At 35.3% G+C, this 57,671-nt stretch carries 53 protein-coding genes and 1 riboswitch (2 of these 54 running past the window's edge); of the genes, 6 read left to right on the top strand and 47 right to left on the bottom strand.

From position 1 onward, the window contains the following. The 18 genes from metK to QNH69_RS01525 form a co-directional block, all read right to left on the bottom strand. Positions 1-541, bottom strand: the beginning of a protein-coding gene (gene metK / locus QNH69_RS01440) for a methionine adenosyltransferase (protein ID WP_282928846.1). 629 nt of this gene lie to the left of the window's left edge; 541 of the gene's 1,170 nt are visible here — the first part of the coding sequence; the start codon lies at positions 539-541; its stop codon lies off the left edge, out of view. Further along, positions 541-1,014, bottom strand: a complete 474-nt coding sequence (gene ispF / locus QNH69_RS01445) for a 2-C-methyl-D-erythritol 2,4-cyclodiphosphate synthase (RefSeq protein ID WP_282928847.1) — start codon at positions 1,012-1,014, stop codon at positions 541-543. Before ispF ends, metK begins: the two co-directional genes overlap by 1 nt. A 7-nt stretch (positions 1,015-1,021) precedes the next feature. Further along, positions 1,022-1,723: a 2-C-methyl-D-erythritol 4-phosphate cytidylyltransferase gene (gene ispD, locus QNH69_RS01450; RefSeq protein ID WP_282928848.1), complete on the bottom strand. Its 702-nt coding sequence runs from the start codon at positions 1,721-1,723 to the stop codon at positions 1,022-1,024. Next, a complete protein-coding gene (locus QNH69_RS01455) occupies positions 1,724-2,824 on the bottom strand; it encodes a PIN domain-containing protein (protein WP_282928849.1) in 1,101 nt (366 codons plus the stop codon). Between the two features lie 21 nt (positions 2,825-2,845). Beyond that, positions 2,846-3,325, bottom strand: coding sequence for a CarD family transcriptional regulator (locus QNH69_RS01460; RefSeq protein WP_282928850.1), 480 nt, complete (start codon positions 3,323-3,325; stop codon positions 2,846-2,848). A gap of 88 nt (positions 3,326-3,413) precedes the next feature. Then, positions 3,414-4,319 (bottom strand): YegS/Rv2252/BmrU family lipid kinase, encoded by a 906-nt coding sequence (locus tag QNH69_RS01465; protein WP_282928851.1) that lies wholly within the window; start codon positions 4,317-4,319, stop codon positions 3,414-3,416. 89 nt (positions 4,320-4,408) lie between these two features. Beyond that, positions 4,409-5,209: a hypothetical protein gene (locus tag QNH69_RS01470; RefSeq protein ID WP_282928852.1), complete on the bottom strand. Its 801-nt coding sequence runs from the start codon at positions 5,207-5,209 to the stop codon at positions 4,409-4,411. After that, positions 5,209-5,892, bottom strand: coding sequence for an ABC transporter ATP-binding protein (locus QNH69_RS01475; RefSeq protein WP_282928853.1), 684 nt, complete (start codon positions 5,890-5,892; stop codon positions 5,209-5,211). Before QNH69_RS01475 ends, QNH69_RS01470 begins: the two co-directional genes overlap by 1 nt. Next, positions 5,885-6,250 carry a GntR family transcriptional regulator gene (locus QNH69_RS01480; RefSeq protein ID WP_044565887.1) on the bottom strand — a complete coding sequence of 122 codons (366 nt, stop codon included), beginning with the start codon at positions 6,248-6,250 and terminating at the stop codon, positions 5,885-5,887. Before QNH69_RS01480 ends, QNH69_RS01475 begins: the two co-directional genes overlap by 8 nt. 770 nt (positions 6,251-7,020) lie before the next feature. After that, complete coding sequence (locus QNH69_RS01485; RefSeq protein ID WP_282928854.1) at positions 7,021-7,590, bottom strand: energy-coupled thiamine transporter ThiT; 570 nt, start codon at positions 7,588-7,590, stop codon at positions 7,021-7,023. Between the two features lie 65 nt (positions 7,591-7,655). Next, a riboswitch (TPP riboswitch) is annotated at positions 7,656-7,744 on the bottom strand. A gap of 47 nt (positions 7,745-7,791) precedes the next feature. After that, entirely contained in the window at positions 7,792-7,944 is a 153-nt protein-coding gene (locus QNH69_RS01490; RefSeq protein WP_282928855.1) for a hypothetical protein, read from the bottom strand. 163 nt (positions 7,945-8,107) lie between these two features. Continuing rightward, positions 8,108-9,142: a hypothetical protein gene (locus QNH69_RS01495; protein WP_282928856.1), complete on the bottom strand. Its 1,035-nt coding sequence runs from the start codon at positions 9,140-9,142 to the stop codon at positions 8,108-8,110. Between the two features lie 8 nt (positions 9,143-9,150). Next, positions 9,151-10,269 (bottom strand): EpsG family protein, encoded by a 1,119-nt coding sequence (locus tag QNH69_RS01500; protein ID WP_282928857.1) that lies wholly within the window; start codon positions 10,267-10,269, stop codon positions 9,151-9,153. 401 nt (positions 10,270-10,670) lie between these two features. Then, entirely contained in the window at positions 10,671-11,732 is a 1,062-nt protein-coding gene (locus QNH69_RS01505) for a DUF4097 family beta strand repeat-containing protein (protein ID WP_282928858.1), read from the bottom strand. After that, positions 11,725-12,081, bottom strand: a complete 357-nt coding sequence (locus QNH69_RS01510; protein ID WP_044565880.1) for a DUF2089 domain-containing protein — start codon at positions 12,079-12,081, stop codon at positions 11,725-11,727. Before QNH69_RS01510 ends, QNH69_RS01505 begins: the two co-directional genes overlap by 8 nt. A 166-nt stretch (positions 12,082-12,247) precedes the next feature. Then, positions 12,248-12,940, bottom strand: coding sequence for a hypothetical protein (locus QNH69_RS01515; protein WP_282928859.1), 693 nt, complete (start codon positions 12,938-12,940; stop codon positions 12,248-12,250). Beyond that, positions 12,937-13,938, bottom strand: coding sequence for a glycosyltransferase (locus QNH69_RS01520; RefSeq protein WP_282928860.1), 1,002 nt, complete (start codon positions 13,936-13,938; stop codon positions 12,937-12,939). The genes QNH69_RS01515 and QNH69_RS01520 overlap by 4 nt, the downstream gene beginning before the upstream one ends. After that, positions 13,907-15,070: a glycosyltransferase gene (locus tag QNH69_RS01525; RefSeq protein ID WP_282928861.1), complete on the bottom strand. Its 1,164-nt coding sequence runs from the start codon at positions 15,068-15,070 to the stop codon at positions 13,907-13,909. The genes QNH69_RS01520 and QNH69_RS01525 overlap by 32 nt, the downstream gene beginning before the upstream one ends. Positions 15,071-15,180: 110 nt before the next feature. Here QNH69_RS01525 and QNH69_RS01530 point away from each other — a divergent pair, with 110 nt between their 5' ends. Continuing rightward, positions 15,181-15,531, top strand: coding sequence for a hypothetical protein (locus QNH69_RS01530; protein WP_282928862.1), 351 nt, complete (start codon positions 15,181-15,183; stop codon positions 15,529-15,531). Between the two features lie 18 nt (positions 15,532-15,549). On the opposite strand, the gene QNH69_RS01535 is transcribed toward QNH69_RS01530, so the two are convergent. From QNH69_RS01535 to QNH69_RS01545, 3 genes are all read right to left on the bottom strand, one after another. Then, a complete protein-coding gene (locus QNH69_RS01535; protein ID WP_282928863.1) occupies positions 15,550-17,142 on the bottom strand; it encodes a hypothetical protein in 1,593 nt (530 codons plus the stop codon). Positions 17,143-17,145: 3 nt separating this feature from the next. Continuing rightward, entirely contained in the window at positions 17,146-17,847 is a 702-nt protein-coding gene (locus tag QNH69_RS01540; RefSeq protein WP_282928864.1) for an ATP-binding cassette domain-containing protein, read from the bottom strand. Positions 17,848-17,947: 100 nt separating this feature from the next. Next, positions 17,948-18,598, bottom strand: coding sequence for an HAD family hydrolase (locus tag QNH69_RS01545; protein ID WP_282928865.1), 651 nt, complete (start codon positions 18,596-18,598; stop codon positions 17,948-17,950). Between the two features lie 158 nt (positions 18,599-18,756). Between QNH69_RS01545 and QNH69_RS01550 the strand changes: the two genes are divergently transcribed. Both QNH69_RS01550 and QNH69_RS01555 read left to right on the top strand, forming a co-directional pair. Next, positions 18,757-20,202 carry a nicotinate phosphoribosyltransferase gene (locus tag QNH69_RS01550; RefSeq protein ID WP_282928866.1) on the top strand — a complete coding sequence of 482 codons (1,446 nt, stop codon included), beginning with the start codon at positions 18,757-18,759 and terminating at the stop codon, positions 20,200-20,202. Between the two features lies 1 nt (position 20,203). Then, on the top strand, positions 20,204-23,605 hold the full coding sequence (locus QNH69_RS01555; protein WP_282928867.1) for a sugar-binding domain-containing protein: 3,402 nt from the start codon (positions 20,204-20,206) through the stop codon (positions 23,603-23,605). A gap of 61 nt (positions 23,606-23,666) precedes the next feature. On the opposite strand, the gene QNH69_RS01560 is transcribed toward QNH69_RS01555, so the two are convergent. The 4 genes from QNH69_RS01560 to QNH69_RS01575 form a co-directional block, all read right to left on the bottom strand. Continuing rightward, positions 23,667-24,527: an ROK family protein gene (locus QNH69_RS01560; protein WP_282928868.1), complete on the bottom strand. Its 861-nt coding sequence runs from the start codon at positions 24,525-24,527 to the stop codon at positions 23,667-23,669. Between the two features lie 102 nt (positions 24,528-24,629). Beyond that, entirely contained in the window at positions 24,630-25,952 is a 1,323-nt protein-coding gene (locus QNH69_RS01565; protein ID WP_282928869.1) for an alpha-L-fucosidase, read from the bottom strand. Continuing rightward, entirely contained in the window at positions 25,918-27,300 is a 1,383-nt protein-coding gene (locus tag QNH69_RS01570; RefSeq protein WP_282928870.1) for a glycoside hydrolase family 1 protein, read from the bottom strand. The genes QNH69_RS01565 and QNH69_RS01570 overlap by 35 nt, the downstream gene beginning before the upstream one ends. Then, a complete protein-coding gene (locus QNH69_RS01575; RefSeq protein ID WP_282928871.1) occupies positions 27,293-28,189 on the bottom strand; it encodes an ROK family protein in 897 nt (298 codons plus the stop codon). The genes QNH69_RS01570 and QNH69_RS01575 overlap by 8 nt, the downstream gene beginning before the upstream one ends. 40 nt (positions 28,190-28,229) lie before the next feature. Between QNH69_RS01575 and QNH69_RS01580 the strand changes: the two genes are divergently transcribed. After that, positions 28,230-28,970, top strand: a complete 741-nt coding sequence (locus QNH69_RS01580; RefSeq protein WP_282928872.1) for a MurR/RpiR family transcriptional regulator — start codon at positions 28,230-28,232, stop codon at positions 28,968-28,970. Here QNH69_RS01580 and QNH69_RS01585 read toward each other — a convergent pair. The 13 genes from QNH69_RS01585 to QNH69_RS01645 all read right to left on the bottom strand — a co-directional run bounded on the left by QNH69_RS01585 (position 28,960) and on the right by QNH69_RS01645 (position 44,510). Continuing rightward, positions 28,960-30,237, bottom strand: coding sequence for a glycoside hydrolase family 125 protein (locus QNH69_RS01585; RefSeq protein ID WP_282928873.1), 1,278 nt, complete (start codon positions 30,235-30,237; stop codon positions 28,960-28,962). The two genes, QNH69_RS01580 and QNH69_RS01585, sit on opposite strands and share 11 nt — an antisense overlap. Before the next feature lie 10 nt (positions 30,238-30,247). Continuing rightward, entirely contained in the window at positions 30,248-32,884 is a 2,637-nt protein-coding gene (locus tag QNH69_RS01590) for a glycoside hydrolase family 38 C-terminal domain-containing protein (protein WP_282928874.1), read from the bottom strand. A gap of 1 nt (position 32,885) precedes the next feature. Continuing rightward, positions 32,886-34,175 (bottom strand): beta-N-acetylglucosaminidase domain-containing protein, encoded by a 1,290-nt coding sequence (locus tag QNH69_RS01595; protein ID WP_282928875.1) that lies wholly within the window; start codon positions 34,173-34,175, stop codon positions 32,886-32,888. A gap of 127 nt (positions 34,176-34,302) precedes the next feature. Next, the gene (locus QNH69_RS01600) at positions 34,303-35,874 is read right to left on the bottom strand and encodes an extracellular solute-binding protein (protein ID WP_282928876.1); all 1,572 of its coding nucleotides are present in this window, start codon (positions 35,872-35,874) and stop codon (positions 34,303-34,305) included. 53 nt (positions 35,875-35,927) lie between these two features. Beyond that, entirely contained in the window at positions 35,928-37,469 is a 1,542-nt protein-coding gene (locus tag QNH69_RS01605) for an ABC transporter substrate-binding protein (protein ID WP_282928877.1), read from the bottom strand. A gap of 20 nt (positions 37,470-37,489) precedes the next feature. After that, positions 37,490-38,410 (bottom strand): carbohydrate ABC transporter permease, encoded by a 921-nt coding sequence (locus tag QNH69_RS01610; RefSeq protein WP_282928878.1) that lies wholly within the window; start codon positions 38,408-38,410, stop codon positions 37,490-37,492. An 11-nt stretch (positions 38,411-38,421) separates the two neighbouring features. Next, positions 38,422-39,435, bottom strand: coding sequence for an ABC transporter permease subunit (locus QNH69_RS01615; protein WP_282928879.1), 1,014 nt, complete (start codon positions 39,433-39,435; stop codon positions 38,422-38,424). Positions 39,436-39,445: 10 nt separating this feature from the next. After that, the gene (locus tag QNH69_RS01620) at positions 39,446-40,087 is read right to left on the bottom strand and encodes a hypothetical protein (protein WP_282928880.1); all 642 of its coding nucleotides are present in this window, start codon (positions 40,085-40,087) and stop codon (positions 39,446-39,448) included. After that, positions 40,087-41,208, bottom strand: coding sequence for a sn-glycerol-3-phosphate ABC transporter ATP-binding protein UgpC (gene ugpC, locus QNH69_RS01625; RefSeq protein WP_282928881.1), 1,122 nt, complete (start codon positions 41,206-41,208; stop codon positions 40,087-40,089). The genes QNH69_RS01620 and ugpC (QNH69_RS01625) overlap by 1 nt, the downstream gene beginning before the upstream one ends. Positions 41,209-41,427: 219 nt before the next feature. Then, on the bottom strand, positions 41,428-42,375 hold the full coding sequence (locus QNH69_RS01630) for a type I phosphomannose isomerase catalytic subunit (protein ID WP_282928882.1): 948 nt from the start codon (positions 42,373-42,375) through the stop codon (positions 41,428-41,430). Positions 42,376-42,384: 9 nt separating this feature from the next. Beyond that, positions 42,385-43,245 carry a serine hydrolase gene (locus tag QNH69_RS01635; RefSeq protein ID WP_282928883.1) on the bottom strand — a complete coding sequence of 287 codons (861 nt, stop codon included), beginning with the start codon at positions 43,243-43,245 and terminating at the stop codon, positions 42,385-42,387. Positions 43,246-43,312: 67 nt separating this feature from the next. Further along, on the bottom strand, positions 43,313-43,708 hold the full coding sequence (locus QNH69_RS01640) for an HIRAN domain-containing protein (RefSeq protein WP_282928884.1): 396 nt from the start codon (positions 43,706-43,708) through the stop codon (positions 43,313-43,315). Further along, positions 43,695-44,510 (bottom strand): hypothetical protein, encoded by an 816-nt coding sequence (locus QNH69_RS01645; RefSeq protein WP_282928885.1) that lies wholly within the window; start codon positions 44,508-44,510, stop codon positions 43,695-43,697. Before QNH69_RS01645 ends, QNH69_RS01640 begins: the two co-directional genes overlap by 14 nt. 177 nt (positions 44,511-44,687) lie before the next feature. On the opposite strand from QNH69_RS01645, the gene QNH69_RS01650 reads away from it, so the two are divergent. After that, complete coding sequence (locus tag QNH69_RS01650) at positions 44,688-45,191, top strand: hypothetical protein (RefSeq protein WP_282928886.1); 504 nt, start codon at positions 44,688-44,690, stop codon at positions 45,189-45,191. A 78-nt stretch (positions 45,192-45,269) separates the two neighbouring features. Here QNH69_RS01650 and QNH69_RS01655 read toward each other — a convergent pair whose 3' ends face one another. The 4 genes from QNH69_RS01655 to QNH69_RS01670 all read right to left on the bottom strand — a co-directional run bounded on the left by QNH69_RS01655 (position 45,270) and on the right by QNH69_RS01670 (position 50,516). Next, positions 45,270-47,120 (bottom strand): flavocytochrome c, encoded by a 1,851-nt coding sequence (locus QNH69_RS01655; RefSeq protein WP_282928887.1) that lies wholly within the window; start codon positions 47,118-47,120, stop codon positions 45,270-45,272. Between the two features lie 93 nt (positions 47,121-47,213). After that, the gene (locus tag QNH69_RS01660) at positions 47,214-47,624 is read right to left on the bottom strand and encodes an FMN-binding protein (RefSeq protein ID WP_282928888.1); all 411 of its coding nucleotides are present in this window, start codon (positions 47,622-47,624) and stop codon (positions 47,214-47,216) included. A gap of 248 nt (positions 47,625-47,872) precedes the next feature. Further along, positions 47,873-49,237: a DNA repair protein RadA gene (radA, locus tag QNH69_RS01665; RefSeq protein ID WP_282928889.1), complete on the bottom strand. Its 1,365-nt coding sequence runs from the start codon at positions 49,235-49,237 to the stop codon at positions 47,873-47,875. After that, a complete protein-coding gene (locus tag QNH69_RS01670) occupies positions 49,224-50,516 on the bottom strand; it encodes a glutamate-cysteine ligase family protein (protein ID WP_282928890.1) in 1,293 nt (430 codons plus the stop codon). Before QNH69_RS01670 ends, radA begins: the two co-directional genes overlap by 14 nt. Positions 50,517-50,590: 74 nt before the next feature. Between QNH69_RS01670 and QNH69_RS01675 the strand changes: the two genes are divergently transcribed. Next, positions 50,591-51,052, top strand: coding sequence for a methylated-DNA--[protein]-cysteine S-methyltransferase (locus tag QNH69_RS01675; RefSeq protein WP_282928891.1), 462 nt, complete (start codon positions 50,591-50,593; stop codon positions 51,050-51,052). A 109-nt stretch (positions 51,053-51,161) separates the two neighbouring features. Here QNH69_RS01675 and ugpC (QNH69_RS01680) read toward each other — a convergent pair whose 3' ends face one another. The 5 genes from ugpC (QNH69_RS01680) to QNH69_RS01700 all read right to left on the bottom strand — a co-directional run. Further along, on the bottom strand, positions 51,162-52,247 hold the full coding sequence (ugpC, locus tag QNH69_RS01680; RefSeq protein WP_282928892.1) for a sn-glycerol-3-phosphate ABC transporter ATP-binding protein UgpC: 1,086 nt from the start codon (positions 52,245-52,247) through the stop codon (positions 51,162-51,164). A 9-nt stretch (positions 52,248-52,256) separates the two neighbouring features. Next, the gene (locus QNH69_RS01685) at positions 52,257-53,156 is read right to left on the bottom strand and encodes a sugar ABC transporter permease (protein ID WP_282928893.1); all 900 of its coding nucleotides are present in this window, start codon (positions 53,154-53,156) and stop codon (positions 52,257-52,259) included. A gap of 1 nt (position 53,157) precedes the next feature. Next, a complete protein-coding gene (locus tag QNH69_RS01690; protein ID WP_282928894.1) occupies positions 53,158-55,173 on the bottom strand; it encodes an ABC transporter permease subunit in 2,016 nt (671 codons plus the stop codon). A gap of 464 nt (positions 55,174-55,637) precedes the next feature. After that, complete coding sequence (locus tag QNH69_RS01695) at positions 55,638-56,999, bottom strand: sugar ABC transporter substrate-binding protein (protein ID WP_282928895.1); 1,362 nt, start codon at positions 56,997-56,999, stop codon at positions 55,638-55,640. 138 nt (positions 57,000-57,137) lie between these two features. Further along, positions 57,138-57,671, bottom strand: the end of a protein-coding gene (locus QNH69_RS01700) for an ATP-dependent Clp protease ATP-binding subunit (protein ID WP_282928896.1). Its footprint extends 1,911 nt past the window's final position; 534 of the gene's 2,445 nt are visible here — the last part of the coding sequence; its start codon lies off the right edge, out of view; it ends in the stop codon at positions 57,138-57,140.

The raw sequence follows: 57,671 nt of genomic DNA on the forward strand, positions 1-57,671 counted from the left end.
CATATTCTACAGTTACTTGGCTCTTGCCATCTGGTCTTAGGTAAGCTAGAGTCCCATCTTTTCTAACTTCTGCTAGTCTATGGGCAAGCTTATGAGCGTAGTCTATAGAAACTGGCAAATATGATTCAGTTTCATTGTCTGCATAGCCAAAGATAATTCCTTGGTCTCCTGCTCCAATTTTGTCGTATTTTTCACTTGTAGAATTAAATTCTTGTGCTTGGTTTACACCTTGGGCTATGTCGGCTGATTGTTCTATCAATGATGTTAGTACAGCAACATTTGAATAATCAAAACCAATTTTTGGATCGTCATAGCCAATTTCTTTTATAGTATCTCTTGCTATTTGCTCAATAGGAGCATAAGCTTTAGTTGAAATTTCTCCTACAACTAAAACTAAACCGGTTGAAGTTACTGTTTCTACAGCAACTCTTGAATTTTTATCTTGTTTTAAACATTCATCTAAGATTGCATCAGAAATCCTATCGCAGACCTTGTCTGGATGGCCTTCTGTGACTGATTCGCTTGTTATTAATTTTCTCATTATTTCTCCTCCAAGATTACTACTGCCCTGGCCTCTATTCCTAAACCTTCACCAGTAAATCCTAGTCCTTCACTTGTGGAGGCTTTGATAGACACATTTTCTATGTCAGTTTTTAGGTGAGTAGCTATTACTTTTCTAATTTCTTCTCTTTTGGGACTGATTTTTGGTAATTCACATATTACTATAGTATCTATATTACCGATTTTATAACCTTTATCATCCATTAATTTGACTACATTATCTAGTAAAATCAAAGACGATATATACTTATATTTAGGATCAGTATCTGGGAACAATTTACCAATGTCAGTTTCTGCCAAAGCGCCCAAGATTGCATCCATTATAGCATGTGTCAGAACATCCGCATCAGAGTGTCCCAAAAGTCCCAATTCATGGTCAAATTCCACTCCACCAAGGATTAATTTTCTATCCTCGACTAGTCTGTGGACGTCATATCCTATTCCTATTCTCATTATATCCTCATATCCTTTTTTCTGCTAAATAGGCTTCTGCAAATAGTATATCTTCTCTTGTTGTGATTTTGATGTTGGAATATTCCCCGCTTACAATTTTTACAGGAATATCTCTGTGAAAGAATTCAAATAGCTGACTATCATCCGTAATCTTAAATTCACTTTTCACATATTTTTCATACATAGAAAATAGAATCTTTTTGTCAAAAGCTTGGGGAGTTTGAATGTTATAAACATAGTCTCTATTTGGCGTAAAATCAACAACCATATCCTCATCTACTATTTTTATAGTATCCTTTGTCTTTGTTGCACTTATTACAGCCTTGTAGGATTTCAAATCTTCAAGAACCCTATAAAAAAGTTCTCTACTTGCAAAAGGCCTTACCCCATCATGGGTTAAGACCAGTTCACATTTGCTATTTAAGGCTTTAAGCCCTTCAAAGGTTGAAAGCTCCCTTGTATTAGAGCCATAAACATACTTTATTTCTCTATCATAGCCTTTTATAATTTTCTTTATTTCATCCTCATCATCTTTTCTTATGACAAGAATTATTTCATCAAAAATATCTATTTTTGTAAGTGTATCAAGGGTTAATTCAATGATTTTTTTGCCTCTTATATTCAAAAAAGGTTTGTTAATCTGGCTATTCATTCGCCTGCCAGAACCTGCAGCTGTTATGACAGCTGAGATAAACTTATTATCTAACATTTAATCCTCTTCGCTTCTAACAAAAATCATACGACCTGCAGATGTCTGCAAAACACTTGTTACAGTTGCTCGAATTGTTTGATCAAGGTACTTATCCCCATCTTCAACTACGACCATAGTACCATCTTCTAGGTAACCAACACCTTGGTTTCTACCCTTGCCAAGTTTGATTACTTCTATTTCCATAGATTCTCCTGGAATCACTATTGGTTTTAGGGCATTTGATAGGTTATTTATGTTTAACACTGGGATTCCTTGAACATCAGCCACCTTATTTAAGTTGTAGTCATTTGTAAAAACTTTGCCGTTCATATCAAGAGCTAGTTTTAACAACTTGCTATCCACTTCTTTTATATCTGGATAGTCAGTATCGACAATGACGAGGTTAGTTTTGTTGTTGTTTTTGATATTATTCACTATATCTAGACCCCTGCGTCCGCGCTCTCTTTTTAAATCGTCAGGACTGTCGGCTATATGTTGTAGTTCTTCTAGGACAAACTCTGATATTATTAGATCTCCCTCTATAAAGTCCGTTTCCAATATATCAACTATTCTTCCATCTATTATTACTGATGTATCTAGAATCTTGGGGCTTGCAAGATTTTTATTCTTATCATGCCTTAAAGAAGACTTGCTTTCCTTATTATCTCTTATGCCTTTGAAAAGATTATAAAAATCGTCAGAATTTTTTGTAGAAACTCTCCATCCCAAGTAACCTAAACCGATATATAATAAAATAGATAATAGCACAAAAATTGAATTGCCTCCATATGGTAATTGTAGGCTGGTTAGAGGTCTTGATATTAGAGTTGCAACAAAAATTCCTATTATTGCTCCTATAGTTCCAACTATCAACTTGCTTGCCGGTATTTCGCTAATTTGCCCTTCGATATGGGAAAAGTTTTCTATAAACTTACCTGCAAGCGACTTTGAAATTAAATAAAAAATTATTCCACCTATTAGACCCGCTAGGAAATTTGCGATAATAAAGATAATGCCGCTTGTTTCCATCCACAAACTTGCGGCATTTACTACATTTAGTATCACAATACCAAGCACGGCTCCAATTAGTGTCATAACTAATTGAAATATTCGCTTCATCCATGCTCCTTATGAAATTTTTTATAGACCGATTGATTCATCGATCATTTCTTCTGCTTTTTCTTTTTCTAGAGAACCTGCCATTACTAGTTCGCTGGCCATTATTCTTCTTGCTCTGTTTAGTAACTTCTTTTCTGTAGTAGATAGGCCTTTTTCCTTATCCAAAATCGCAAGGTTTCTAACCATTTCTGCAATTTTATAGATATCACCAGTCTTTATAACTTCTTGATTTTCTCTATATCTGACATTCCAATTGTCAGGCATAGGTGTTGGGTCATCATCCAAAATCCTAAGAACTTCATCACCAGATTCCTTGTCAATAACATCTCTGACATTCATTTTGTCTATATTTGAAATCGGAATTGAAATATCCATGGAACCAATTGGCATTTTTAGGATAAAGTATTCCTTTTCTTCTCCCAAAAACTCTTTCTTCTCAATAGAATCTATTACCCCAGCACCGTGGTTAGGGTATACGATTTTATCGCCTATTTTAAACATTTTTACCTCCTAGGTTCTCATTTATATTATATCAAATCCTGAGAAACTAGTAAAACATAAATGTTATATGCTATAAAATACAAATATTCTATTGATTATCTCTAATGCCTGTTCTCATCCTAACTTTTTCTTTCAATGCATCTATTTTGGCAAAAGTACTTGTGCCACCATATTCACCATCTAGGGACCAAGAAACTTTTTGGTCTGTCTTAACTTCAAAATGTGAACCTTGGCGGAAGATTAACATATCGTTTTCTTCTCTATTGGTAAGACCTGATACGATTTTATTTACGTCTGCCAAGGATTGAGGACGGCGAACCATTGTCAGCTCAAAAATCCCATCAGATAAGGATACGTTATCGCCAGTTATCCCTTCAAATCCACCCACAGACACAGAGTTTGTCACCATAAAGTGGATGAAATCACCCTTTATATTTTCATCGTCTACCAACACATCCATTTTATAACTTGTAATGTTAGATAGAGGTAAAGCCTTCTTTAAACCTTCAATGATATAGGCGCTTCTGCCAAAAATATTCTTAGCATCTTGGTCAGTATCGAAAGAAACGTCTGATATTGAACCAAAGGCAGCAACATAGACAAAAAACTTGTCATCGATTTGGCCAATATCGATTCTTTTTTGATAGCCACGACTGGCTAGTTTTACAGCTCTTTCTACATCTGTTGGGATTTTTAAGGACTTTGAAAAGTCATTTGTAGATCCAGTAGGAATATAGGAAATAAGCGGGTCAATTTTTGCCTTTGACACCGCTGCTATAGCTTCATCAAGAGTTCCATCTCCACCAGCCACAATGATTTCTTCAAAATTTTCTCCATATTTGCCAATTATCTTACTAGCATCTCTTGGAGCTTGGGTTGCATATATACTTGTTAGATATTCTTTTTCACTTAGATAGTCTATAATCCAAGGCAAGTGTTCATTTATAATCCTCTGACCACTGTTTGGATTGTAGATAAATAGGGCAGTTTTCATAAGCCCTCCTTATATAGTTTATTTAAGTAAAATATACACTTTATTGGTATTTTGTAAATAAAAAAAGAGGTGTATAAAACACCCCAAATTTATGCTACTGAAAGTTTTTTGTCGTGTATATAGTAAGTGCCAGCAGCTAAGAGCAAAGTTACTATTAAATTATACGCTATAGGTGCTATAGTTATTTGGTAGCCCCTGTTATAGACTTTCGCATTTACAATATTGGACAAATTGTCATCTATATAGAGGGAATTTTCGTAAACCATAGCTGAATTTGCTTGAATTGCTACAAATATATAGCCAATGATAAGAGATACTGCCATAAATACCAAGACTACTTTTAGCTTAGATTGCCTTCCAAATATTCTAGAAGATCCTGCTGTTATAGCAAATAGTACCTGCATAATATTTGTAACTAGCATTATGACCATGTATAAAGCTATTAATGCAATGTTTGCTCCTCCTATTTCAGATAGAGCACGCTCAAAAACCTCGAAAGCATCCGACAGATAAATAGTTGAACCACTAGCTAGATTTACAAAAGTCAAAAAGTAAACAAAAGCAAACAGACTTGCTATTAGGGTCATAAGTATATAGTTAATAAATCTTGCGCCTAATATAGAGCCTGTCTCTATCGGTATGGCTGAATAAAATGATGCATACTTGCCATAAAACCTCTCATAGTCATTAATAGCTACAGATACTAGCGCCACAAACGGACCTATTACAACAAATGCCATAGTAAGGCCCATGCCAATCATTACCAAGGGGTTTTCACCGAATGCTTTCAAAAGGCTAGCAAAAACTATTGCAAGGACAAGGGGCAAGATCAGCCATAAAATAGTAGACTTGATATCTTCCTTAAAAATTCTTCCTAATAATTTTCCCATTATAAGACCTCCGTAAAGTATTCTTCCACACCCATGTTGTGGTTAATTCTAATGTCATCTACTGTTTCATTTAAAACTAGCTTTCCATTATCTAAAAATAAAGCCCTGTCCAAAACTTTCTCAACCTCACTTACTAGGTGGGTTGATATAATCATAAGTCCCTCATAGTCAAAGTTGTTGATAATTGTATTTAGTACAATTTTTCTAGACTTTGGATCTATGCCGCTCATAGGTTCATCAAGGATATAGATTTTTGCTTTTCTGGACAAAGTAAGGGCAATCTGAATCTTTTCTTTCATCCCCTTAGAACATTCCTTAATCTTTAATTCCTTTGAAATTTCGAAACTGTTTAAAAGCTTATAAAATCTATTAAGATCAAAGTCCTCATAAAAAATACTATAAACACTGCAAACTTCTTCTATTTTTAAATTCTCATCCAAAGGTAAGTGGTCTGGCTGATAGGCAACCATGTCATTTGTAATGCTTCCAGGCCTATTACCACAAATACTTACAACTCCTTGGTAATTTCTCTCAAGACCCGCTAATATTCTAATAAGAGTAGTTTTTCCTGAACCATTTTCTCCCAAAAGTCCAACAATCTGACCTTGATCTAGGCTTAAGTTTACATTATCAAGAACTGCCCTTCCACTATAAACCATTGTCAAATCCTTAATATCAATCATAATTTTTCTCCCAATAATTCCTTAAATCATCTATCGCTTCTTCTTTTCCTAGATTTAAATTCTTTGCACCTTCAATAAATTCATCGGCTATTTTTTTAAAGGAGTCATCCTCCAGGTCTGAAATCAAAGATGCATTATCAGTAACAAACCTACCAGCTGTCCTCCTAGTTTCTGTAAGCCCTTCTCTTTCAAGCTCAGATAGAGCCTTTTGAACAGTGTTTGGATTTACCTCATAAAAACTTGCAAGACTCCTCACCGAATCAATCTTCTCACCAGCTGGCCACTGGCCTGTGGAAATCTTTAACTTAAATTCTTCCAGAAGTTGCAAATAAATTGGCCTTTGATTATCAAATTCCATAGCTACCTCCAACTTGTATTATTGTATTACTATCTTAGTACAATAATATTATATCATGGATTTGAAAATATGCAATAGAAAATCGAAGATATTTTAAAATATCTTGGACTAAAATCATGTAATTTTTAAATGTGTGCTTATCTTGTGGGTTTTCGTTATTTAAGGTTAAACCTTCGACCTAAGGGGGTAGGGTCGAGGGGTAACGGAGACCCCTACGTCCCTTCCCCCTTACACCCCCAAACCCTTTTTACCCCTACCGCCACTGCGTGGGGCAATGATTAGTAGAAGTTTGCTTCGCAAATTCTTTTGTTTTGACTGATTACCTAATATTAACTGCACCACTAAGCCTACAAGTACAACAAACATAGGATTAGCGGTGGAAAAATTGATTTGTTTTCAAAATGCAGAATTTCGTTAGAAAATCGCACTGTTTGAGCGTAGCGAGTTTGCGATTTTAGAAATTCAAGATTTAGAAAACACCAATTTTTGTAGTTTATAAAGTAATTTCACCCTATCAAATCGTAAGAATTTGCATAGCAAATTCTTACTAATTCGCTCCACGCAGTGGCAGAGGGGTGAAATGGGTCGGGGGTCCGGGGAAGGGCAAAAGGGGCCTCTGCCGCCCATACCGCCCTGCTCCCCGGTGTCGAAGTATAAACCCAAAATTATTGATTAATATAAGGCATTATTACTTTAGAATAAAAAATAATAATTTTTCTAAATGAAATTTTTATAGGAAAAGACCACCATTTTTACTTGGTGGTCTTTTCCTATATTTTTGCTATTCTTTGGTCATCATAAAGTTTGTTTAAGCTCTTATAACTTATTACATAAACTATAAGTAGTATAGCCATATCTGCTAATAATACTGAATAGTTTAATGCAATGTTATAGAATATAAAGTTATTAAATCCTGCTTCTTTAGCTGCTGTCATGCTGTAGAAGAAGATTTGTCCGCTTATTACGTTAAATACTCCACTTGCTAGAAATGCAATTATTATTGATGGTATATAGCTTGTTAGCTTTCTCTCATCTCCAAATTTGATTCCAGCTAGACCTATCATTGATGCTGATAGAATATAATCTAGTATGGCTTGGGCTGGGTGGATTACATATCCACCTATTAACATATTTAAAAGTCCAAATAATACTCCTTCAACCATACCGGCTTTGACTCCCCATCTAATGGCAAATATTACTAGTGGCAATTTACGTGCTAGTGTTACTGATCCGCCATATGGCATTCTAAAAAGGACAATTTTGTCTAATAAGAATGCTAGGGCAAGCATTATCCCACCTTCAACAACCATTCTGGTTGACCAATTTGTGTTTTTTTGCATAAAAAAACCTCCTTATAATTCCTACTAAAGGCTAGCCAATAAGCTAACAATTAAACCAGAATTACAAAGAGTTTACTTCACTTTCCAACGCAAGCATTATCTTGATCTGGTTTAAGGGTAAAATCTCAGCCATTTGGCACCCCTAGTGTGTAATTATTATAATAGACTTTTAAGCATTTGTAAAATCTAAGTAAAATAATTCTATATTTCTTTTAAAAGTTCAACTTCAACATATCCCTCATTTCCATCGTAATCTACCCAAACAAAACCATCTTCAGCTTCCCTTAAAACTTCTACAATAGAAGATTTATCTAGTTTGTCATACTTAGACCATTTTTCTGGAAATTCGTACATATATGTGTCTTCTTCAACTTCATAAAGGCCATTTATTTGAAGCTGATCATTTTCCTTAGTCTGTTTTTTATTTTCTCTTATCTCTATATCTTTTGCCTGGTAGGACTCAGATGACTTTGAACAAGAGGATAATATTATGATAGCGCATATTAAAAAAAACTTTTTAATAATAAATCACCCCTAAAAGTTCGATACCAAGTCTTTTGTATTCATCTACTTGGCCTAAAAGTTCATTTTTGTGGGATTTTTTGTCTACAAGTAGGATTTTGTAGTCCTCAAATTTTGCCAAATCGATACTTATAGGATCATTTGCTGATTTTTCTTCAAATATTACATTTCTATAATCTTTTAATTTTTCTGCCATCTCGCTTTCAAAGTCGGCAAAATTTTCTCTAGGACTTCTTGCATCTATGACTTTTGCATCAAGAATATTTGCAAGATCATTTGCTATATCTAATTGATTTTTTGATACCTTCAAAGGAGTAATGCCTATGATATTTTCAAGGGATATATTGTCGATTTTTCTTTTTACCTTTGCTAGTTCTCCAGACTTTTCTCTTGATAAATCTGCCAAAACTTCAATATCAAGCTCCCTTATGTCATTTGCATCGTTTATCCTATCTGATAGGATTTCTTTGATTATTGTAATGACAAGGCCTATGAGTCCACCAACTATAAAGGCAATAATGGTGAATATCAAAGCACGAGTATTAGAAGCTTTCTTTACAAGAACATTTTGCAAATACTCTATATTTTCCATATTCAAATAGTCTTTGGCAAATTTTCTAAATTCCTCTGTGATTAGATTTAGGCTATCCTTTGCTCTTGCTTCATTTGAATCCTTGTAGGTAAAGGCAATGACCCCACCTTGTGGATTTACAGTGTATTCCAAATTGTTTTCAATTTCCGAAGCTTTCATATCTGGAGAAATTTCAGAAGCCACTTTTTCGTATAGATCATTTGATTCTAAGAACTGGCCATAGATATTGGATAGCTTCTCATTTAAGATCAGCTTGTTGTAGGTAATTGGTTCGTCCGTATTGCTAGTTACAATAAGAACTGAATTTGCCTCATAGTAACCACCTTTTACTACTGTAAAGAAAAAGCTAAGGCCTGCAAGGACTATAGCAGGAATAAGTAATAGCAAGATATTTCTTTTTACTGCCTCTATAATTTGTTTGCTAGTTAATTTTTGCATATTATCTCCTATTTTAATGAATATATTGCATTTAAATTCGTAAAGAAAAAGTCATAGGCCGGAGCCTTTGCCATCAAAAAGATAGCATAGGGTATCAAAAATACCAAGACTGCAAGTATTATTAAAAACCTGCCAAGTCTATCTATAACTTTTATATGATCTAGGACAAGGGGAATGTATATTATCTGTAAAACTGTAAAAAACGTTGAAAATCTAAAGGCTATAGCAGTCGATGACCTAAAGATCAAAAGCACCAAGAGGCTAAACCACATGGCCTTGATAGATGTTTCTTCTATGGTGTTTTTGCCAAAAGACTTTTTATCAAAATACATAAGTGTTGTCACAAAAAGAGCCAGAGCAAATATAATCCTAGGATCATATAGGCTCATGGACTGGGCAAATTTACCAGTAAATGTATAGTTATTAATTTTTGTAGCCATCCTAGCAAGTCCAATGCTTGATAGAAGAGTTGCTAGAAGTCTAAAAACTAAGGTTGAAAATACACTTACCAGCATAGCAAATATTGCACTTACTATCTTAAAAGGTCTCCCCATTTCAAAGGCCATAAAAAACAAGAATGGCAAAAGTATAATTGCCGCCCTGTGAAAGGAAAATGAAAATAGGAAAAACAAAAGACTTTTTATGTACTTTCTTTCAGCAAAAAAGTTAATACTTAAAAGCCCTAGTCCTACAGCCGATGCTGTTCTTGCTGTTTGCATATCAAATTGGATGAAAATCGGCAAGAAAATAATGGCCGACAAAAATGGATCTTTGGATTTTTTTATGGATAGGTAGGCTACAGGGAAAATGGATAGAGCATTCATTATAGCTATCACCCACTGGCGTGAAAGGCCTAGGATATTGATAATATAGGAAAAAAACCTAAAGCCAAATTCCACTGCATACGAAAAGTTAAAGACCTTGGAAAGGTCAGTTCCTATGTCTTTTACAAACCATAAGTAATTGTAGTAATCTGCATCCCCAGATCCTCTTATGGCCGCAAAAACAAACATAATAAAGAACATAAGCCCTGCAAAGATTCTTTTTTTCTTTTCATCTTTAAACTTTATTAAGCTGTTAATTATAAATAAGCAAAACTCACTTATTGTAAATAAAGCAAATCCCATAATAATCCTCATAAATTCTTAAGCTTATTATAACAGATTATAAATGCAAAATAAAATATTTGATGGGCAAGAATTACTCCTGTATTATTTAGAAATTTTTATTATTTAACACAAATTTTACAAAACTTTTATGCAAATAATACAATACTAGCTTAGTATATAAGGCGAGGAAACAGTTTAATGCTGACACTATTAATTTTCATCGCAAATGCGTACTCTTCCTTAAATAAAATTTATGTCAACTGTTTACCTTTTTGTACAAAACTAATTACCCTCAAACTTTTGTACTAATCTCTCACAAAAATATATCAAAGAAAGTGAGAACAAGGCAGTCAACTATACAATGCGTTGACTGTTTGTTATTTTCCCCACAAAAAAAGCACCCCATGGTGCCTTTTTTATTATCTAAGAGAAACTTTGCCAAAACCAGCATCTATATTTACATTTAAATCTTCCTTATTGGCATCTGTTGAAACTTCATAGCCATTTTCAATTTGCATCTTGTTTTTATATTTTTCTGAAAGATTTAAATCGCTAGCTTCAACCCTTGCTTTAATCTCGCCTTCAAATCCTTCGCTGTCTATGACAATATTACCAGAAGATGAGTCTAATGATATGGACTCAGCATCTTTAACGTGGTAGATTCTAATATTGCCTGATGTAGTATCAGCAGTAAATGTCTTTGAATTTAGTCCATCGATTCTAACATTGCCGCTTACTGCATCTACGTTTGCTTCTTCGCCACTGATATTTGATAGGTAAACAGAACCGTTGACATTGTCTATATTTAAAGTGCCGTTGGTATTTTTAATATCAATTTTTCCATTTACATTGTTTATATCAAGCTTTCCACAAGAATTTATTACAGTAATTCTAGCATTAACAGAATCTATGGTTGAATTTGTAAAATCAACATCTTCTACTTCTATAGAACCATTTACAAGGTCAATAGCTAGGCTATCATATATATTCTTTCCTAAAGATAGGTGGATGACTGGAGTTGCATCGTAGTTTCTGTGTTCGTCATTGATGCTGATATTTAGTGAATCTCCAAGTACTTCTACATCCAAGAAATCTACCAAATTAGATTTTTTTGACCAAATATCTTGGCTTAGGGTTATGGCAGAATCGATAGATCTTTCTATATAGATTTTTCCACTAGGAATATCAATATTGATGTTATTGATATCATCGTCAATTCTCATCTCATCGTGAGTATTCATTTGACCTCTGATATTAAATTGGTTGATATCTATATTATCTAGGTCAAAATTGCCCAAGTTTTCAAAGGTTTCTGTTGTCTTCTTGATGACAGCTTCCATTGACTGGGTGAATTTGGAAACGAAGTCATTGTCATTTCTACTTTTCTTGCTACCGATTGCTTCTAGTAGATTGTTAGCTTCTTCAACAGTAATCTTGCCTTCTTTTAGCATCTCTAATATAATTTGTTTTTCATCATTCATCTTTTAATTCCTCCAATAATTCGCGAGCTTGGTCTGCTGTAATCTCGCCATTATCAAGCATATTTAGTATATCTATACGGCTAGCTTTTTTGTCAACTTTGCCGCCCAATTTTGCCACTAACTTATCTATTCTATTTCTAACTGTAGGATATGAAATACCAATTTCTTCTCCCACATCTTTAATACTTCCTCTTTTTTGTAAAAATAATTCAATGAATTCTTTATCTTCTTTATCAAGTCTAGAGAAATTATCCATTTCAAATTCGCCGCTTACTTCTGTATAACAATTATTGCATCTATATGATGTGATGATCATCTCATCACCACAGTTTGGACATTTATTTATCATAGATAGCCTCCTTTTGATATAAGTATACTACGTTTTTAATATTTGTAAAGTCGAAATTAATATTTTTAATAAAATTAATAATATTTTTAATTATTCGCATTAAGCTTTTGCAGATTTTAAGTATAAGAATTTAAAACAAAAAAATACCAGGCTATATTTGCCTGGCTTAAATATAATCTTTTGCCCAATATGAACTGAGTGTTCTGACTATCCAAAGGATTGTGTTTATCATTACTACCGCTAAAATCAGCATGCCCAAAAGTACATAGGATGCGTAAACAAATTCGCCCATTCGAACTTCATTGCCGATTATGCTATAGATTATATAAAGTAAAAAGAAAAATCCTATCCATTTGCCACTTGTCTTTAGATTTCCTTTAAAGTCTGGATAAATCATGGCTTTTTTGCTATAGCGGTTTAAGAAGTAGTCGCGTTTTTTCCTTATCTCATCTCGCTTTTCCTTTGTAGCATTGTCAATTAGAGCCGAATAATAGTGTTCCATATCGCTTGGCCTAGTAGCGTATTTTTTAAGATTTGCTGCTTCTTCATCGGAAAACTCATTAGCTAAGATTTGATAAGTGATAGCTGCCTTTGATTGGTAGGTCTTGCGTTCATCTCTTAGTTTTTTTAGCTTTTCTATATCTTTTTGTCCATTGATTAAATTTTCGGTGTCTATTTCATATTTTCTCTTATATTTTAAATATCTAGTGAAAATTAGGACAAATGTCAAAATAATTAGCATTTGCCCAATTATAACTAATAAATCTCCTCCACCTATGAGGCTAACAATGGTCATTACAATGGCTGGTATAAGTATGGTTATAAGGGCTATTAGAACAAATAATAAAATTGATCTCATAATTTAAGTACCTTTTCGTAGGAATCTACTAATTTTCTTCCTGTGTTCTCTATAGACTTTGCCTTGGCAATTTCATAAGCAAAGTCTACTAATGATGGCAAAGCTCCACTTAGTATGCCCGTGATTTTTTCCCTAAAGTCTTTTAAATCCTTGCCCTTGTAGATATTTTTTCCATCAACATAGTCTTTTTCAAATATTTCTATATCGCGAATTAATATATCTGCCTTTGTGGCAAGAGCTTCCAAAAGGACAATCCCCTCTGTCTCCTCGTGGGTCAAAAATACATATAAATCTGATCCGCTATAGGCGATTCTTAATTCATCGCTAGATATGTATCCTGGGAAGTGGAGATTCTCTGGAGCATTGTCTATAAGTTTTTTAATCTCTGCAGGCATTACCGAAGGATTTAGCTTGCCAAACCAGACAAATTCGTATTCTGGCATTAGCTCTGCAAGTTTTATGAAATCATCTATGCCCTTTCTTTTGATAGGTAGGCCTACTGAAATGATTGATTTCTTATTTGGATCCAAATTATAAGTCTTATAAAAATTTTCTCTGTCATTCTCTTTTTTTTGCCAGAAATCTAGGTCTATGCCATTTGATACAACTTCAATGTCTCTTTTTAAACCATAAGTTTCAAGAATTCCCTTGGAATATTCGCTTGGAGTAAGGATTAAGTCTCCCTTGTTGTAGCAATGAGTTAGCCAAGATTTAAAAAGTGGGGCTATTTGATTTGACAAAATAAAGGAATTTTTGAAATCTTCCTTGGTAGAATGAGCGTGGTAGATGACTTTTTTGCCAGCTCTTTTTGCCTTAGAAGCAAAGGCAGCGGATTTGGGAAAGACTGTGTTTATGTGAACTATATCAAAATCTTCCTTCTCATCTAGGGTGAAGTCACATCCGACCTTTGTCAAAGCCTTGATTTGGTGGTCTATGGCCTTGCCGACTCCAGATTCCTTTACTGTTTCATAATCTTTTGTATATAAAAGGACTTTCATAATCGTACTCATTTACTGCTTTTTCGTATAAGGCTTCACATTTGCTACCAAAACTTTGGACAGAAAAATTATCCAGGGCATAGGCTCTGGCATTTTCCCTAAGTTTATTTTTCAAATCTTCGTCACCCAAAACTTGGTATATATAAGCCTTAAATTGGTCATAATCATCGTAGCAAAAGCCATTGAATCCATTTTCTATGACCCCTTCTAGGGAGCCATCGATTCTACAAATGGCTACTGTACCATTTGATAGAGCCTCGTAGTAGGTAAGTCCTTGGGTTTCTGATGTAGATGCTGTTGTAAAAATATCAGCAGCCTGGTAATATTTGTTAACCTCGCTTGGATCTACCATACCTATGAAATTTGCTCTGTTTTTAAAGTTTTTGCTATAATCTATCAGTTTATTAAGGTGAGGTCCTCCGCCAACTATGAGAAATTCTATGCTTGGATCATCGAGTTTGTCATAGTATTGGATGATCTCTTCTATGTTTTTTTCTTCAGCAAGCCTTCCTAAGTATAAAAGGATTTTTTTATCCTTATCTATTTTTAGTTCATCTCTCAATTTTTCTTTGTCATATAAGTCTGGTATATGAACACCTGTGGGTATTACTGCTATTTTTTCTTCCCCTATATTATAAGACTCCAATATTGCTGCTGTTTTTGCAGTTGGAGCTATAAAATAATCGCACATATCAGAAAGAGCCTTTGAAAATTTAGCCACAATCTTAACACCAGCTTTTTTGTTAGTTGTAAAATAATGGGTGTAGTCTTCATAGACTGTATGATAGGTATGGATTAGGGGGATATTTAGCATCTTTGATAGGGTCTTTGCCATCATAAAGGTCGAAAATTCACACTGGCTATGGATAATATCTGGCTCCCATTTCTTTATAGACCTTAGATAGGTATTGGCCAAAATATTTGTAATCCTAGCTTCAGGATAAATTTTCTTGGCAGAAAGAGAACCTATATAATATACATCGTTAGTCTTATAGGACATAAGAGTATTTGATAGGGTTAGGACCCTTACCTCGTGTCCCTGGCTTTCTAGATATTCTTTTAAATTTAAGACTGATCTTACTACCCCGTTTACTACAGGATAGTACCAATCGCTTGTTATTAATATTTTCATAGTATCCTCAATATTACTATATGTTCTATTATTTCTTTTACAATTTGGAAAAATCCTCATCTTTCATTATCCACAAAAATTAGTATAATTTATGAGAAATGAGGTGAAATATGGGTCCTTTAATAGTATCAGACATAATTCTTTTAGTATTTACAATATATATAGGAATTTTTTTAAGAAATTTCTACTCACCATATCCTGAGATGAAAGTAGGCTTTCATATTTGGGAAGTTTGCTATGACAAAAACACTTGGGAATACGGCAATAAGTTTGCTGGCCTTACTTCCATAGTTCTTGGCCTTATTCTATTTGCTATTATTTTTCCCCTACTAATTTACTTAGAGCTTAAGAGGTCATATCTAGTAGGAATTATATCATTGTTTGCTATTATCTATTTTATCCTCTTATACTTTATAGTAAAAATAAGACTTAGAAAAAAATTCAATCTCAAAGATGACTAAAGCGGCCAAAAGGTCGCTTTATTTTCTTATTTTAAAGGTTTCTTGGCCATATTTTTTCACTATAAATGGAAATGTTACAGTCAAAATACCCATAATAACTATTAGACCTATAAAAGCCACCTTCATATCTCCATCAAATTTACCAATAATTGAAGGTATGATCAAAATATTGACATAGCCTATGAGGGAATTTACAAACTTATATAAGCCTCCTTTGGCAGATGCATCGTGGTTAAAGGGTTGGAAAACATAATAATTAAATAGGTTAAAGGCTGGGAAAAACAAGTAGGCAAATACTACATAACTTCCAGCTAGAAGCCCTGTTTTTACGTCAATGTTTTGGTATAAAAAGTAATAAGTAATAAGGCTTACAAGTCCTGAAAAAAGTCCTGCAAGATGTATCTTTAACAAGGTCTTATATCTTAACTTATACATTTCAAATATTGCTTTGGAGTCCCTATAAAATCCATATTGAATCAAAGACCTGTCACAGTTTAGGAAAAAAGCCCTAGCACTTTCAGTATCATTAAAAATAATCATAGCAATGATAGGTAAGGATAATAAAAAGATTCCTTCTATAAGATTTGCAAAGCGTGTAAAAATAAATTTTACACCAACGAGCAAAGCTATAATAATGGCAAATATTATTAATGCCTTTTTAAATACTGGCTTTACAAGAAGCCTACTATGCCTTTGAAAAAAAAGATTATTTAATAGTTCATAGCCCCTTCCCTTAGCTACTTGATCCTTTTCTATATCAGAATCTTTGAGGGCAAGGCTATCATTGGCAATCTTATCATAATCTAAATCAATATTTGCGCTATCTCTTTTTGCCACTTCCAAAAGCCTATCGTAACCATCAAAGCTAAACAAATATCTGCTAGATAAAATAAAGGCAATGAAGCTAATTGCAAATATAGCTACAAGAATGATAATAGAAATATCTTCCACTTGCATCAATAAGGCAAAAAGTATGACTTCCAAGATCATAATGAAGGCAAATCTCTCAGAGAGCCTTTTTTCTTTTTTAGAAAACTTATAAACACTGTAAGTATTGGAACTTATTCTTATAAATGCTAGACTTAAGCTTATTAGAAAAGCCTTTTTAAAGTCCAAGAGTATCCAAAATATTATAGTTCTCCCCAAAGAAATCCTCAAAGGATCAAAGACTCCAAGTATTAGTCCAGACTCTTTGGCCTCCATCCTGTATTGCTTATTTAGTTGGTGGATTTTAAACTTGCCGCCTTCAATAAAATTGGACACGAGAGCTGGTGTTAGATAAAAGCTCAAAAAAGCCAGATTTACTGCTCCATAATCCATCATGTCTTCAAATTCCTGAACTTTATATATACCAAGCTTATGTAAAGCACAAATTATAGATCCACTTATGACAATTGATATGACAAAGGATAGCAAGCATTTGATAATTTGACCCAACAAAGAAAATATAGGGCCTAGTGTGTATACAAATTTTTTAAATCCAAATAGCCTATACTTATCCCCCGTATGTTTTCCAATTATAGGAAGCCTATGGAAGAAGTGTATTAGGCGGTTGATGGATTCTGCATGGGAAATATTTTCTATAATCCTATATTTTTTGTAATATTCCATCGGCTAATCCTCTCTTTGCAGCAAGTTTATTACTTCCTCTTCAAAATCAGGATTGTTTTTGATTTCCCTGTCAACCTCACTAATTTTCCCCTTGTGGAGAAGGAGGATCTCATCTGCCATGTTTTTGGCGAGATCTAGAATGTGGGTTGAGAAAATTATTATGTGGTCATTTTTGATTGATTTTATCAAATCCTTCATCTCTTTTTGAACCACTACATCAAGGGAATTGAGTGGCTCGTCCATCAAAATCACCTTTGGCTTTGTGATAAGAAACATCATCATTTGAAGCTTATTTCTCATACCTGTCGAATATCCCTGGATAAGCCTATCCTTGTCATCTTCATCAAATTTAACTTGATCAAAGTAAATATCTGGATTTAAGTTTCCTTTTATTCTTTCCTTATTTACATCTATGAAAAAATTTATAAATTCTCTACCTGTAAGAAAGCGTGGGAGTTCTGGCTCAGCCAGCATGAAAAATACATCTTTTATGTCAAGAGGGCTTTTGCTAGATTTATCAATGAGATAAATATCTCCAGAATTTTTTTCTAGTTCCTTGGCTATTAGGGAAAATAGAGTGGTCTTTCCTGCTCCATTTCTACCTAAGAGACCGTAGATTATCCCCTGGTCTAAAGTTATACTTAGTTTATCTAAAACTAGTTTTTCGTCAAAACTTTTAGATAAATTGTCTATTAATAATTGCATCAATCCCTCCAATAACTTATCATTTCACTAACTAGTGTATCAAAGTTTTATACTTATTGCCAAGGTCATTGATAGCCATTATATTTATATTAATTATGGATTATACATTTCTGATAGTTGTGATTTCACTTGGTTTATCTATAATTACATCTGGATTTTGATCTTCTAAATCTTTCCTAGCTCTAAAGCCCCAGGAGCATCCTACAGTGAAAATACTGGCATTTTTCCCGCACTTCATATCTACTTCGCTGTCTCCAAAGTATAGGATATCAGAAAAATTCACCCCAAATCTTTCTGCAATTATCATAATTCCTTCTGGCGATGGCTTTCTCTTATAATCCTCCCTATAACCTAGTATATAATCGAAGTAATCATTGCCAAATACGTCTTTAAGGACCTTATTTGATGTGGAATCAGGTTTGTTGGAAAAGGCAGCCAATATCTCTCCACGGCTTTTGATTTCATCAAGAGCTTCTCTTATACCATCAAAGGGCTTGGTAAGGTATGATGGGTTGTTGTCATAGGCAAGATTATAAGCGTCATAAATTTCTTCTTTTAAAATATCATCTCCAGAAAAATCAACATAGTCCAAGGCAGAATCAACTAGGACTTTTGGCCCATTTCCCACAAATTCTCTAACCTTATCTTTTGGCACGGCGTCTAGGCCGTATTTTTTGAAAGTTGTATTCAAGTGATAATCTATAGCATCAATTGTATTTAGTAACGTTCCATCTATATCAAATATATACATAAAATCTCCTTTGTTTTCCTATTTGCTAATTTACCCTATTGTATTATATATTTCTCATTAATGGAAATACTAGCTAAGAATACCCTTTGTTTGATAAATAATATTCATTGTATATGCAATGGGGTAAAATATTAATAACTTAAAGAAAAGAGGGTATTATGACAGACAAAAGAAACCTATCCATGCTTAGTGACTTTTATGAATTTACTATGGCCAACGGATATTTTAATAACGGAATGAAGGATACTATTGCAGTATTCGATGCTTTTTATAGGTCAAATCCAGATGAAGGAGGTTATTCTATCTTTGCTGGATTAAATGACATCATAGATTTTATAGAAAATCTACACTTTTCAAAAGAAGACATAGAATACCTAAGGTCTTCTGGCAATTTTACCGATGATTTCCTTGATTATCTTGCTGATTTCAAATTTACAGGAGATGTGTGGGCCTTTCCAGAAGGGTCAGTTATGTTTCCAAATGAGCCAATCATCACAGTAAAAGCACCTATAATTGAATGTTCAATCCTTGAGACTTATCTATTATTATCAATGAACTTCAACTCCCTAGTTGCAACTAAGTCTAGCAGAATAGTTCGCGCTGCAGGAGATAGACTTGTTATGGAATTTGGAGCAAGACGTGCCCAAGGAGCCGATGCTTCCATAACTGGGGCAAGGGCAGCATACATCGCTGGTGTTCCAGTATCATCCAATACTTTATCAGCCCAAAAATATGGTTTCAAACCATCTGGCACCATGGCTCACTCCTGGATCCAAGCCTTTGACAATGAATACGAGGCTTTCAAAACCTATGCCGAAGCTTATCCAGACAATTGTATCCTTTTAATAGATACCTATGATACCATAAACAGCGGACTTCCAAATGCTATGAGAGTATTTAAGGAAGTTTTGGAGCCAAAGGGCCTTAGCGGAGGAGTGAGAATTGACTCAGGAGACCTTGCCTACCTTTCAAAAGAAGTGAGGAAAATCCTTGATGAAAACGGATTTACAGACACAAAAATTGTAGCAAGCAACTCCCTAGATGAGTTTAAAATTAATTCCCTAACAGCCCAAGAGGCTAGGATTGATTCCTTTGGTATAGGTGAAAGACTAATCACAAGTAAGTCTGATCCTGTATTTGGTGGCGTTTATAAGCTTGTTGGAATTTATAAAGATGATGAGCTAGTGTCAAAAATAAAGGTTTCAGAAAATGTCGAAAAAATCACAACACCAGGCTTCAAAAAAGTTTATAGACTCTATAGCAAGAAAAATAGGAAGGCAGAAGCCGACTACATCACCCTTAGAGAAGAAGAAGTAAACGACAATGAGCCTCTTGTAATCTTTGATCCACTCTTTACATGGAAGATGAAAAAAATGGAAAATTACCAGGCTCGCTTGATGCAAGAAAAGATTTTTGAAGATGGAAAGCTAATCTATGACCAACCTTCACTAGATGAAATTCAAAGCTATTGTAAAAGCGAAATTGATAGCTTGTGGGATGAGGTTAAAAGATTTGACCAACCTCACAACTACTATGTCGACCTTTCCCATGACTTGTGGAATCTAAAACAAAATCTAATACTTGAGGCAAAAAAAGGCCTATAAGATGAGTGAAAAAAGATATATTAATTTTATAAATTCAGATAGCAAACAAGATTTTAATAAAAATTGGAAGTTTTACCTAGGTGACCAACCTGGTGCGAATTTGCCAAACTTTGATGATAGTGATTTTACAAATATCAACCTTCCCCACGATTACTCTATAGACCAAGACTTTAGCCCATATTTTGAGGCAGAATCTGCCTATAAGCCCGGAGGAGTTGGCAATTATAGGAAAAGTTTCGTCATAGATGATATCAATCTTGAAGAAAAGCAAGTTTTTATCTACTTTGACGGTGTTTATCAAAACTCCACAACTTATATAAATGGGGAAAAATTGGGCTTTAATCCCTACGGCTACAATCCCTTTGCCTATGATCTTAGCCCATATTTGAAAAAGGATGAAGAAAATCTCCTAGCCATAAGATGTGACCACCAAGTCCCATCTTCCCGCTGGTATTCTGGCTCTGGCATCTACAGGTCTGTCGATATTTTGGTAAAAAACAGGCTAAACTTAGGTATTTATGGACCAAAGATTGACTATGAAATAGCGGACAAACTTGGCAAAATAAATGTAAAATCTGAAGTTTGCAACAATTACAAAGATCCAAAAACATTTAAACTTAAACATTCCTTATACTTTAAAAATAAGTTAATTAAAGATATTACAAACGAAGAAATCACCATAGATGCTAATTCTAAAGAAGATATAGATTTAAATTTCCAAGTAGAAAATATTTCTTTGTGGGATTTGGATAAGCCAAATTTATACCAACTTAGATCAGAAATTTTACTAGAGGATGAATCTATTGATGAATATGTGACTGATATTGGCTTTAGGGTTTTAGAAAAAAATCCACAAACAGGCATATCCTTAAATGGCAAAAATATAAAAATTAAGGGTGTTTGCCTCCACCACGACAACGGTGCCCTTGGGGCTTGTGATTATAGGTCAGCCCTAGAGTACAAGGTCGATATCTTAAAGGATATGGGCGCCAACACCATCAGACTTTCCCACAATCCAGCAAGCAGGACTCTGATTAATGTTTGCAACAAAAAGGGCATGCTTGTGGTAAGCGAGATATTTGACGGTTGGATTTTGGACAAAAACAACAATTACAATGATTTTTCAACCTATTTTGAAAAAGAAATCGGCCAAAGCCAGCTTTTAGGGGCTAATCCTTCTATGACTTTCGCAGAATTTTCCCTAAAGGAAGTCCTCAAAAGAGACTACAATTCCCCAGCTATCTTTATGATATCAATAGGCAACGAAATAATGGAGGGAACTGATTGGTCAAGTTTATCCAGATATCCAGATGTTTGCGATAAGCTCATAAAATGGGCCAGAGAGGTTGATCCCAAGAGATGGCTCACCATTGGAGATAATATCATAAGATATGACTATGTCGACGAACTAATCGAAGTCGATGATAAGGTTAATAAAGCTTATGGCATGATTGGCCTTAATTATACAGAAGGCGGACGCTATGATAAAATCCACAAAGATTACCCAGATTGGGTACTTTGGGCAAGTGAAACAGCTTCAAATATCAATTCCAGGTCTGTCTATGACAGGTTTGAATTAGATTATCTACCTAAGGATAGAAAGCTATCTTCATATGACACATCAAAAGTTGCCTGGGGTAGCCATGCATCTGATGCTTGGTATGATATCATAACTCGTGACTATGTTGCTGGAGAAGCTGTGTGGACAGGCTTTGACTATCTTGGAGAACCTACTCCCTTTAACGGTGTAGACAGAGGCCCAGTTGATAATTGGCCAAGCCCAAGATCTTCCTACTTTGGCATCCTGGATTTAGCAGGGTTTCCAAAAGATGCCTACTATCTTTATAGGAGCTTGTGGAATGATAAGGATATCACCTGCCATCTTTTGCCAAGTTGGAATAAAGATGAAGTCATAGTAAATGATGGCAAAGTAAAGGTCATCTGCTATACAAATGCTAGTGCAGTTGAACTAGTCCATAAAGATCAAAATGGCAAGATCAAATCTTATGGCAAAGAATACTTTGTAAGTCAAATTACAAAGGCAGGCCATAAATATAAAATCAATAATGCTAGAAAACGCGGCTTTTCTCTATACGCCCAATGGGAGATCTCCTTTGAAGAAGGAAGCATCCAAGCAATAGCCTATGATGAAAAAGGCCGAGTAATAACCCAAACTATTGGTAGAAGCACTATAAGCACAAGTGGTAAGCCTTTTAAAATCATGGCAAGGGCAAATAAAGATACCATATGTAAAGACTCTTATGACCTAGCTTATGTCACAATAGATATAGTTGATGAAAATGATAATCTCATTACAAATGCGGAGAATTTGATCAATGTAGAAGTTTCAGAAAATGGAATTCTTCTAGGCCTTGACAATGGCTTTCAAGAAGATATGGGTTCTTTTAAAGTATGTCAGAAAAAAGCCTATGCTGGCAAACTTCTTGCAATTATTGGTGGAAGGGCTGGACTTGACCCAATAGAAGTAAAAATTACAAGCCCTGGTTTAGAAGAAGCAAGCCTTAAAATTGACCTTAAAGAAAATCCAAACACTTTTAATATCAGAGAAGAAGTATATCAGGATCCGAAGACTCCAGCTTTCATAGGAGAAAAGGGCTTAAGCATTTTAAATTATTCCACAACAACTTTGCCAAATATATATCCAAAGCTTCCACAAAAGTTGGAATTAGTAGATAAAAAGGGCAAGCTTAGTGGAAATTATATAGATATTTCTTGGGATGACATAGATAGTGACGACCTTAAAGAAGAAGGCCAAATCTTAGTCAAAGGCTATGGGAATGTTGGAGATGAAAGGCTAGAAGTAAGTGCCTTTGTAAGAGTTGAAGGTGAAAAGCAGATAATAAATGCTGATATAGCAAATCTTGCCTTGATCAAAGAAGTAGATGATAAACAAATCACCCTAGGCTTTGCCACCCAGCAAGTTTTTGGTAAACTAGTCATTAGTAAGGTAAAAAATCCTGACATAAAAATTTATGTATCAGAATCGAAGGCTTACGATAAGGGAAATCTAATTAATTACCAAATGACTAAAAACAAGGGCGAGTACACTTATGAATTTGACCCTGTTAAGGCCACTTATATAACAATTGTCTTTGAAGATAAGGCTTGTAATCTAGAAAATCTATGTCTTTACAAGGTAAAAAAACTTACAAGAATTTATAATTCAACAGAATTTGAGTCCTTGGAAGTAAATAATTATAAGCTTTCAGATGATGAACTTAAGGCTAGCGAATACATCTGTGATGGAAAAATCGAAGTGGTTTCCATAAATCCAAAAGAAAATGCAGCAATTACAACAATCAGAAGAAAGAAAAAATGGATAATATTATTGCAGGCTGAAGATTCATCAAAAATAAGAAAATTTACAATAAAAAGGGACTAATGAGCAAAACCCCTCTATCCGCATTGCGGATTTTGGGGTTCAAGTCATAATAGTCCCTTTTTTATTCCCTTGCTATCTCTTTTGCAAGTACATAGCCACCTATAAGGCCTGCCTCGTTGCCTAGTTCTGGGAATACTATATATTCTTTACTATCTGGCAAAACAAGGTAGTCGCCCTTTATCTTGTCAAATTCTTCCCTAATCTTATCAATCATACCTTCCTTGTTACAAACTCCTCCACCAATTATTATGATATGAGGACGAAGAATTGCTGTGTAGGTATAAAGTGCTTTTGCTATATATTTTGCAGTAATAGCAAAGGCCGAATCTGAGATGTCGAGATTTTCTCCTTTTTCTCCTGCTCTTTTTTCTATAGCAGGTCCTGAACAAAGGCCCTCAAAGCAATTTTTGTGATAATCGCAAACTCCCTCAAAGTCATCACCATCTTCTTTTGGAAGTTCAAAGTGTCCCATTTCTGGGTGAGAGTATCCTTCTAAAAGTTTGCCATTTTGTATGTAGGATCCACCTATGCCTGTTCCTATGGTTAGATATAGTGAGCTTGTCTTATCTTTTGCTGCTCCCAATTCATATTCGCCAATGCCACTTGCTCCAACATCTGTTGTAAGTCCCATTGGTAGGTCTAAATTTTTCTTAAGCTCACCAAGTAAGTCAAAGTTTCTCCAAAGCCTTTTTGGTGTAGCTAAGATAGACCCATAAGTTTTGCTATTTTTGTCAACATCAACTGGTCCAAAAGCGCCAATGCCAATGGACTTTATATCAGAGTCCTTAAAGAATTCTACAATCTCTTTTACATTGTCATATGGGTCAGCCGTCTTTATCCTATCTTCTGTGAGGAGATTGCCCCCATCGTCAAAAATACCACACCTTATTTTTGTTCCACCTAGTTCTATTGAACCGTACATATACTGCTCCTTTCATAAAAAGCACAAATATTGATTTTAAAATTTCCTATAGTTTCATTATATCATTACTTGTAGGGGAAATATTACTTTTATACATAAGAACTAATAAATTTTAAAATCGTTAATGTATAGCTTGCTTGCTCCATATAAGGCAAGCCTTAGAGTCTTGATTTTTTCATAAGATCTTAGGTCAAAAATTCGCCTATCCCCAATGGAGTCGATATTAAATCTTTCTCCATTTATGAATATATATCCAAGGGTGAAACGTGAACCTTTTCTAATATCTTCTCTGACCACAAGAAAGTTAATATCAAGGCCATTGGGATTTTCTACTTCTAGAAAATATTCATTACCTATATCAGTACAAGTTATAAATATGTCATCCTCTATATTTTTTGAGAAAGATTCTTGGATTTTTCCCTTGGTTTCCTTTAATCTTTCTATGATCTTATCATCAATTTTTCCGCTCTTGTTGGCAGGAATGTTTAATAGCAAAACTCCCCCACGGCCGACAGATTTAAGGTATATTTCAAAAAGCTCTTCTACAGATTTTATCCTCTCATCCTTGTGGGAAAACCAACGGTCGGTAACTGATGTGTCGCATTCACTTATAGAAAAAACATAGTCTTCATTATGACCCACAGCTGACCTAAAGGCAGCATCATAGTCTATTTCAAAAGTATCTTTATTAAGCCTTGGTGCATTTTCACTTGGGGCATAGCCTAGTTCGTTACCAGCCCAGTGGATGCCACCCATAGGTCCCACTCCAAAAAATAAGATATGAGGATTATTTTTCCTTATCTCTGCCATAAAACTCTCAAAATCATATTCTTGGTCTGGGTAATTCTCATCTTTGGCATTGTCAAACCACCATTCCACAAAGTGACCCTTGTTGCCGTATATAGGATTATTAACAATCTCTTTGATTTGTTTTAAGTAAAAATTGTTATAAGCTTCTCCGCTACCATAAGTAGGCTCGTGGACATCCCATGGGGAAAGATATATGCCCATATTCATGTCAAACTTGCTGCAAGCCTTTGAAAGCTCGGCTAGAAAGTCCTTGCCATAACTAGTATTAGTTATCTTATTAGAGGTCTCTTTTGTATCCCACATACAAAAACCATCGTGGTGTTTGGCTGTAAAAATTAGTCTCCTAAAACCCAAATCCTTCAAAGTCTTTACATAGGATTCGTAGTCAAAATCGATCATGGTAAAATCATCTAGACTTTCCTTGCCATTGCCCCATTCCACTTCTGTATAAGTATTCATGCCAAAATGTAAGAAGGCTCCACACTCTTCTTCCAAGTAATTAACTTGGGAGACACTTGGGAGTGGACCATGGTATTTTGGAATTATTCCATCAAAAGTTTCTTCAAAGTTAAAGTATGGATCAGAGTTCAAATCCGTTGTTTTTTCTAAGTTCATAAAACCATTCTCCAGATTTCTTAATCTTTCGTTCTCCAGTTTTAAGGTCTAGTTCAACAAGTCCATAGCGATTTTTGTATGCATTTAGCCAGCTCCAGCAATCTATGAAGGTCCATACCTGGTAACCCTTGCAGTTTGCTCCTTCTTCTATAGCCTTAGAAAGCCAATATAGGTGTTCTTTGAAAAACTCTATGCGGTAATCATCTTGGATTTGCCCGTCTTTTCTAAAACGTTCCTCATCTTCAACACCCATGCCATTTTCTGTAACTAGCCATTCAATATTGCCGTAATTGTCTCGGATATTTATTGCAATGTCGTATAGAGCCCTTGGATAGATTTCCCAACCTCGATATGGGTTCATCCTCTTACCTGGCATATCATAGCCCATATAGTATTTGCCTTGGGAAAACATAGCATCTTCTTTGTAGACATATGGATTTTCCCTAACCCTAAGTGGTTGGTAGTAGTTTACTCCAAGGAAATCTATAGTGTTTTCTTTGATGATTTGTAAATCGTCATCTGTGTATTCTGGCAACAAATTCTCATTTGCTATTATTTCTACTAATTCTTTTGGATAATAGCCTTTGACAGATGGATCCAAAAATGAGCAAGTATTAAATAGCTCGCTAATTTCAGCAGCCTTCAGATCTCCAGCATTATCACTCCTTGGATATGATGGTGTAAGATTTAATATTATTCCTATTTTTTTCTTGCCATTCATTTGCCTATATGCTTTTATAGCTGAGGCACTGGCAAGCTGAGTATAAAAAGCACATTGGACGGCCTTTTGTGGATTTACTTCTGCCGGATAGTGGCAACCATTCATATATTGGCATTCTACATGGACTATAGGTTCATTGAAGGTAAACCAACCGTCAACTAAATCGTCAAAAAGTTCAAAGCATTTTTTCGCATAGGAAACATAGGCCTCTACAGTCTTTTTATTGGTCCATCCACCAATATCCATCAGATACATAGGCATATCAAAATGGAATAGGTTAATATATAAAGTAATATTTTTCTCTTTGATTTTTGAGAAATAATCTCTGTAAAATTCGACTGCCTTTGGGTTTACTTCGCCATCCATAGCTGGTATTAACCTTGTCCAGCTAATGGATGTTCTAAACACTGAATGGCCAGTTTTTTCTAATAAGTCTACATCTTTTTCATAATTATGGTAAATATCCGTCGTATCTTCGGGTCCTATAAGATTGTGAAATTTATATGGATCTTTTTTGTACCAAAAATCCCAAGTGTTTTCACTTTTGCCATCAAGACTTGCCGCTCCCTCAGATTGAGCAGCGCTTGTGGCAGATCCATATAGGAAACCCTGTGGAAATTTAATCATCTTCACTCCTTTGTTTAAGACTCCTGCCTTCTTTTATTGTCTTCATTAAATTAGCATAGGCTCCGTAGAGGTTGTTGTCATTAAAAAATGATACAGGTCTGATGTCGTATGCTTTGCTTGCAAAAATTCCACTTCCAAGCTTTTTCTTTAGCTCATTAATAAAGCGTTCATCAGAAGAAATTCCACCACCTAGATATATGATTTCTGGGTCAATGGTATAGGCAATGTTATAAATTCCCATGGCTAGGTAATCGAACATCAAGTCAACCTCAGAAAAATATGGTTCTTCTTTTTTAAAGTACTTGTCAAAAATCTGATAAGTTGTATCATTGATTCCATATTTTTCTATCATCTTTCGCCTTACATTTGGTAGGGTTGCTAGCATTGAGAAGTTTTCATAATTACCGTCTTCATTTTTTAATAGCATGTAGCCAAATTCGCCACTCTCTAGCTTGGCTCCCCTGACTATCTCGCCCTTATTTACAACAGCTCCCCCAATTCCTGAACCAATTATAAGAAAAGCTATGTAATCTTTTTTGTGATTTCCGTAATAAACTTCGGCGAAGGCTGCACAGTTTGCATCATTTTCTATGGCTACAGGCAAAGAAAATTTCTTTTCTAGATGGTAGGCAAAATTATATTCTGTAATGAATTCTACAGCTGATTGGCCTAGTATTTTTCCTGTGAGGGGATCGACTGTCCCCGGGGAAGATAAGCCTATGCCCTCAATTTTATATTTCTTTTGGTAAGATATGATTGTATCTTCAAAAAACTTCACAAATTCATCCATTGTCTTTACTTGAGCCTTTGAAGATTTTTCTATAATCTTATCATTTTCTATTAAAGCGTACTTGGTGGATGAGCCACCTATATCAAATACTAAATACATTTTTTCCCTTTGTGTTATAATAATCTAATAAGGAGTTATTATGTCAAACAGTTCATATGATTTTATAATGGATATAATCAGCAAAAATAATATAAAACTTTCTAGAAGTGAGCAAGCCATACTAAAAAGATTAAAAAGTTTAGAGTCGGACATTTCAAATCTTTCAATAAATGAATTTGCCAAAACTTTTTATGTTTCTACGGCCACAGCCACTAGATTTTCCCAAAAACTTGGCTTCAACGGCTACCTTGAGTTCCGCTATGCCCTAAAATCTCTAGGAGATAATAGGCCCTACAAGGCCTTGGGCATATATGAAGATATGATTTCTGGTATAGAATCAGTTGATTCTAAACTTCGTGATTTTATCAGAAATTTGGACCAATTTCATAAAATTGCAATAATTGGCATAGGCACATCTGGCCTTGCCGCCAATGAATTTGTCTACAAATTAAATGAAATGAATATAATAAATTCTGACTATGCCAAGGAACCCTACGCCATTGATTTATTGACCAATAGCTTAAATAAGGAAGACTTACTAATAGCTCTTTCCCTTAGTGGAGAAAACACCAACCTTCTAGAAGGGGTAGATAATGCCCTAGAAAAAGGGGCAAAAATCCTATCCCTCACCAGAAGTCCTAAGTCTACCTTGGCTCAAAAATCAGACTTTGTTTTCCTAACTCCATCATATTCGACCTATGAGTTTAACATTTCAAAAATGGCACCCCTTATTGTCTCTATAGATATAATTTGTGAGATCTACCAAGCTACTAGGCCTTGATCATTTCAAGGCCGATGTATCTTAAAACAGCCTCACAGAACATAGAATTTGACCATGAGAACCAATCTCTTGTGTACTGGCTCGGGTCATCCTTATGAAAACCTTCATGCATCAAATACTTATTATCATGTGTTGTTTCAAAATAGTGGAGGATTTCTTCTTGTTCGCTTTTTTCTGTTGATGTCATCATTTGCATAGCTAGGGCTATATGCCAGATATAATCCTTTGGAGTATGGTCACTTCCTATGCCCTTAGCAGCGCTTCCTTCATAATAAAGGTGGTTTTTATTTGACAAGATCGCCTTTCTAGTGTTTTTGTAAAGGTCATCGTCCTTATCCATATAATCTAGGTAAGCAAGGGATAATAGGCTTGGAACATTGGCATCGTCCATAAAGTTACTATTGCCTAGACCATCAACTTCATAAGTTAGAATCTCACCAAAATCATCATCAGTAATCTTTCCATATTCATCTATGCCCTTGTCAATCTCATCAGCAAGTTTTTTCATCTTATTAGCAAGGTCATTATCTTTGCCAGCATCAACTAAGCAATCTGCAAGTCTTCTTAGACTTACAACTGTAAAGGCATTGGCAGGAACCAAGTATTGGTACATACAAGAATCGTCACTTGGCCTAAAACCTGACCAGCTCATGCCTGTGTAAGCTACTGGAGAGCCTCTTTTGCCAGTTCTCAAGGTTTCAGTTACAGCTTCTGGATTTGGCCTTACAAATTCATATGGTGAATTTTCGTGATTTTGTTCAAGTTCTATTTGATCAACAACATTTGATAGAATCCTAATAAATTCATCATCAAATATAGATGAATCTTTTGTCTTTTCATAGTACAAGTGAGCAGTTTGCATGATATAAGCTAGGCTATCAAGCTCATACTTTCTTTCCCAAACCCAGTCAGATTCAAAGTCAGTTATATCATCGTGGGTCCAAGCCCTACCATTTGCCTCTTTATTGAAGGCATTGGCATAGTAGTCCTTGTCAACAGAAAAGAACTGTCTTTGGATGACTTTTTTGATCAAATCATTTGCCTCATCTGAATCTATATAAAATAAGGGTCTAATCTGTCCAGCAGAGTCCCTTAGCCACATAGCTTCTATATCGCCTGTGATTACAAAGACATCTCCCCTATCAGTTGCTTCCATGGTAGTTGTAAAAGTGTTTTTAATAGCTTTTTCAAATATCTTTTTTATTTCATCTGTAACTTGATTGGAATTATTTACTTTTTCTATCAAGCTTTCTACTATCTTTTCCATAAAACTCCTTTCAAAAATCAAGTTTTGTGGTTCTAATCTCAAATGGACTTAGTTTGCCCTTATTAATCTTGCGATCATCTGGCTTTTGTCCTAGTATATCGTAATTTTCTCCGTCAAGCCTTGGTAAATCCTTATCGTAAGCACTTGGATTGTAAGTTCTAAAAATAGGGTCTCCCTCATAGTTTCTATAAAGGATAGAATATAAGTTTTCTCCAAGGTCTATATCTGGAACTCTTGGACTAAAGGCAGTCGGGTCGGTGTTTTTATCTATTTGAACCTTAAAAAATGGTACTCTCTCTTTCAAAGCTTTTTGTATAGAAAGAGATGGGTTTTGGTCAAATATATCAAGATATAGGTTAAATTCCATATCAGCCAAGTCACCCAAAAGTTGGGCATCTGGTGTTGGGAAATATCCCCAGTCTCCAAGCTCTCCAGTAGACCTAAATAGAGTTAGGTATAGACCCTCATCTTTTATTTGCTCGTATTCTGCTATGCCAATAGTGGATACCGTAAAGCCTTTGTCAGATTGATCTTTTACTTGAATATACCTGTTCAAATTTTGTGAATAATCTGGGTTTTCCCACGTTTTTGGATGGTAAGCAGATCTTTTGACGGTTTCAAAGATACTTTCTGGATAAATAAAATCTGACTCTAATGTGTGGCCAAATAACAACCTCATCCTATGGTCCTTGGCCATATTTTTAAGCTTGATTTTGATATCCATTGTTGATTTTTCATCATAAATGATAATTTCTTTGTAAATTTCTATCTTTACATAATCTTTTGACCTTTTTGCCTGCCTAAATGGTAGACCTACTAGGGTAACTTGCTCTTCAAACAAGGTCTGGTCTGCGGATTGTGGTATAGAAATTTCCTCTGTAAGCTTTATGATGTACTTGTCATTTTCCCTTAAGACAACTTTTTCTATGAGCTTGCCACCCAAAACCCTTAGATTATCGTAAGACTTTTTATAGATATACTCATTTCCTATATCTCCACTATCTTCAACCATCAAAACATTGGTATAAGATTCATTTGTCCTCTTATCCTTGATGTCCAAAGAAGCATTGTCATTTATTTTTATTTGGTAGAAGTCATTTTCAATCAAATCCTTTTCATAAGAGATGATTTCGTACTTGCTTTTTCCTTCCACTAATCTAAATATTTTCTTTTCATATGGCCTAAGTTTAGCCATAAACTTTACATTAACTTGCCTTGAAAAATAAGGCTTGCGGAAGACATCTTCTGGCAGTTCATATCCAAAGTTTGTGCCAATATCTGTGATTTGAGCAGGTATTTCATTGCCATCATCATCGACTAAAGTTAGATCTGGCAAATCAATTTCTTTAAGTTTTTTGATAACTTCTGGGAAATTCGCACCAAAAAATTCCTTCATATAGTCTAGGTCAATGGATACAATCCTAGTTCTTTCATATGGTAGCGTATTTATTAAACAGAAGCTCACATCATCTGAGTCATTGTAGGTGTTTTTTGCTATAAATTCTCCTAGCTTTTGGTCAAGGTAATCAAGAGCCTCAGCCGCATCTTTGAACCTTCTCCTGTTGCCATCGTGGACGGAATCTATAGAGCATCCACAAATGCTGTCGTGTGGGTGGTTGGAAATAAGTCTTTCGTAGATGTAGTCAATTCTATCATGAGGATAATCTTCTCTCTTGCCAAAGATGGTAAGAATGGGTTGAGTAACTTCTTCAAGTCTCATCTCTAAGTTTTTGTTCATATGTTTGAGATAGTACCTAGATGAAGAGGTTCCTTGCAGGGTGTACCATCCATCTGTAGTCTGACTACGAAGCTCACCAGTAATCTTGGCAAGTTTTTTTCTATCTACTTCTTTATTTACTGCCTCATAGTACAAGTCTAGGTTTGAGTGGACAAAGTCGTAATCATCATACATGGTGTTAAGCTTTTCTATTATCTCTCCAATGTTTTTTTGTACTGGTGAGTGGTCGCAACCATTCATTAATAGAAGTTGGTTTGTCGAAGCGTATTTTTCCATGTCAGCTATTTTTTGGTCCATGTATTTTCTAAGCTTATCTTCCTTGCTAGGTATATCTACTCCATTGCAATACCAATTAGCAAAAAGTATTCCCAATACTTCTGACCCATCATTTGATTGCCAAATAAGTTCAGAATTTTTGGATGTGTAATCTTCTATAACCGCATTGTCAAAACCTGTTGCCTTGACCCCACGGCCAAAGTAAGAGACATCAATGCCAGCCTTATTTAAAATCTGCGGAGCTTGGCCAATGTTGCCAAAGGTATCTGGGAAATATCCAATGCTAGCTGGTTTTCCCCAGCCACTAGATTTTTTGATGCCTAGGCTTAAGTCCTTGACATTTGATTCTCCACTGGTCAAAAATGCATCTTGTAAGATATACCAAGGACCAATTATTATCCTTCCAGATTTTATTAATTCTTTTAATATTTCCTTATTTTCTGGTCTAACTTTGAGGTAATCTTCTATGGGCAAATACTGGCCATCAAATTGGAAATACTTGAAACGAGGATCTTCACAAGCTTCAATAAGTCCATCAACTAGGTCGACCAGACGCATAGTATGATTTTCTAAAGGCAAATACCATTCCCTATCCCAATGGGTGTGGGATATGATGTGGACTGTTTTTTTCATATTATTCCTCTATCAATTTGTGGTAAATTTCATCAAGTGATTTTGATGTTATAACCTGCCTATCTATAAGCTCATCTTGGGTAAATTCTTTATAGATTTTTATAGTATAGGATTTGCTCGTATCATAAAGTTCCTTTGCTTTTTTATCTTCTCCATTTATAGCTTCCTTTACGGCTAATAATAGATATTTTAAGCTTTCAAAGAAAGGAATTACTTCATCATATAATTTTTGATTAGAATAATTTTGCTCATAGAAATCTATTGCAGTAACTTTCTCATCTATAAGTCTTATGACTTCATCATTATCAGCCTTATCAAAAGCTTCATTGATTTTAGCTTCTTCTAGGTATTTTTTATTCTCTTCCCTCTTATAAATATCAGATCCATAGAAAGAGTCAGATATGATGAAAAGTTCTTTTGCAACACTCTTATCCAGATAGTCAAGTCCTCTTTTGAAGGCTTCTATTGGTTCATAGTTTTCTGGGTCTTTGTAAAGCTCTGCTGCTTGGTAGATGGAAAGTTTTGATAATTCAGCTTGATTCATTGGGTTTAGTACAATAAAGTCGTAGTTGAAATCTTTGCTATCAAAGAATTCAAAAACTTCCATAAATATTTCACCACGTTTGTAGTCATTAACTGGCCAATTAAACCAAATATGTGGTTTTTTGTCCAAAAGTTTTATAAAGGCTTCATTTGCATCATGTCTTAAAGGAGTGACAACATCATATCCTGTCCACATAATGTTTAAATTATCAATATTTCTAAACATATCATAGTATTCTTTGCCTTTTTCATCTATCCAAGCTTGGTTATACCATGGGTTAACAAATATCAAGTCCTTGTTATCATATTTAGAAATATGTTCTATTAGATCTTTAACAAGTCTTAAGTGATATTTCCTATCTTCATAGGCTTGATTGCGATCAACATCGTCCATACAAAGGCCAAAGCTATTTACTCCAACTTCATGCAATTGATCATATTTTTTGAATATTTTTTCAATTTCTTGATCATAGTCAGCCCATTTTATTAAGTTTTGTCCTGGATGGATAGCCCAGACAAATTCTATATTTTTTTCTGTTGCGGTTTCTTGTAATTTTTTTAATTCATCAAGTTTTTCTGCTGTATATGGCTCTCTCCATTTAACATTGTGGTAAGGGTCATCTTTTGGCGCATAAAAGAACTGGTCCATACCTACTTCTGATAGAAATTCTATAAGGGATTTTCTTTCTTCAAAAGTCCAAGGTATACTGTAAAATCCTTCTATAATACCTGTTTTGATTTTTGTCATTTTTACTCCTTTAGAAACTACTTTTCTTATTTTCTAAATATATTTATAAATATTGTAAGTTCTTACAAAAGTCCTTAGAAAACTAGAGACTTATACACAAAAGTGCATAAGTCCCTTTTTTTATCTACTATTTTTCCCAAGCATCAAGTTGATTTTGAACTTCAGTTATTGCTTTTTCGATTCCTGCTGTTTTTAGTTGATCTAAAAATTCATTGTAGTAAGATTCGTCGAAAGCACCTGTTTTAAGGTTTATAAAGTATTTTGATGTTGTAGCTTCAATATTTTCAAGTTCACCTTGGATAGGTGTTTTGTCAATATTAAATCCAAGTGTTGGAGAAGCAACAAGTTTTGATTCAAATTCTTTTACTTCTTCATCAAATTCTGGATCGCCAAGTCCTACGCCACCAGCCATTGGTGTTCTGTTATACATTGATAGGTATTGGAATGCAGCTACATCGTATACTTCTGTAGACTCGCCAAGTCTTTTAACTTTGCCATCTTCAAGTTCATAGTCTTCGCCTTCAACACCGTATGATAGTAAGTCTTGAAGTTTCTTGTCTGTGAACATTCTGTTGATAAAGTCTAAAGCTTCTTCTTTATTTTCAGTTTGGCTGTTTACAGATACTAATTTACCTGTTGCTTTGCCATTGTCGATTACTATTGAATCACCAATTATTGAAGATAATTTTTCTTCACCTGGTTGTGACCATACTGCTTGAGATCCTGGTTCACCTTCAGCTTGGCCTACAAGGTTTGATTCATAGCTTCCGTCAGCTTCACCTGGTTGTAGTTGTGGAGCATCTGGATTTATTAGACCTTCGTCATAAAGTTTTTTCATTTGGTCAATTTCAGCTTTGAAATCTTCGGATTCATAGATGCTATAAGCTACTAATTTTCCATCTTCTTCTTTAACACCTATACCAGAAGCAACTTCAAATACTGGGTTTTCTCTAGCGAATAGGTAGTCAGAAGCTACTATATATGGATATGGAGCATCTGGTTCATTTTCCTTAACTTCTTTTAAGTATGGTTCAATATCTGTTGTTGTTTTTAAATCTTCATATGGTACATCATATTTTTCAACATATTCTTTGTTCCATACGAATTGGTTAGCTGCTACAACTCCTGGATAAGCTGATGGCAAACCATAAAGTGGTCCATTTATTCTTGAACCTTCTAGCATTCTATCGTCGATTAGTTCTGCAGCATCTTTTAGTTCATTGTCTAGGTAGTCATTTAAGTCTAGTAGAGCGTTTTGATCTGCTAGAGTCTTGTATGGACCTGCCCAGTTAGCTGTGAATGCTAAGTCCCAATCTTCACCAGAGTTAACTGCTAGTTGAAGTTTTTGTTGGTAATCACCCCAGTCATAGAAAACTGTGTCTATGTGATAACCTGCATCTTGACTATCTAAGTATTCGTTTATAGCAGCTACAACTTCAGCATGTCTTGTTGGTTCTCCACCTATATTGAAATAGGTAAGTGTTGGAACTTCGCCATCTGTTTCTGCAGTTTCTTTTTCGTCAGCTGCTTCTTCTGGTTTTTCTTCGTCAGCTTTTTCTTCTTCTGCTGGAGCAGTTTCAGTTGTTTCTGCCGCATTGTCTTTTTCTTCTTCAGCAGGTTTAGAAGCATCATTGCCACATGCTGTGATACCTAGTGCTAATGCTAAAATTAGTGCACTTTTCTTAAATTTGTTGTTCATATTTCCCCCTAAAATTTTTTATAAAAACTTTTTAATTAATAAAAAGTATTTACCTACTTGTCTTCCCAGCTGTCTAGTTGTTTTTGAACTTCTTCTACAAGTTTTTCAATACCAGCTGTGTGAAGTTTTTCTACAAATTCTTCGTAATAAGCATCGTCAAATGCGCCTGTTTTGATATTACGTAGATATTGTTCTATGATTTGATATACATTTTCGTATTCTTTTTCGCTTCCAGCCTTATCAAAGTTAAATCCAAGTATTGGTGATGGCTTAACCCTTTCTAGATAAGTTTCTAGTAAAGCTTCTCTTTCAGCTTTATCTTCTTTTTCTGCTTTAACACTTGGTGTCATCATTTGTGATGCAAGGAAGGTAAAGCCTGGAACATCATATCCTGTATCTTCTATTGGTTCTATTGCCTCGTCTACTAGCTTGTAGTTAACGCCTTCGATACCATTTACTAGGTATCTCATCAGTACCTTATCGCTATACATTCTGTTGATAAAGTCCATTGCAAGTTCTGGATATTCACTTTGAGAGTTTATAGCCAGAAGTGAGCCTGTTGCTTTTTCGTTTGTTACATATACCATGTCACCGGCATATGATGAAACTACTGGAACTCCAAAGTTCTTAGTCCAAATATCGTCAGATTTTACTCCACCTTCACCTTTTCTTACTAGCCATGTTGGGCCATTGGCCAATTGACCAGCATCTATTTGTGGAGCTGATGGATCGATGTAGCCAGCGTCCATGTATTTTTTCATGGTGTAGGCTAGGTCTTTGTAGCCATCATCTTCCCAAACTGAGTAAGCAACAAGCTTCCCATCTTCTTCTCTAACTCCTACTCCAGGAGCTGCAGTAGATGTTGGAATTCTTGTCTGGAAGATAAAGTCATTTGCTATACCAAATGGATATTCTACTTCTGCTTCATTTTCTTTAACTTCTTTTAGGTATGGTTCTAAATCCTTTTCTTCTTTGATATCTTCTATTGGAATATCGTATTTTTCTACAAGGTCCTTATTCCATATGAAAAAGTCTGCTGGTGTGATATTATCAGCTGTTGCTGGCGCTCCGTAAAGTCTGCCATCTACTGAGGCTCCCTTTAGGACATCATCACTTACTAAATCAAGCATAGCTTGACCTTTTTCTTTAGCAAGGTCTGTGATATCTAAGAATGCTCCCTTATCAACCATTTCCTTGTATGGACCTGCCCAGCTTGCTGTAAATGCTAGGTCCCAATCGTCACCAGCATTTGATGCTAGTTGAAGTTTTTGTTGGTAATCGCCCCAATCAAAGTATTGGAAGGCTATGTGATAGCCAGCATCTTGGCTGTCAAGGTATTCGTTTAAGGCAGCTGCTACATCATCTGTTGCAGGTTGTGGTGTACCGACATTGTAGTAAATAAGTGTTGGCACATCACCTTTTGCCAAATCTTTGTCTTCTGAATCTTTGTTATCCTCGCTAGCTTCTTTATTTTCTTCGCCAGCTTCTTCTACTTTTGTATCGTCTGTAGAAGAATTCTTTTCATCTGCATTTTGACAAGATGTTACTAATAGCAAGGAAGCTAATAGTATAGAAATTTTACTTTGAATTTTCATATTACCTCTTTTTGTAAAGCTTATTCCTTAACAGCACCAAGGGTTAGCCCTGATATAAAATATCTTTGGAAGAAAGGATAGGCTATAAGTATTGGTGCTGTTGTGATAACTACTATTGCCATCTTTAGAGATTCTTGAGGAAGAGTCTTTTTTATCTCTCCTGCAAGAGATCCTATGGCATCTTGCCTTATTGATAGGAAGTTGGTTGAGTTTTGGATTCTCATAAGCATGTATTGAACAGGCATCTTATCTTCGCTATCTATATAAAGCATGGCTTGGTACCAGTCATTCCAGTAACCCAAGGTTACAAAGAGTCCAACTGTCGCAAGTATTGGCAAGGATAGGGGCAGGATAATCTTAAAGAATATCTGCATTTCACTTGCCCCGTCTATGGTAGCAGCCTCTATTAGAGCTTTCGGTATAGACGTTTGGAAGTAGGTTCTCATCAAAATAATATTATATGGTCCAACTAGTAGTGGTAAGATTAGGGCCCACATACTATCTTTTAGACCTAGAAACTGTGTCATTATCAAATAGCTTGCTACAAGACCACCAGAAAATAGCATTGGTATTGTAGAAACTTTTGTGAAAAATCCTTTGTACTCATAATCATCACGGCTTAGGGCATATGCATACATGGTTGTAAGAACAAGGGCTATTACTACGCCGACAACTGTTATTATAACTGAGTTTTTGTAAGCAGTTGCTATTTGTCCGCCACCTTTAAATACATATTGGTAAGCTTCTGTAGAAAATTTTTCTGGTATTAGTTGGTAACCATTTCTTCTGATAGTGTCTTCATCAGTAAATGAAATCATAACCACAAAGAGGAATGGCAATATAGCAGAAATTGTCAAAAGTACTAGGATTATGTTTAAAAATACATTTGATCCCTTACTAATCTTTAGAGGATCAAAATTGTTTTTCTTTACTTCTTTCATCAATCACCTCCCTAGAATAAGGACCTTTGTGGGTCGTATCTTTTTACAATCTTATTTGAGAATAAGATCAAGATAGTACCTACAACAGATTGCAACAATGAAACTGCTGATGATAGTCCAATATCCCCTGATTCAAGTAAGGCTCTAAATACATATGTGTCAATAACGTTTGTTACATTGTACAAAGGACCTGAGTTTCTTGGCACTTGGAAGAATAGACCAAAGTCTGCTCTAAATATATTTGCCAAGGATGTGATAAATATGATTGTTACAACAGGCCTTAGTAGTGGTATGGTGATTGATTTTGTCATCTGCCACTTAGTAGCCCCATCCATGGCCGCAGCTTCGTAATAGGTCTTATCTATACCGGATAAGGCCGATAGATAAACTACAGTGTTATATCCTAGACCCTTCCATGAGTTGATCAAAACTAAAAATACTGGCCAAAATTTAGTATTTGTATACCAGTTCACACCATTTCCGCCAAGAGATGTAATCAGTTTGTTTAAAAGACCCTTATCTGGTGATAGGAATGCAAATACTGCATAACTTATAACAACCCAGCTTAGAAAGTGTGGTAAAAACATTGAAGTTTGATAAAACTTCGCTAATTTCTTGCTAAAAATTTCATGTAAGGCTATGGCTGTAAACATTGCAAGAACTATATTTACAACAATAAAAATAAAGTTATAGCCAATAGTATTTCTAATAATTATCCAAGCATCATTACTTCTAAAAAAGAACTTAAAGTTATCTAAACCTGACCATTCACTCATGTAGAGATTGTAGAAAAAGTTCTTTGAGAAGATTTTATATCTCTTAAATGGAATAATAAGTCCAAACATTGGCAGGTAAGCAAAAATTACAAACCAAATAAAAGCTGGCAAGGAAAAAACTAATAAGGGTAGATTTGTCTTAAATCTTTCTTTAAAAGGTTTTTTCTTAGCCTTTTTCTTATTCTCAATGCCAGGTTGGTTGGATATGGCTACATTTTCCATTTGATTATTAACTGGTTCTTTTTCCATATCTTCCTCCTTAAATCTTCTTTATGGCATATTCATTAACTGTATTGATTAGGGCAGCAAATATTATTATAAATATAAGCATCCAAACACTATTTACTATGTATAGATTCTCAAATACTTCCCAAACTACAAAAATCAGAATAGTAAAAATAAAATATTTGTAGCTTAGTATCAGTGAATTTTTCACACTAGTGATTATCCCAACATATTCGCGGTGAGATGTTTGTAATATGGTATAAAAAATTATCCCCCTATAAAAATACAAAAGAATAATTCTCAAAATCCCAAAAACCGCACTAGTCTGTCCAATAATACTCAAAGATCCATTTCCATAGTAGTAAAGGGCAAATAATAGGGTGTAAAGTCCGTATTTTGAAAGCCAGTCCTTGTTAAATACTTCCTTGAAATAAGGTGGGTAGACTTTCTTATCATTTACAAATGCTGCTGTAAAAGATATTGCTTGTCTTTCTAGGGCAAAGCCTAAAAGTCCAACTAAAGGTATGAAAATCATAATATATGAGCTTATCGAACCTTCTACCAAAAGATCTATAGCAAAGATTGGCAAAAGTATCAGTTCGCTATAAAAAAAGCTAACCATCGCATAGATTATGACTTCGCCTATTCTATATAGCCCCCTAGTAAATGACTCCATTAATTTATTCTCATCTGTGTTTTGCTATCAAATAAGTGAATATCATCAAAGTTTACAAATAGCTTTATCATATCGCCAGTTTCAATGCCCTTGCATTTGCCTTGGACTTTGATAGCTACTTTATTGTCGCCTTCTTCTTCAATAGATATGCTGCTTTCCTTATCTTCTGCGTAGATGATTGTTTCATCTCCAAGCATTTCTATGTTGATAACTTTCGCTTCGATATAGTTATCTGGATTGTCAAGATTATTTAAAGAAAATGCTTCTGGTCTGATGCCTATAATTAATTCATGGTCAGAATTCTCGTAAGTCTTTAGAATATCTTTGGTGTGTTCAGACATTTCTATGGTGTTTCTACCAAGTCTCAATTGACCATCTTCAAGCTTTCCACTAAAGAAGTTCATTGGTGGAGCACCGATAAAGTTTGCAACAAATACATTTGATGGATGATCGTAAATTTCTTCTGGTGTTCCTACTTGTTGGATATAACCATCTTTCATAACTACGATACGACTAGCCATGGACATGGCTTCTGTTTGGTCGTGAGTTACATAGATAGTTGTAGTGTCCAATTGGTCGTGGATACGGGCAATTTCAGTTCTCATTTGTCCACGAAGTTTGGCATCTAGGTTACTTAGTGGTTCGTCCATCAAGAATATTTCTGCTTCACGAACTATAGCACGTCCTAGGGCAACCCTCTGTCTTTGACCACCAGATAGGGCTGCTGGTTTTCTATCTAGGTATTCTTCTAGTTGGAGCATCTTTGCTGCTCTTTTTACCTTTTCATCTATGTCTTTTTTATCCTTTTTTTGGAGTTTTAGGCCAAAAGCCATATTTTCATAAACACTCATGTGAGGATATAAGGCATAGTTTTGAAATACCATGGCTATGTTTCTATCTTTTGGGCTAACATCATTCATTAGCTTGCCATCTATGTATAGTTCCCCATCAGATATTTCTTCAAGGCCAGCAATCATACGAAGTGTTGTGGACTTACCGCAACCTGACGGCCCAACGAATACTATAAATTCTCTATCGGCAATATCTAGATTAAAATCAAAAACAGCTTGGACACCATTTGGATAGATTTTATCTACATTTTTTAAATTTAATGTTGCCAATTTTCCCTCCTTAACAATTTATATGAAATCTTTTAAAAGTATATTAAATATTTCTATCCTCTTCTAACACTCTAATTTTAATACATATTGGGAAATATAGCAACGTTTTCATATATTTAGATAAAAATTTTCACAAAATTTATATAAAAATCCGCCAAATATGTAAACATTTTCATTATTACTAAAAAATAAACTCCTATTAAGAGCCTTAATAAGAGTTTATTTATTGTTAACTACATTTGATTCGACAATAGTCAAATCTCCAGCAAATTCATATGTTGAAACTAAGTTTGTCAATATGAAAAAGTCTCCCTTTTTGATTTGGTATTTTTCCCCATCGACATTTAATTCGCCTGCTCCATCGATTACTGCTTCTATGAGATAATCGCTGTCGCGGTTAAGGCTTTTATTGCCCTTTATTTCATATTTTCTCACTTGGAAAAATTCATTATCGGTAAGTTTTGTAAGTCTTAGGTCGCCATCCACACTTGTTTCAGTTTTGTTGTCAATATCATTAAGCTTGATAGCTTCTATAGATTTTTCTATGTGAAGGTCTCTTAAATTGCCATCCTTATCTTTTCTATCGTAGTCGTAGAGTCTATAAGTTATGTCACTTGATTGTTGGATTTCTAGTATTAGACATCCCTTTTTGATAGCGTGAACTGTTCCTGCTGGTACAAAGAAAAAGTCTCCATTTTTTGCTGGAACTTCCTTTAAAACGTCCTTCCATTTTCTTTCATTAATAAGCTTTACTGCTTCGTCTTTGTCCTTAGCATTTAGTCCATATATTATGGAAGATTCATTGTCATTTAATATATACCAGCATTCGGTTTTTCCAAGAGAGTTTTCAAGTCTTTTACCCATCTGATCATCAGGGTGAACTTGAATGGATAAATCTTCTTTGGCGTCGATAATTTTTACCAAAAGTGGGAAAGTTTCCTCCTTAGGATTGCCAAAAAGTTCTCTATTGTTCTTATATACTTCTATGAGATCTTCTCCAGCTAATTCTCCATTTATGATTAGTGATGGGAATTCTTCCATGGCTGATACGGCCCAGTATTCTCCAACGCTATCTGATTCTATATCATAGGCAAATTCTTCTTTTAGGCGTTCTCCACCCCAAATCTTATCTACAAACTTTCCTTCTAACATTAATACTTTTTGCATTTTTTCTCCTTATAATCTTTCGAGTATATCCAGAGTATCTTTTATCTGTCCATCTTCTGGATTATCTATATCTTCATATGGGGAACCCATAACTACAATGATGTATTCTTTGCCATTTTTGACGCTAAGAGTTGCCCAACATTGGCCAGCTTTATCTGTCGTACCAGATTTGCCACCGATTATTTCAAAGCCTTCTTCTTGGTATTGGTCAAGTTTTTCAAATACCGTACTTTGCATATATACCCCATAAGGGTGATCTGCTGTTGAAGAAGAGTTATAATCTTTTCTTGTAAAAATCGCCCTGTAGTCTTCGTTTTGGAGGGCATATTTTAATAGCATGGCCATATCCTTGGCTGATGAATAATGTCCCAGCTCATCCATCCCATCTGGATTTTGAAAGTGGGTGTTTGCTAATTCCAGTTCCTTTGCCTTGTCATTCATTAACTCTACAAAGCTTATTATTGATCCAGAAATATTTATGGCTATGGAATTGGCTGCCTCGCCTCCTGATGGGAGCATGGCTCCGTAGAGTAGGTCCCTATAAGTAGTTTGTTCTGCTCCATAAAAACCTGCCATTGATGCATTTTCTGCTACTAGCTTTTGGTAAGTTTCTGTATCTACTGGTGCTATGGCATTTAGGTCGTTTATTTTTTCTAGACCCAGCAAAACAGTCATCATTTTTGTAAGAGAAGCCATAGGAAGCTTCTCATTTTCATTTTCTGCCAAAACTTCCCTATCATCAGTCAAATTGTATACATATATAGCCTTGGAATTGTAGGTATGAACTTCCCTGCTATTATTCCTAAGTATTATAAATAAGGCAATTATCACTAGTGGCAAGGCTAGTATGGCTATGGATTTCTTTTTCATTTTATACCTTCTATTAATATTATCGTTAATAAAAGTATACAGTATCAAAAATTTTTTTAAAGTATTACTAGTCGTCAAGATATATATAAATTTTTATATTATACCAGCTTCCCTTTTTTTCCTTTTCTTTAACCTTGCCATACAAAAGCTTGCCCGCATCCATGAGTCTTGCAAACACTGGATTATCAGCCTTTGGTATGTAGCCAATCTTAGATCCATCATCTACTTCTACCTTGATGGCTCTTGGATCATATTCATTAGACGCTTCCCTATAAAAAGAAACTCTAGTCCCAATTTCTATTTTTTCGGCAAGTTCATCCATATTTTCAATATGACTAGTACCTGCTATGTGGGTTTCAAAAAGAAATATTTGCCTATTAAAAGGCTTTGGAATTACTAAGCCGCCACCTCCATGAAGTCCGTCTACGACCTTCCCCTTATCTACTTTTTCAATCTTTGACATTTTCAATAATTTCCTTTAATCTATCTTCTAAATACTTATTGGATGTTTTGTAGCTTTCTATCAAATCATCAAGTTCTTTCTTATGATTTTGGGTCTCTTGCGGACTATCTAGCAAGTCCTTATAATTATATGGGTATGAATTTTTGATATCTGCAATAGAAGTCTTTATTTTTTCAATTTTTTCCTTAAGGCGTCCTATCTCGGATTTATAGTTTAGCCTATCATCCTCTGCATTGTAATCATCTGCAAGGACTATTAGCTCGTAGTAAAGGTCTATTATCTCACTCCAGCCATTTTTATAAGCATCCACAACTTTGTAGAAAATTTCAAGTAGCTTAGGATCTATGGATGGATTTAGGTCTGGGTGGAGCTTTTTCACTAGTTCTTTGTACTTTTTCTTAAAATATATGAATTCTTGACCAGTGATTTTATCATTGCTAAACCTATCTGCTGCCCAATTAATTTCTTCTAGCTTGACATTTAATTCTTCTATATATTTTTGAAATTCTTTTTCTATATCCCTATCAAGGCGGTTAAGAAATTCTCTACTAATAGTCTCTTTCCTGTTAAGCTTTGCCTGAAGGACTTCTATTTTTCGGCGAAGTTTCTGATAGCTTAGAGATAATTTTAGAATTTTATATTCTTTTGATCCAAACTCTCTGATATATTTAGCTCTGATATTTTCACATTCTATATATATCAAGTTATCTTCTTCAAGTATTAGCCTTTCTAACTCTTCCCTAAGCCTTTTTACTTCATTTCTATTTTCTAATGAATTTGGAAATTTAATTATACTAGCCATAGATCCCTCCTTTACTTATTAATATAAGATTACCCAAATTTTAAAAATAGGCAATTTTATCTATATTGACAGTGACATTAGGCTAAAGTATATTTTTTTCATCTATAGTAGTAATTACAAACAATCTATTTTTGCAATTATAACAAAAGCAATTATTAAGGAAACTAGCAAATAATTATGCATACAAATTCAAATAAAAAGACGATTTTATATTTTTTTATAATCCTACTTATCTTTTTATTCACCTTAAATGGGAATAAAATATTTACGATTAAATATGATGATTTAGAAGCCAAAAACTCCCAAATACTAAAATCAGAAAATATTAACAAGTATACTTTAGACGACAAAAAAGAAGCTAATTACAGTGTTGTGTATGCCTATAGATTAAATGATAATAAAGAATATGTATTTATTTATAGTAAATCGTCAATATTTAATCTATACCATTTAGATGATAAATTCATTTCTAATGAAGATGAAATAAATACCTTGGCAAGCAACTCTAAATATCACAATCTATTAAAGATTGATAGATATAAAGATAAAGCTATTATATCTCTGACTCCTAAGAAAAATGAAGATTTTATTTCAAATATTATTTATGCACTACTATCACTAGCTTTAATTATTTTAATAAACTACGAAATACAGATAAACCGATCTAAAATAAAATCCTAAATACGATATTAGTCTATAAAAATTAAGTCAAAAAAAGCAAGTCTCAAAATCATGTAAGACTTGCTTTGTTTTTTACTTTTATTTTCCTATATATTCACTAGCATTTTTTGCAGCATTTCTACCAAATACTACTATATCTGTGATTGCGTTGCCACCAAGTCTATTTGCTCCGTGAACTCCTCCTGTGACTTCACCTGCTGCATATAGGCCTGGGATTGGGTTGCCATCTTTGTCTATTACTTCAGATTTTGTATTTACTTCAACCCCGCCCATGGTGTGGTGGATGCCTGGTGCGATTTGTACTGCGTAATATGGAGCCTTGGATAGGTCACTTGTTACTGTATCCATGCCCTCACGACCGAAATCTGGGTCTTGGTTATTTTTTACAATTTCATTCCAGCCTTCTATAGTTTTTGCTATAGTTTCTTCATCACAACCTATTAGTTCAGCCAAGGCTTTCATGTCACTTGCTTCTTCCAAGTAGCCTTTTTCTGCGTATTTTTGTATAGTTGCTGATTGGTCATACATGCCTTGGTCAACTATTAGCCATGCGTTTTTGCCATCTTGGTCTAGGATAGCAGCTGATACATTATCTCTTGTTTCTAGTTCGTTGTAGAATCTTTCTCCCTTGCTATTTACAAGGATTGCTCCTTCTCCACGTAAGCCCTCAGAGATTAGTGAGCCGTTTTTTTGGTAAACTGTTGGGTGGATTTGGATTTGGTCCATATCAATGAAATTTGCACCTATTTCTTCCAAAAATCCTATAGCATCACCTTCTATTGATTTGGCATTGGTTGATACATAGCCTTCTAGATCAGGATTGTAGTGGGTGATCAAATCCATGTTGCCACCAAAACCACCACTTGCTATTACTACCGCATCGGCATTTACTGTGATAGAACCATCTTTTGTTTCTGCTTTTACTCCCTTTGCCTTGCCATCTTCCATGATGACTTCATTTACCTTGGCATCATATACTATCTCTATACCAAGTTCATTGGCTTTTTGGGTCAATTTGTCTACCAAATATGAACCAACTGGTATAGATTTGCCCTCGTCATTTAGTGGAGCATGGGTTCTCATCTCACTTTGTCCACCTGTAAATTTCAATTGTTTGAAGATAACTCCGTTTTCTTCAAGCCAGTCAATGGCATCAGAAGATTCGCTTGCCAATATATTTACTAGGTCAGGGTTATTTAAGTTTTTGCCACCTTCCATAGTATCTTTTACGAAAAGATCTACTGTATCTGGCACATTTTCTTCTTTTTGTAGGCGGGTTTCTGCGGCATTCATACCTGCTGATGCATAGGCAGTGTTACCACCTGTGATGCCTGCTTTTTCAACAACCATAACATCTACACCCTTTTGAGCAAGCTCAATTGCTGTAGAAAGTCCAGCACCACCAGCTCCTACTACTACAACGCTTGTGTCATAAGAATCTTTTTTCTCATCTTCAAGATCTTCTTTGGCAAGTTTATCAGCATCAATTCCTGCCGTTTGCAAAGCTTCGTCTATGGCTGATAAAAATGCCGCTGAGGAAATAGTTGCTCCAGATACCCTATCTACGTCTATGCTATTATAGGTGATTACTCTTTCCCTCATCTTTTCAAGAGCTTGGGATCCTACTGCCTTTGTTTCGTTTTCTGTAGTTTTTATGTCAGTTATTACTCCATTTTCAATATCAACAGCCACCTCTATGTCTGATCCATAGCCAGTAGCCTTGCCATTATATGTACCTTGTATGTCTGAATAATCAGCTGTTTCTGTTTTATCTTCTGATGTTTCTTCAGTATTTTCTTTTGAAGCTTCGCTTTGTGTCTCTTCGCTTACTTGGCTATCGTTTTTTGTTTCAGTTTGTGTTTGATTGCCACAAGATGCCAAGCTTAAAGTTAGGGCCAAGGCCATAGCTAAACTTTTAAATTTGTTCATTTATCCTCCTTATATTGATAATCCTATAACAAATAATATTAAAAAAACAGCTACCTTTGGCTTAAAGGTCAAAGATAGCTAATCTTTTACTAATTATTTTGCGTTTGCGATTGCTTCGTCAACTGCTGCTTTGAATGCTTCAGATGTTACTGTAGCTCCAGATACGTTGTCAACGCCTTCTGTACCGTTAGCTTCAACAACTGCTTTTTCTAGTTCTGGAATAGCATCTGCACCAACGCCTTCTGATTCTGTGTGGTCTGTATCGATTGATTCGATTTTTCCATCTTCACCAAAGTGAACTGTTACTTTGATGTCTCCACCGTAACCTGCAGCTGTTGCTTCACCTACTTTTGGTGCTGCTTCTTCTGCTGGAACTGTTTCTTCAGTTGTTTCTTCTGTCTTGTCTGCTTCATCAGCAGGTTTTGCTTCATTTGCATTGTTTCCACAAGCTGCAAATGTGAATGCCATAGCTGCTACTAGGGCAAACTTGTTTAAATTTTTCATTTTCCTCTCCTATATGTATACATTTAAAATGTATTTATTTTTGCTTTAACTATTAAGTTAATATCACGGTGATTATACTACCAAGTTAATTATTTGCAAGCTTTTCAAGTCTTTAGCCTTATAATTGTTACAATTTTTAACTAGTTGATAGTTTTTTCGATCAATCTTATATTCAAGTTTTATTGGATAGGAAGTCATAAAAGAATATCACTAAAATAAGGATTGCTAAAATCCACAGATTTTATCCATTAATAAAATAAGTCTCCTATTACATCCTTTATATTTGCCATTTGCAATACCTTTATACCAGCAAAGTCTTTAGAATCAAGGGAGTTTCTTGCTACATAGCATTTCTTGTAGCCAAGTCTTTCAAGCTCTCTTACTCTTTGTTTGATTTGGGGAACTTTTTTAAGCTCTCCAGTAAGACCTACTTCAGCTATGAAGACCGTCTTGTCGTCAACTGGTTTTTTTAGCAGAGAAGATGCAATAGAAATCATTATGGCAAGATTTACTGATGGCTCAGAGAGCTTTAATCCACCTGTTGTCTTTATTATGACGTTGTAATCAAAGAGATTTAGCCCTGCGCGCTCTTGGAGTATGGAAATCAGCGTATTAAGGTCATCCTTTCTTAGGGAATCTCCTATCCTTTGGGGATATGGCAAAAATGACTTGGAAACTAAGGATTCTATTTCTACTTCTAGAAGTCTAGAACCTTCCTTAGTGACAGATATAGCTGACCCTTCGATTTCATTTTCTCTTTGGGTTATGAAGTACTCGCTTGGATTTGTTATTTCTACTAGTCCATCTTCTGTCATTGAAAATAGACCAATCTCTCCCGTTCTACCAAATCTATTTTTAGTCGATGTGAGAACCCTTAGGTCTTCATCGCTTTCTCCATCTAGAACTAAGACTGTATCAACCAAGTGCTCTAGGGTACGAAGTCCTGCCATTTCTCCAGCCTTGGTCATGTGTCCTATCATTATGACAGCTCTTTTTTTCTCCTCGTCTTTAGCGATTTCTACAGCCTTATTTGCTACTTCTATAGTTTGGGTAGGACTGCCTGCCTTGTTGTCAAATTCAGCCAAGGTAAAGGTTTGGATAGAGTCTAGGAAAATTATATCTGCATCAATTTTCTTAATTTCGTTTAGGGCACTATCCATAGAATTGGTCGAAAGTACCCAGACATTTTCTGGCAAATGTTCCATAATCCTATCAGCACGTGATTTGATTTGACTCTCGGATTCCTCGCCAGAAACATAGAGAACCTTCAACCCCCTGTCGGCATAGGACTTGGAAAGTTGGAGCAAGAGGGTCGACTTACCAGCTCCTGGACGAGCTGTAAGTATTGAAACACTATCTGGGACAAGGCCACCGCCCACAGCCCTGTCAAATTCTTCAAAATCAGACTTGATTCTAGAATTGGAATCAACCTTGATAGCCTTTAACTTTTTGGAAGTTTTATCATCTATAAGGCTTGCTGAGCTTTCCTTATTTTCCCTGACCGTGACTTCAGTCAAAGTCCCCCACTTGCCACAAGATGGGCATTGGCCAGCCCAGTGGGCCTCTGTATGACCACAGTTGGAGCACTCGTAGGCTTTCTTAATTTTCGCCATAATTACCCTTGATGAAACTATTTACAGAAAATTCGTAGATTGCCTTTTGTGGATCTTCCTTGTATAGATTTTCGTATATATCTCTTGGAGTCATTTGTTTTTCCATAAGCTCTTTTAATGGTTCTATAAATTTTCTGTCTTCTTTGATTTCTCCTATAATATCTAGGACCCACTCATAGATTTTTTTGTCCTTATAAGTGGTATTTATCCCTTCTTTTGTGGCCATTTCCTTTAAGCTTTGGGCCGTGTCATAGTCCATATCAGCAAATTCTTGGTAAAGGTAAGATAGAATATCCTTGTCATAGAAAATGTTTTTGACAAGGGCAAGTCCTGCAAAATTATATGGATATGGGACATTGTCAGGCATACGAATTTCTAGGTATTTTTTTGCCCTAACATCTGGAAATACAATTGATAGGGCATGGTAGATCATCTTATCTGACATATCATCATCAAAAATTTCAGAAAAAGGCGTCGTTCCTGTATAGATATCAGCTCCATCCCTATTTATAAAGATGCTAGGAGTTTCCAATATTTTCTTTGCATAGGTCTCATAAGATAGGTCCTTATCAAAGGAGAAAGGATATATCCCTGTCCTATCCTTGTCGCAATTTTCCCAGATTGTTTGGCGGAGATTTCTTTTATGGTAAACTTCCCCCTCAAAAATATAGGAATTGTCAAAAACACTGTATAAAAATACAGAAAGTGCATTTGCCACAAAGTATTTCTTTCTGAAATCCGCTTCATTTTCATAGTCTATGGCAATTTGCAAGCTTGTTGACCCCTTCATCATATTGTGGGCCATAGATCCACCGTAGTCTGCAAAATACTTGTACATATAGTCATAGCGTTTTTTAGGAATAATTGGAATTTCATCAATCTTTGACTTTGGATGATAGCCAACTTCCGCCAATAAAAGTCCCCTTTCTTCAAAAAGAGGAACAATTTCCGCCATAATTTTCCTATAATTATCAAATAGGTCATCAATTGATTTGCTAGAATCAAAAGCCACTTCAAATTGGCTAGCAGGTTCTATAGAAATGCTAAGGCCATCGCCACTTAAGCCCATGATGTGACCATTTTCATATATGCCCTCATAGCCCATTGCTACCATCTCTTCCATTATAGAGGCTATATTAGCGTCATAAGAAGTACTTTCCAAACTTCCTTTATCAACAACAAAGTGTTCAATCTCAAATCCCACTTTGAACTCATCTTCATTTTTTTCACCTGAACGAATATATTCAGCTAATTTTTTAATTTTATCTTCGTAGTTCATAACTACCTCACTTACTATATAATATATGTATACTATACGATAAAAAAGAAATATTTAAGGATGGCAAATAAACAATGGACAAAAAATACGCCTATTATAAAACAAAACTTGGGATAATAAAGATATCCTACCAAGAAAAAGTCGAATCAATAGAATTAGTAGATAAGATAGGATTTAACAATGAGAGGTCAAATCTAAGCGATAAGATTTTTTATCAAATTGATATGTATCTTAAAAGAGAAATTAAAGAATTCGATATATATGGCGATCTTGAAATCACAGGCACCGATTTTCAAAAAAGCGTCTGGCAAGAGCTAATAAATATCCCCTATGGAGAAACTAGAACCTACAAAGAAATCGCCCAGAAAATCAATAATCCCAAAGCCCTACGAGCAGTAGGAACTGCCATAGGCAAAAATCCATTTTTCATTATAATCCCCTGCCACAGGGTAATCAGGTCCGATGGCAAAATGGGAGGCTTCGCCTATGGTCTTGATGTCAAGGAAAAATTGTTGGACTTAGAAAAGTCTTACTAAATGTTTTTTTATTAACTAAAGACATTACAAGCTGCTACTTGTTTTTTTAATATAATTTTTTGATGATAATATAAAAATATCCACTCACAAGAATGGATATTTTTCTTTTCTAGTTTATTCTCTTTGTAGTCTCACCGTCAAAGAAGTGTAGGGCTTCTGGGTCTAGGGTGAAGTTGTGAGTTTCGCCTATGTTGTATTCGAAGTAGCCTGGTTGGCTTATTACTAGGTTTTGGCCAGCGCTTGTTTTGCCGTAGATTAGTTGTTCCTTGCCTAGCATTTCTATGACATCTACCTTGATTGTTGCAAGGTTATAGTCTCTTTTTTCTGCTATGAATCTTTCTGATCTGATGCCTAGGTAGACTTTTTTGCCTTCGTAGTTCTTTATTGCGGCTAGGTCTTTTTCAGCAGGTTTTATTACCACTTCTCCCTTATCGCTTACAAAGTTGGCATTTTCTATCTTTCCTTCTATGATATTCATGGTTGGAGAGCCGATAAAGCCTGCTACAAAGAGATTTTCTGGTCTTTCGTAGAATTCTGTTGGCGCTCCTACTTGTTGGATGACTCCCTTATCTAGGAGGACTATCTTTGTCGCCATTGTCATAGCTTCTGTTTGGTCGTGGGTTACATATATACTTGTGGTGTCTAGTTGGTTATGGAGTCTTACTATTTCCACACGCATGGACTCACGAAGTTTCGCATCTAGGTTTGATAGTGGTTCGTCCATCAGGAATACTGCTGGGTTTCTCACTATGGCTCGGCCTAGGGCTACCCTTTGTCTTTGACCACCGGATATGTCTGATGGCCTGTTGTAGAGGTAGTCTTCAAGTTGCAAGACATGGGCAGCGTTTTTTACACGTTTGTCTATGATTTCTTTGCTTTCGTTTTTCATATTTAGGGAAAAAGCCATATTATCATATACTGTCATATGTGGATATAGGGCATATGATTGGAATACCATGGCTATGTCCCTGTCTTTTGGTTCTACTTTATTCATTATCTTATCGTCAAAATAAAGTGTACCTTCTGTTATTGAGTTTAGCCCTGCTATCATTCGGATAAGGGTTGATTTACCACATCCTGATGGACCAAGGATTACACAAAAGTCCTTGTCATCTATGTCAAGGTCTATGTTTCTAAGGGTCCAGTTTTCTCGACCCTCGTATTTTTTACCAATATTTTCTAATTTTACTCTCATTTTCTTCTCCTATCCCTTAACTGCACCTGATGATAGTCCTGATACTAGCTCATCTTGTAGCATAAGGAATAACAACATTACTGGAACTGCTGAAAGGAAACCACCTGCTGCGAAGGCTGGTTGGTTCATATTTCTCATATCGTTGATTAGTGTAAATAAGCCTGTTGCCAATGTGTAGTCCATAGGATTTGTCAAGAGGATTTTTGGCATCATATAGTCCAAAAATGGTCCTATGAAACATTGGAGTGCTATGATTGCTAGCATCGGACGGGCTAGGGGCATTATTATAAGCTTATAAACTTGGAAGTTGCTACAGCCGTCAATTCTTGCTGCCTCGTCAAGTTCTGGGGATATGCTATCTAGGTAACCTTTTAGGATAAAGGTGTTGGTTGCTATAGCTCCACCAGAATAGATTAATATAAGCATGGCCGAACGGGAGAATACTGGTATTATCCCAGATACTATGGAGTGAATTGCATAGTAGGCTGTGATTCCAGCAAAGGCTGGGATGATTTGCACTAGCATGATTGTTATAAGGCTTGCTTTTTTTCCCTTAAATCTGAAACGTGAGTAGGCAAAGCCTGTAAATGACACGAAAATCAGAGTCAATATCGTAGTTATTGCGGCAATCTTTAATGTGTTTAGGACCCATCTTACAAAGTGAGTTTCTTCAAACAAATACTTAAAATTGTCAAAGCCAAAGACAAATTGGCCGCTCATGGAAATATATTGGCCTTGGTTGTTGTTAAAGGAACTAATGACCATGATTAGTAGTGGTATCAAGATTACTGCTGCCCACACCAAAAGAAGTATATAGACTAAGCCAAGAGCGATCTTTCCTCCAGTTGATAGGGGTTGGAGATCTGATAAGTATAGGTTATTTTCTTTATTATTCTTTCTCTTAAACATATTAATACTCCTTGAAGGCAGATGACCTTCTGTAGCCTAGGTAGCTTATGATTATTAGTATTATTGATATAAATACTGTAATTGCAGCTCCTATAGCTTGGTACTGACTTTCCATGGTTAACTTATAAATATATGATATTAGGATATCAGAACTTCCCGCCAAGTTTCCATAAATTTCTGGGTTAAATGGTCCACCTTGGTTGTAGAGGTAGATTATGGAGAAGTTGTTAAAGTTAAATGTGTATTGGTTGATAAGCATTGGTGCAATTTGGAAAAGCACTAGTGGAATAGTGATCTTAAATGTTTGTTTCAAACCATTTGCCCCATCTATGCTCGCTGCTTCGTATAGGTCCTTTGGAATAGCCTGGAGTACTCCTGTTGTTAGTAGGAAAATATAGGAATGTCCCAACCAACCTTGGATTAGTATGAGGGCTAGTCTAGTTTGGATAGTGTTATTTTTGATATCCAAACTTCTTCCTAGGATATTTGAGAAGAAATCTGCCAAAATTCCGCCACGGCTTGTCATTATTGAGAAGAACATGATGGTGATAAAGGCTGGTATTGCCCATGGCAATAGGTAAACTGTCCTAAAGAATTTCTTAGCGCGTACTCTCTCGTTATTTACAAGAAGGGCAAATACAAAGCCTAGAACTATGGCAAGGGTTGATGCTGCCAAGGTCCAAATCACTGTCCAACCAAATATAGACCAGAAGGCCTGGCCGGCTATACCCTCTCCACGAGCTATAGTTACGTAGTTGTGGACACCTATCCATTGGAACTTGTTTTGGTTTTGTGGATCCATATTTGTAAATGAAATCAAAACCGCAGTTATAATTGGTACCATTACTATAAAGATTATTACTAGCAAAGGTAGGATTGTGATAATGTATGGGAATCCATCAGTGCGCATAAATTTGCGTGTTTCAAACCAGTTGTTTGGTCTGATGCCTAGCATTTCAGCCTTTTCAGTTTTTCTAGCATCTTTAAAGGCAGATACATAGATGAAAATTGAAATTAGGACAAAGACAACAGCCAAAATACCTTCAATCATAAATAGTATGGACCTATCAAGCCTACGTCCGCCTTGGGCAAGGCTAATAAGACCAGATATACCCTCGCCTTGGTAGTTGCCATAACCTAGAGCATATGGGATAGCTATTAGGTAAATGAACAAGGTCCCTAGGAAAAATAGGAGGGCTTTTTGCCACTGGCCATTTAATAATTGTCCAAGACCAGGTATAGGAAGACCTACTATAGACCTCCACGCTGATGTCTTTTCTGTTTCGACAGGAGTCCTACGTCTTACTTCTGCTATGTCCGAATCAAGGATTTTCATTGAGTCCTTGAAGTCTTGTTTTATCTTATAATTTATTGCTTTGATTTCTTCTTCTAAAGATTTTTTTGGGTTTATAAATTCAGCTGCCAGAGAAGAGTCCTCAAAGCGTTTTTTGTATTTTTCTTTTTCGCTTTTATAAGCTTTCTTTGAGATGAGCCCCTTGTCAAAGGATTCTTTGAGATTAGCCAAATCTTTGTCGTATTTTTCCTTAAGAAGGCCTTTTTCTTTTTCAACTTGAGCTTGGGCCTTTTTTACCTCATCATCACTTAAGTCTTTTAGCCTTGTACTTTTAGCTTCTAGCTGGTTTTTTAGGGCCAAATCGTGTTTTATAATCTCTGGAATTTCTTTGATATATAAATTTGCTTCCTTGTATTTTAGCTCTGCTTCATATGATAGGTCCTTGTTTTCTTCATAAAAAGCAACCATCTTGTTTGCTATGTGATGTTTCTTATTAAGATCTGCAAATTTCTTGTCGGTTTGATGAGTTTTCGCCCACTCATCTGCTTCTTTGCTAGCTAAATCTAAGAGCTCTTTTTCTTTTTGTTCATATTGGCTAAGTTTTTTGATGTATGGGTGGGAGTTTTTATCGGGATTTTTGCCAGCAATTTTATCTATGATATACTGGTTTTTCCTTGGATAAAGGTTGCCACGTTCATCAGCCAATTCTTTTTGGTATGCCATAAGCTAGTCGGTCCTTTCTTTTTTTACTATCACTATAAATAAAATTATATTTAAGATAATGACTAAATAATAAGTTATAGAGTTTAACCTAAATTGAAATAATGTGTGCATAAGTGATATAAATGTCGAAAAACAAAAAAATATCTTATATATCTGATTTATGCGAATCTTGTCGATAGTAAAAAATGTGTATAGGGATATTATCATTGGATTTATTATAGCAAGTATCATATTAAATAATATTAAATTTATATACTGGCTATAGGATAAGTCTTTGTAGACTTTGCTAAAGTCTTCATAAAAATTGATATCCTTGGCATAAAAAAGCGCCTCAAGTGACGCTATTACTATTATTGCCAGCGATACTGCCATAATTTTCTTTAAGAAGATTTCATCTTCCTTTTTTCTTCTTGCTTTCATAAATGTAAGAAAAAGGCCAATTGCTTGGCCCCTTTTTCCTATCTTTAATTGAAGTTTGCCATCATTGATTCAAATGATGATTTTAGTTGGTTGTAAGCTTCTTCTTCGTTTGCAGGTTTTGTTGAGTTCCATGAAAGAACAGCGTTTTTGTATGTGTCCCAAACATCTCCCCATTCTCTAAATAGAGGTCTTGCTGGTGAGTTGTTGTAAGATTCGATTGTAGCTGAGATTATCTCTTTGTCTGAATCTGGAAGGTCGCTATCTTCATATGTTTTTGCTTCAACATTTTCTAGGATCTTGCCTGTAGCTTTGAATAGGTCTACTGCATATTCTGGGTTAACTATTTGTTTGATCATTTCTTCAGCTATAGCTGTTTTTGCTTCGTCGCCTTCGATACGAGCATTCATTGATAGTCCCCATCCACCTTGCCAGTGAGCAAGTGGTTTGCCTGCTAGGGTAATGTGACCTATTGGGCTGATTTTTAGGTTGCCTTCGCCAGCTTGTTCGCTAATTGTAGCTGCATCCCATGGACCACCTATACGAACAACGCCACCGTTGCCAGTTGTAAATGTTTCGTCGATGTATGCCCAACCAGCATCTGGGTCAAATAGTGGTGTGTTAGCTTCACTGTGTTTTTTCCAATATTCATATAGGCCCTTGAATGTTGCTTGTTTTTCTTCTTCAAGTTCTGAGAAGTCTTTGGTCATATCTGTAAATAATGCACCATCTTCACCCTTGCCAAGAAGTTCGATATTTGATGAGTTTGTTGCAGCTACACCATACCAAGCGTCAAATAGTGGGAATAGAACTGTTGATTCGTCAGCCACATCGTTGATTTCTATTGGATCGTCTGGATTAATTCCTTTTTCTTCAGCGTTTGCTGTGTTTACATAGGTGATTAGAGATTCGATATTGTATGGGAATGCAAAGTATTCTCCATCGATATTGAAGTTTCCGCCAATACCTTCATCAAAGTTATCCCATCCACCGATTTCTTCTTGTAGTTTTTGAGAATCAACTGCTGCTAGGATATCATTGCCTACAAGACCATAAAGTCTATCAGCTGGTATAGCAAAAAGATCAGCAACATCTTCGTTTGTAGCATCTGTAGAATCTATGATGTCAAGGTGGTCAAAAGCACCAATTGTCTTAAATTCTATCTCTGCATTTGGATATCTTTCCTTAACTCTTTCAGCTGCTTTTTCATAGTGTGGAAGCCAAGCTTCTTCTACTTGTACAGAAAGTTTGCCAGCAATATCTTCATTAACTTCTGCTGTTTCTGTTACTTCTGTATTTTCTCCTGCTTCTTTACTATCAGCTGGTGCGTCAGCTTTTTTGCCGCCACCGCAAGCTGTCAAAACAAAGGCAAGGCTTAGTGCCATAAAGCCTTTAATAGCATTTTTCATACAATTCCTCCTTAAAATGAAAACGTTATTGTACTGATATTATAAATAATATTGGGAAAATAGTCAATATCATATTTTAGTTTTGTTAATAAATTTTCATTTAAAAACCGTCATTTAGACGGTTTTCCTAATTAAGAACTATTCTATTGTTTGGGTCGCCATGTTTTCTTCTAGATCTTCTGCTGGCTTTTTTTCAATATTTTCAAAGTGAAGTTCTTCATCTTTTACACTAAGCTTTATTACAGCATCCCTATCTAGCTTGCCATCTAGGATATCTTCTGCAAGTCTATCTTCTATCATCTTTGTGATGTGGCGTTCTAGTGGTCTTGCTCCGTATTCGTCGTTGAAGCCTTCTTTGGCAAGAAGTTTTACTACCTCATCGTCATATTCTATGTCTATGTCGATGTTGTTTAGTCTCTCGCGAGTCTTATCTAGCATTAGACTTGTGATTTCTCCTATGTTTTCCTCGCTAAGTGGGTTAAACATTATCACCTCATCTAGCCTATTTAGAAACTCTGGAGCAAAGGCTTCTTTTACTTCGCCTTCTATGATTTCTTTGGTCCTGTCCTTATTTTTTTCTTCAACATTGCCAGTTTCAAAACCTATAGTTTGCTTTTGGTTAAGGCTTGATACGCCGACATTACTTGTCATAATAATGATAGTGTTTTTGAA

The organism is Anaerococcus sp. Marseille-Q7828, assembly GCF_949769285.1.
In the GTDB taxonomy this organism is placed as follows: domain Bacteria; phylum Bacillota; class Clostridia; order Tissierellales; family Peptoniphilaceae; genus Anaerococcus.

Coding starts and splice junctions, on each gene's coding strand:
- ispD (WP_282928848.1), bottom strand. CDS start 1,723: ATGTTAGATAATAAGTTTATCTCAGCTGTCATAACAGCTGCAGGTTCT.
- QNH69_RS01685 (WP_282928893.1), bottom strand. CDS start 53,156: ATGTTTAAGAGAAAGAATAATAAAGAAAATAACCTATACTTATCAGAT.
- QNH69_RS01565 (WP_282928869.1), bottom strand. CDS start 25,952: ATGAACTTAGAAAAAACAACGGATTTGAACTCTGATCCATACTTTAAC.
- QNH69_RS01530 (WP_282928862.1), top strand. CDS start 15,181: ATGGGTCCTTTAATAGTATCAGACATAATTCTTTTAGTATTTACAATA.
- QNH69_RS01545 (WP_282928865.1), bottom strand. CDS start 18,598: ATGTATATATTTGATATAGATGGAACGTTACTAAATACAATTGATGCT.
- QNH69_RS01500 (WP_282928857.1), bottom strand. CDS start 10,269: ATGGGATTTGCTTTATTTACAATAAGTGAGTTTTGCTTATTTATAATT.
- QNH69_RS01480 (WP_044565887.1), bottom strand. CDS start 6,250: ATGGAATTTGATAATCAAAGGCCAATTTATTTGCAACTTCTGGAAGAA.
- QNH69_RS01600 (WP_282928876.1), bottom strand. CDS start 35,874: ATGAACAACAAATTTAAGAAAAGTGCACTAATTTTAGCATTAGCACTA.
- ugpC (WP_282928892.1), bottom strand. CDS start 52,247: ATGAGAGTAAAATTAGAAAATATTGGTAAAAAATACGAGGGTCGAGAA.
- QNH69_RS01650 (WP_282928886.1), top strand. CDS start 44,688: ATGCATACAAATTCAAATAAAAAGACGATTTTATATTTTTTTATAATC.
- QNH69_RS01660 (WP_282928888.1), bottom strand. CDS start 47,624: ATGAAAAATTTAAACAAGTTTGCCCTAGTAGCAGCTATGGCATTCACA.
- QNH69_RS01540 (WP_282928864.1), bottom strand. CDS start 17,847: ATGCAATTATTAATAGACAATTTATCTAAAAGTTTTGACGAAAAACTA.
- QNH69_RS01485 (WP_282928854.1), bottom strand. CDS start 7,590: ATGCAAAAAAACACAAATTGGTCAACCAGAATGGTTGTTGAAGGTGGG.
- QNH69_RS01590 (WP_282928874.1), bottom strand. CDS start 32,884: ATGAAAAAAACAGTCCACATCATATCCCACACCCATTGGGATAGGGAA.
- QNH69_RS01575 (WP_282928871.1), bottom strand. CDS start 28,189: ATGTATTTAGTATTTGATATAGGTGGCTCATCCACCAAGTACGCTTTA.
- QNH69_RS01605 (WP_282928877.1), bottom strand. CDS start 37,469: ATGAAAATTCAAAGTAAAATTTCTATACTATTAGCTTCCTTGCTATTA.
- QNH69_RS01610 (WP_282928878.1), bottom strand. CDS start 38,410: ATGAAAGAAGTAAAGAAAAACAATTTTGATCCTCTAAAGATTAGTAAG.
- QNH69_RS01555 (WP_282928867.1), top strand. CDS start 20,204: ATGAGTGAAAAAAGATATATTAATTTTATAAATTCAGATAGCAAACAA.
- QNH69_RS01525 (WP_282928861.1), bottom strand. CDS start 15,070: ATGAAAATATTAATAACAAGCGATTGGTACTATCCTGTAGTAAACGGG.
- radA (WP_282928889.1), bottom strand. CDS start 49,237: ATGGCGAAAATTAAGAAAGCCTACGAGTGCTCCAACTGTGGTCATACA.
- QNH69_RS01585 (WP_282928873.1), bottom strand. CDS start 30,237: ATGGAAAAGATAGTAGAAAGCTTGATAGAAAAAGTAAATAATTCCAAT.
- QNH69_RS01670 (WP_282928890.1), bottom strand. CDS start 50,516: ATGAACTACGAAGATAAAATTAAAAAATTAGCTGAATATATTCGTTCA.
- QNH69_RS01505 (WP_282928858.1), bottom strand. CDS start 11,732: ATGAATGATGAAAAACAAATTATATTAGAGATGCTAAAAGAAGGCAAG.
- QNH69_RS01615 (WP_282928879.1), bottom strand. CDS start 39,435: ATGGAAAAAGAACCAGTTAATAATCAAATGGAAAATGTAGCCATATCC.
- QNH69_RS01535 (WP_282928863.1), bottom strand. CDS start 17,142: ATGGAATATTACAAAAAATATAGGATTATAGAAAATATTTCCCATGCA.
- QNH69_RS01675 (WP_282928891.1), top strand. CDS start 50,591: ATGGACAAAAAATACGCCTATTATAAAACAAAACTTGGGATAATAAAG.
- QNH69_RS01560 (WP_282928868.1), bottom strand. CDS start 24,527: ATGTACGGTTCAATAGAACTAGGTGGAACAAAAATAAGGTGTGGTATT.
- QNH69_RS01635 (WP_282928883.1), bottom strand. CDS start 43,245: ATGAAAAAGAAATCCATAGCCATACTAGCCTTGCCACTAGTGATAATT.
- QNH69_RS01475 (WP_282928853.1), bottom strand. CDS start 5,892: ATGATTGATATTAAGGATTTGACAATGGTTTATAGTGGAAGGGCAGTT.
- QNH69_RS01520 (WP_282928860.1), bottom strand. CDS start 13,938: ATGAAAGTCCTTTTATATACAAAAGATTATGAAACAGTAAAGGAATCT.
- QNH69_RS01620 (WP_282928880.1), bottom strand. CDS start 40,087: ATGGAGTCATTTACTAGGGGGCTATATAGAATAGGCGAAGTCATAATC.
- QNH69_RS01510 (WP_044565880.1), bottom strand. CDS start 12,081: ATGATAAATAAATGTCCAAACTGTGGTGATGAGATGATCATCACATCA.
- QNH69_RS01570 (WP_282928870.1), bottom strand. CDS start 27,300: ATGATTAAATTTCCACAGGGTTTCCTATATGGATCTGCCACAAGCGCT.
- QNH69_RS01595 (WP_282928875.1), bottom strand. CDS start 34,175: ATGACAAAAATCAAAACAGGTATTATAGAAGGATTTTACAGTATACCT.
- QNH69_RS01695 (WP_282928895.1), bottom strand. CDS start 56,999: ATGAAAAATGCTATTAAAGGCTTTATGGCACTAAGCCTTGCCTTTGTT.
- QNH69_RS01490 (WP_282928855.1), bottom strand. CDS start 7,944: ATGTACGAATTTCCAGAAAAATGGTCTAAGTATGACAAACTAGATAAA.
- QNH69_RS01515 (WP_282928859.1), bottom strand. CDS start 12,940: ATGAGATCAATTTTATTATTTGTTCTAATAGCCCTTATAACCATACTT.
- QNH69_RS01655 (WP_282928887.1), bottom strand. CDS start 47,120: ATGAACAAATTTAAAAGTTTAGCTATGGCCTTGGCCCTAACTTTAAGC.
- QNH69_RS01465 (WP_282928851.1), bottom strand. CDS start 4,319: ATGAAAACTGCCCTATTTATCTACAATCCAAACAGTGGTCAGAGGATT.
- QNH69_RS01580 (WP_282928872.1), top strand. CDS start 28,230: ATGTCAAACAGTTCATATGATTTTATAATGGATATAATCAGCAAAAAT.
- QNH69_RS01460 (WP_282928850.1), bottom strand. CDS start 3,325: ATGTTTAAAATAGGCGATAAAATCGTATACCCTAACCACGGTGCTGGG.
- QNH69_RS01455 (WP_282928849.1), bottom strand. CDS start 2,824: ATGAAGCGAATATTTCAATTAGTTATGACACTAATTGGAGCCGTGCTT.
- QNH69_RS01690 (WP_282928894.1), bottom strand. CDS start 55,173: ATGGCATACCAAAAAGAATTGGCTGATGAACGTGGCAACCTTTATCCA.
- QNH69_RS01630 (WP_282928882.1), bottom strand. CDS start 42,375: ATGCAAAAAGTATTAATGTTAGAAGGAAAGTTTGTAGATAAGATTTGG.
- QNH69_RS01550 (WP_282928866.1), top strand. CDS start 18,757: ATGACAGACAAAAGAAACCTATCCATGCTTAGTGACTTTTATGAATTT.
- QNH69_RS01495 (WP_282928856.1), bottom strand. CDS start 9,142: ATGCAAAAATTAACTAGCAAACAAATTATAGAGGCAGTAAAAAGAAAT.
- QNH69_RS01645 (WP_282928885.1), bottom strand. CDS start 44,510: ATGGCTAGTATAATTAAATTTCCAAATTCATTAGAAAATAGAAATGAA.
- QNH69_RS01640 (WP_282928884.1), bottom strand. CDS start 43,708: ATGTCAAAGATTGAAAAAGTAGATAAGGGGAAGGTCGTAGACGGACTT.
- QNH69_RS01470 (WP_282928852.1), bottom strand. CDS start 5,209: ATGGGAAAATTATTAGGAAGAATTTTTAAGGAAGATATCAAGTCTACT.
- ispF (WP_282928847.1), bottom strand. CDS start 1,014: ATGAGAATAGGAATAGGATATGACGTCCACAGACTAGTCGAGGATAGA.